Genomic DNA, 57,237 nt, shown 5'->3' with positions numbered 1-57,237 from the left:
CCGCCTTCGACGCCGTCATCTCACGCTTCGGTGTCATGTTCTTCAAGGACTCGGTGCGGGCGTTCGCGAACCTCCGGCGTGCGTCGGCGGACGGGGCCCTGCTGCGGTTCATCGCCTGGCGCGGCCCTGCGGAGAACCCGTTCATGACGACGGCCGAACGCGCGGCGGCACCGCTGCTGCCGGACCTGCCCGTCCGCCGCCCGGACGAGCCGGGCCAGTTCGCCTTCGCGGACCCGGACCGCGTCCGCCGCATCCTGGCGCAGAGCGGCTGGAGGGAGATCGACATCCGGCCGATCGACGTGTCCTGTGCCCTGCCCGAGAGCGAGTTGGTCCACTACCTCACCCGGCTCGGCCCGGTCGGTCTGGCTCTCGGCAGGGTCGACGAGCAGACCCGCACCCGCGTCATCGACACGGTCCGCGCCGCGTTCGACCCCTTCGTGCAGGGCACGCAGGTCCGTTTCACCGCCGCGTGCTGGCTGGTGGAAGCCCGCGCGTCGACCACCCGCTGACCCGGGTCGAGGGTTGCGCAGCCGCGAAACTTTCGCGTATCCGGCAGCCCGTTGCCGGGCCCGGGTGACTGGCGCATAGTGAGGACTCCGTGCGACGGGGTGAAGGAACGCGATGCAGCCGAAGAAAGCCCTGGTGGTCCGAGGCGGATGGGAGGGGCACCGGCCGGTCCAGGCCACCGAGTTGTTCCTGCCCTTCCTCGAAGGCAGCGGTTTCACCGTCCGGGTCGAGGAGTCGACCGAGGTCTACGCCGATGCGGCCGAGATGGCCAGCACCGACCTGGTGGTGCAGTGCGTCTCGATGTCGGAGATCAGCGCCGAGCAGGTGTCGGGACTGAGCGCGGCGGTCGCGGCCGGCACCGGTTTCACCGGCTGGCACGGCGGAATCGCCGACTCCTTCCGCGCCTCCTCCGACTACCTCCAGCTGGTCGGAGGCCAGTTCGCGTGCCACCCCGGCAAGGAGCCGTGCGAGCGTCGGGGCGAGGCGGCGGACAACTTCCTGCCGCACACCATCGACATCACCGAGCTCGGCCGCAAGCACCCCGTCACCGAGGGGCTCGACGACTTCGAGCTGTGCACCGAGCAGTACTGGGTGCTCCACGACGACCTGATCGACGTCCTGGCCACCACCACACACCCCGCCCGCTCCTGGCAGCCCTGGCAGCGGCCCGTCATCTCACCGGCGATCTGGACCCGGCAGTGGGGCGCCGGGCGGATCGTGGTGACGACACCGGGGCACAGCCTGGACGTACTGGAGAACCCGAACGTCCGCACCGTCATCGAGAGGGGCATGCTGTGGGCGACGCGCACCGCATCGGCGTCGTAGGTCTCGGCGTCATCTCCCGCGCGTATCTGGACACGCTCGTAGGCCATCGAGCCGTACGCGTCACCGCGGTCGCCGACCTCGACGCCGCGCGGTCGGCCGCAGTCGCCGCCGAGCTGCCCGACGCCCGGGCGCTGACCGTCGAGGAGTTGCTGAGCAGCCCGGACGTGGACACGGTGCTGAATCTGACCGTCCCCGCCGCCCACGCCGAGATAGCCCTGGGCGCCATCGCCCACGGGAAGAACGTCTACGGGGAGAAGCCACTGGCCGCCACCCTCGCCGACGCCCAGGCCGTCATGGAAGCCGCCGAGCGGGCGGGAGTCGGTGTGGGATGCGCGCCGGACACCGTCCTGGGCACCGGAGTCCAGACGGCACGGGCGGTCCTGGAGGCGGGGAGCATCGGGCGGCCCCAGTTCGCCTCGGCCGTCATGGTCACCCCGGGACACGAGCGCTGGCATCCCCACCCCGACTTCTACTACACCGCCGGGGGCGGCCCCCTGCTCGACATGGGTCCGTACTACCTCGCGTCGCTGGTTCAGCTGCTGGGTCCGGTGCGTGCCGTGATCGGGGCGGTCGGCCGGCTGCGCACCGAGCGGGTGATCGGTTCCGGCCCGCGTGCGGGCGAACGGATTCCGGTCGAGGTGGACAGTCATGTCTCCGGTGTGCTCGAGCACGCGGGCGGTGCCCTGACCACGATCACGACGAGCTTCGACGGCGTGGCCACCACGGCCGCCCCGATCGAGGTCCACGGCGAGACGGGCACGCTCACGGTGCCGGATCCCAACCACTTCGACGGCGAGGTGCGGCTCTTCGAACTCGGCGGCACCCAGTGGCGCACGCTCCCGCCGTCGGCGGGTTACGTCGACGGCGCACGCGGCCTCGGTCTGCTCGACTTCCTCACCGCCGACGGGCGGCGGGCGCCTCGGGCGAGCGGGGATCTCGCCCTGCATGTGCTGGAGACGATGACCGCCCTGCTCCGCTCGTCGCACGAGGGACGCCGCATCGAGCTGACGACGTCGGCACTGCCACCGGACCTGGTTCCCCTCACGGCCGCCGAGAGGTGGAGCAAACCGGCGGCGGACCGGACCGCCGCACGGTGAAACCCGCACCGGCCCCGCTCGTCAGGCAGCTTCGGAAGCCAGGTCCCTGCCACCTGGCTCCGCGTCGGCGACGAGCTCGGCGAGGGCCGGCTTACGGATCAGGAGCAGCGCCGCGTCGTCGTGGAGACGCCCGCCGACATGGGCCAGCAGTTCGTCGTGGAGCGCGCCGAGGGTGCGGGCCGGGTCGTCGGACACATGGCGGGCCAGCCCCTCGTCGAGCGGATAGAACGCACGGCCGCGGTCGCGGGCCTCGGTGACGCCGTCGGTGTAGAGCAGCAGCTGGTCCCTTTCGGCGAAGGGCAGCACCTGGAGCCGAGGGGTGTGATCGGCGAGCGCGCGCAGTCCGAGGGGCGGGGCCGGGTGCGTGGACTCCACGGCCGTGACGCTGCCGTCCCCGCGTACCAGCAGTGGGGGCGCGTGTCCGCAGTTCACCACCTCGAGCTGCCCGGGCCTCGGGTATCCGGCGACGACGGCGGTGACGAAGTCGTCGCTGCCGAGGTTGCGGGCGAGGCTCCGCTCGATCCTGTCGACGACGGCCAGGAGGTCGGGCTCGTCGTAGGCGGCTTCCCGGAAGATCCCGAGGACCAGCGCGGCGGTTCCGACGGCCGGCAGCCCCTTGCCCCGCACGTCGCCGACGATCAGCCGTACCCCGAACGGGGTGGGGATCAACGCGTAGAGATCGCCGCCGATCCGTGCCTCGGCCGCGGCGGCGCTGTAGCGGACGGCCACCTGAAAGGGGCCGACGGTCGCGGGGACGGGCGTGAGCAGCGCATGCTGGGCGGTCTCGGCGACCGAGCGGACGGCGGCGAGCACGCGTTCACGGCGTCCGCGCAGCGCGCTGGCCAGACCGCTGGCCAGGGTGACGGCCGCAAGAGCGGACAGTACGGCCACCAGCTCGCTGCCAGGGACACCGTTGCGGGTGCCGAGCACACCCCCCAGCGCCGCGGCGAGCAGGCCGACGCACAGCACCCCGCGGGGGCCGTTGGTGGTGGCGGCCAGTGCGGGCCCGGCCGCGAGCATCGGCAGCCAGGTGATCCCCGCTCCGCCGGCCAGGTCGGCGAGCACGATCACGGAGACGATCAGCACGGGCAGGACGGGTGCCCCCGCGGCCAGCTGCGCGACCGCGCGTCTGAGCGACCGTATGGGCCAGTGTCCGCCGCCATGGTCTCGGGCCTGACTCATCGTGTGTCTGCAGTCCTCATCTGTGTGGGGCACGCCGGTCCCGGAGCCCTCCATAGAAATGTCTGTTTCATCCAGGAAACGGGGTGGGCCGGACCGTCACAAGCAGAGGTTTTTCAGATAGTGAGCGACAGGCTCCTCGTCACCCGGTCCGCCGTCGGGAGCAGTCGTGCCCGGATCGCCGGCAGCCGGGAGAGCCGCTCCGCCGGCATCGAGACGCCGAGCGAGCCGAGTGTGTCGCCGCTGTAGACGGGGACGGCCACGCAGACCGTGCCGAGGGTGTACTCCTCCAGGTCCGTGACCGCCGGGGCCACGGGTGAGGCATCCAGCCTTCGCAGCAGCTCCGGCCTGCTGGTGATCGTCCGCGGGGTGAGGTCGGCCAGGTGGTGCCGGGACAGGTAGTCCTTGCGGGCCTCGTCGTCCAGCTCCCGCAGCACCGATTTGCCCAGCGCGGTGGCGTGCCCAGCGTCCTCGAACCCGACCCACAGGTCGACGCGCGGTGCCCGGGCGCTGTCGACGATCTCGGCGACGCGGATCTCGCCGTCCTCGTAGAAGGTGAGGTAGGCAGCGGTGGCGAACTCGTCCCGCAGTGCGGCGAGCGTGGGGCGCACCCGGCTGAGCAGTGCCTGTCCACGGCCCGTGGTCTGCAGCGTCTGCAGTCTGTCGCCGAGCACGAACCCGCCGTCGCCCAGCTTGCGCAGGTATCCGTCGTGGACCAGCGTCCGCAGCAGGTGATAGGCGGTGGCCAGGGGCAGCCCCGTCTCCCGTGCCAGCTGTTTCGCCGGCGCGCCGTTCTCGTGCGCGCTCGCCGCCTCCAGCAGCCGGAAGGCCCGCTGGACGGAAGTGATCAGCGTCGGGCCGTCGTGCTCACCCATGTGACCAGCGTGCGTCAGGCGCACAGGGCGCGCAACAACTCGCCCGGTGTCCGGCCAAGTTGGATATCCGGGTAAGTCGCGTTCACTCACAGGGCGTATTTCCCGGCCATCGACCAGGGTAGTGAGTCATTCCTCGAATTCGGCGCGCCGCCGGATGGTCCGGGGATATTTCTTATTAACCTCCACAACTGCACGAAGTCGATCTATCGCAGGTCGCATCCACTTCACTCCACCGGAGATGACATGCACCAGCTTCGCAAGGCTGCCGTCCTGGTCGCCGCCGTCAGCGTCGGACTCCTGGGTGCCGGCACCGCTCAGGCCCACGACGGCGGCGGCAAGGGCGGCGGCACCACCGTCCTGCAGAGCACCACCTGCAGGTCACACGACCTGAACCTGGACATCCTCGGCCAGGTCGGACTGCTCAACGGTCTGCTGGGCGGCGCCCTGAACGGCGAGGGCAACGAGGGCGCACAGTCGACCTCGCTGGGCTCGTCCATGGGCTGCAACAACAGCGTCGGCGGAAAGTAACACAAAAGCTCACCCCGGTGCCCCGGCCGCAAGCCGGGGCACCGGGGTTTTCGCATGCACGGAAAAGCGGCCGTCCGCCGGTATCACGGAAAGCCGAAATGCCGGATCGGGACCCGTCGCCGTCCGGCATTCGTGAATATGGATGATTCATTTCTCTCCCCTTGATGGAGTTCTTTCCATCAAGGGTCCCCGGGAGACGGAACGTGTGCTTGTCCCCGAACCCGATCGAGGCCCGGGTGCGGTCGCCGTCGACCGGCGTGCACCGAGGGCCTCGGAGGTGGCGGAAACGGCGAAAGCCCGGGCGCGCACCCTGATGGGTCTCTACGCGTCCGGGCTGCCTTTGCCGCTCTGACAGATGTGGGCCGACCGGGGCGCGGGCTACGGAGCCGCTCGCCCCCTTGGCGCCGGGCTACTTGTCGCTCGCATCCTTGGAGACCGGGGCGACGAACGCATCGATGAACCGGTTGAGATCCAACTCCGGCACCGTGTATCTGGGTGCCGGCTCCGGCGCCGCCTTCCTGGAACTCACCGCCGGCGCAAAGTGCCACGGCGGGGTGACTTCGGTGGCCTGCCGCGGCCCGTCGGCGTCGTCGGCGAAGCCGACACCGACACCGAGAACGGACAGCCCCGCCACCGCTACGGCTACGACCGCAGCGCGCTGAAACCTGCGCATGGTTGACCCTTTCTCACCTGGGCGCAAAGCCCTGGATTGACTACTTAGTGTGAGCATATACATGCACTAAGTAGTAATTTGGGATCTTGGGCACGTCCAATACTCCATTTCGGCCCGCAGCGCATCCCCAGGAGTCCGGCGTCACTCCCTCGGTTCCGCATTCGGTGCGCCGCTCGCGCCCCAGCACTGGACGCAGCCCCGTCCGGACTACACCACCGGCGCGCTACGCCTTCCGGGGGCGCGCGTGTCGGAGCAGGCGCCGGCGGCGCATGCCGTGAGCCACTGGTCGAAGTCGGCGTCGTAGCGGGTACCGATGCCGGAGTTGTAGACGGCGTATCCGCCCGCGTAGTCGCCGACCCGGAAGCGGGCGAGCATGCGCTGGATGTCCGCCGGGTGGTTCTCGAACATGTAGCGGACCGCGAGATAGCCCCAGGGGTAGGTGCGGATCACGTCGCTGTTCGCATAGGTGTTCTGGAACAGCGTGCTCAGCCGGTAGGTGTGCTTGCCCGCCTCGCCGACGGCCTGCTCGTCGGTGAGGCCCCGGTAGCCGTAGGAGACGTATTCGGCCAGACCCTCGATCCACCAGACGTCCGGCACCGACGTCTGCCGGGTGAAGTCGCCCTTCATGTCGTAGCGGGCGTCGAGGAGGTGCGTGTACTCGTGGTTGAGGTTCCAGACGCGGGCCGTGAAGCCGTCGTCGGAGGGCTTCTGGTACATGATCGAGAGGGGCTGGTCGGCGGGGTCGGCCGGGTCTCCGGTCAGGGTGATGCCGCCGTTGTCCGTGCTGACGCCGTAGATCGCCCCGGCGTAGGTCCGGTAGTCCGCGCGGCTGGCGAAGACGACGAGCTGCACCGTCGACAGGTACTGGCCCGGTATGGGGCCGTCGTCCTTGACGAGGTCGTGGAAGTACGGGTCCTGAGCGCTGAGGTTGGCGCACACGGCGTCGAGTTCGGCGGAGGTGAGCGCCTGGGCCCGGACGGTGTGGGCCGCGTCGCAGGTGTGGGTGACGGGCAGGGCCGCGTCGGTGAGCCGGGCGGGCAGGTCGCAGATGTCGTAGTACGAGCAGTCGGGGCGGTCGTAGTAGTCGGCCTGGGTCGCCACCGCGACCCACAGCCCGGCCGTGGGACCGGTGATCTTCGAGGCGTCCAGCAGGTCCTTGGCCAGCGGCTGGACCGCGGCGCGCAACGAGGCGTGCTCGACGTAACGGGCGAGGTTCATCCCGGCGTTGGAGTCCAGGTAGGCGCGGTCGGTGCCGAGCAGGTCCAGGTGCCCGAGCGCGAACCGGTGCAGGGTCCGGGCGATACCCGGGTCGGCGGTCACCGCGCTCACGTAGTCCGGGTTCCAGTTGCCGCGCCAGAGCGGGGTGTAGACGTCGTTGACGGCGGTGAGCATGCTCGGGACCGCGTCGTAGGAGCTGTCGTAGGCGTTGAGCAGGCGGCGATAGGTGTTCAGGTAGCGGGCCTGCTGGTCGGCGCTGTCGGTGAGGATGACGGCCTCGCCCAGCACGTCTCCGTTCGCCGCGGTGACGTCCCGGGAGTGCCGGTTGGCGAAGAAGGCGTCCAGGCCGCGGGTGGTGGCCCGGGCCAGAGGTGCGCCGTAGGGGCCGACGTCGGACGGGTGGTTGAACTGCACGTAGTAGCCGGCCCTCAGGAACAGGACGAGCTGCCATGCCCCGGCGGAGTTGTCGCCCCGATAGCGATGAGCCTCTCGCGTGAAGGCCTTCGCCACGGCGACCATCTTGGACTGGCGGAAGATGTCGCGGGCGTCGGTGCCGGTCACTGCGAACAGGGTGTTGACGCAGCCCGTGGTCGAGGCTTCGACGAAGGTGACGAGCGCTGAACCGGCCCTGCCTGCGAAGTCGGCCGGGGTGCACGAGACCGGCTTCGGTTCGGACCTCGGTCCGGTCGGCTTCGACGGGGGCAGTTGGGGCGTGGTGAGCGGGCGGGTCTGTACAGCCGGCCGGTCGGTGGCGGTGGCGGTCGAGCCGGTGGGCGGCGGTGCCTTCCGGGTCAGTGTCGTGGGGGCGGCACCGTGCCTTTCGGGGGGTGCCGCGAGCGCGGGCACCGACAGCACGCCCGCGAGGGTGGTGCAGACGGCGAGGGTGACGGCGGCGCGTCTGGGCAGCGCGAAGAGGCAGCGCATCTCTGTACTCCTCTGCGAAGGGATGCGCCTCGTCAAGGGTGTTGAGGCGCGTGAGGCACCATCTCAGCACCGACTGCCCCCAACAATGGAATGTGACATAGCACTGTGCGGCGGCCGGCCATAACACCCGGCCGCCCCGCTCCTTGGCTGCGTCTACACCCGGCTCCCCCGCCAGGTGCGTGCGGCCCACGCCCTCAAGTGAGGGGACCGCCCGGCAAGTTCGCGGTACGCGGAGGCGGCGGAGTGGAACAGTTCCTCCACCACATCCTCCGCAACCGCGTCGCGCCGCCAGGCCAGCACATAGCGGCACCACAGCGGCGTACCGATCAGCGGCCTGATCACCACGTCCGGGATCGGCCGCAGTGTCGCCTGCACGACGGACACCCCCAGGCCGTCGGCGATCATGCGCTGCAACTGTGCCTGGTCACCGAGGAATTCGTGTACGGCGACCGGTGAGAAGCCGGCCGCCGCGCAGGCCGTGTAGAAGACTCCCGGCCAGCCCGCTCCGTCGTCCGGTGTCAGGAACCAGGGGTCCTCGGCCAGATCGGCGAGCGAGACCTGGGCGCGGTGTCCGAGCCGATGACGGGCGGACAGCGCCACGAAGGTGGGCTCGGTGACGATTCCCCGGTGGGTCACCGTGTCCGCATGCTTCAGTTCCATGCCCGGGTAGTCCGCAGCCACGGCCACGTCCACCTCACCGTCCTCCAGGAGTTCGACGATCCGCGAGGAGGCGTAGACGGAGCTGACCGCGAGCGTGACGTCGGGCAGCCTGGCCCGGAACCGCGAGACCATCCCGGACAGCACCGGCGAGTTGGTCGCGGCGACGCGCAGGGTCCTACGGCTGCTCGTGGCACCGGCGGCCGGACAACACCCGATCGCCGCGGCGCGGGACAGGACGTCGCGGGCCTGGGCGACGACCTCGACGCCGTAGCGTGTCGGTCTGACCCCGGTCGGCCCGCGCTCGAACAGCGGCTGCCCGAAGTGGCGCTCGATCCGCCGGAGTTGGGTACTCATGGCGGGTTGCGAGTAGCCGAGGTCCAAGGCGGCGCGGCCCACGCTCCCGGCGTCCGCGATCGCACACAGGACGCGCAGATGCCGTAGCTCCAGGTCCATCGGTACGCTCCCCTGCCGCCGTGGACAGGAAGCGTTCCATCACGCCGCCCCGCACACAAGACGCAGGTCAGCCACCCTCCGAGGGAACCGACCGGCGCGCTACGTCGGTGGCGCCTGCGTTTGAGCGCTCGCACTCTCCTCGTCGGCGCCAGGAGCCGTCACGGTCTCCTCACGCTGCTTCTTCAGGGCGAGTTCCCTGGCCGTCTTCTCCGAGTGCAGCCTCATCTCCGCCTCTGTCCGAAGATCGAACACCGATGCCTCCTTTACCGTACGACGAATTTTTCTTTGCCTTTAGATTACCTTACGGATGGGGCCGAAGTCACGGTCGTCTGCGGGACGGACCGCCGGCGTCAGTCCACGGGCCACGTGTGGGCGGGTGCGTTGAGGTGCATGTAGTCCATGTATGTGGTGGTCATCCGGCGCAGCGCCTCCTGGCGGTCGCAGATGCCGGTCTTCTCCAGGTGGTGGACCGTCTCCGCCTGCCACAGGGCGCCGTTGCGGGCCGTGACGCAGCGCTGCTCGATGATGCCGAGCAGCGGTTCGCGCCAGGTCGCGTCCATGCCGGCCAGTTCGAGGCCCCGGTGGGCCAGGGGCAGCAGGCGCCGCAACACCAGTTCCGTGACCGGGACTTCACCCACGCCGGGCCAGTACAGCCGGGCGTCGATTCCGTCGCGGGCGGCGGCGTGCAGGTTCTCCTCGGCGACCGCGAAGGACATCCGCGTCCACACCGGCCGGTCCTCGTCGACCAGGGCGCGGGTGAGGCCGTAGTAGAGGGCGCCGTTGGCGATGATGTCGGCCACGGTGGGGCCTGCGGGCAGGACGCGGTTCTCGATGCGCAGATGCGGGCCGCTTTCGGTGACGGCGTACACGGGGCGGTTCCAGCGGTAGATGGTGCCGTTGTGCAGCGTCAGTTCGCCCAGTTGCGGGACGCCGCCGCCGTCGAGCGTCGCCTGCGGATCCTCCTCGTCGCACAGAGGCAGCAGCGCCGGGAAGTAGCGGACGTTCTCCTCGAAGAGGTCGAAGACGCTGGTGATCCACCGCTCGCCGAACCACACCCGGGGCCGTACACCTTGGGCCTTGATCTCCTGCGGGCGGGTGTCGGTGGCCTGCTCGAACAGGGGGATGCGGGTCTCGCGCCACAGCTCGCGGCCGAAGAGGAAGGGCGAGTTGGCGGCCAGGGCGACCTGCACGCCCGCGATCGCCTGCGCCGCGTTCCAGTAGGGCGCGAACTCCTTCGGGTCGACCTGCAGATGGAACTGGGTGCTGGTGCAGGCGGCCTCGGGGGTGATGGCGTCGGCATACATCGACAGGCGCTCCACGCCGTCCACCCGGATCCGCAGGTCCTCGCCGCGGGCCGCGAAGATCTGCTCGTTGAGCAGCTTGTACCGCGGATCGCCGGACAGGGCGGACTCGCCCACGTCCGGCTCCCCCAGCGTCGGCAGGATCCCGACCATGATCATGTGTGCGCCCACGTCGGAGGCGCGCTCCTCGGCGTGGTTGAGGGCGTCGCGGATGGCCTGCTCCCAGGCACCGGGGCCGCCCGCCGTCAGTTGCCGGGGCGGGATGTTGATCTCCAGGTTGAAGCGGCCGAGCTCGCTCGACCAGGCCGGGTCGGCGATCGCCTGGAGCACCTCGGTGTTGCGCATCGCGGGCCGCCCGTCGCCGTCCACGAGGTTGAGCTCGATCTCCAGCCCGACCTGGGGGCGCTCGCTCTCGAAGCCCGACTCCCGCAGCATCTGCGCCAGCACGTCGAGACAGAGGTGCATCTTGTCCCGGTAGCGGCGACGGTCCTCGCGCGTGAACACCAGGGCAGGTACGTCACGTCCCATCGGGCCCTCCCGAGTGCCCTCGGCGGATACCTCTCGTCCCAGCGTCCCACCTCGAGGGGGTCCGGCACAGTCGGCGACCCGCCGGTCACGGGAAGTGCCGGGCGGTACGACGGAGGGTGAATGACGCGGACCTGTGCTGAACTCGGTCGACACAGTGAGGAGCATCGCCGATGAGCAGACCGCAGTCCGAGTTCCACCGTCCCGAGGCGCCCTGGCGGCGGCCGCCCGGTGCGGCCGACGGCGTGTGGGAGCAGGTGCTGGCCGAGGATCCGCGGACCGGGGACGCCACCGTGCTGCAACGGTACGAGCCGGGCACGGACACCAGCGCCCAAGGCAGCGTCCGGCACGACTACTTCGAGGAGGTGTATCTCGTCGAGGGCTCGCTGACCGACGTGCGCCTCGGCGAGACGTTCACCGCGGGGATGTACGCGTACCGGCATCCGGGAATGGAGCACGGGCCGTGGACGAGCGGAGGAGGCGTGCTGATGCTCGTCAGGCGCGGGTTTGCCCGAGGACCTGGTGGTCTTTCGGGCTGAAAACGTTTTAGTCGCCGTCGGGGTAGACTTGCGTCGCCCATGAGGACCCTGTCGTGCCTGGTCGCACGGCTGTCACAGCGAGGGGGGGTGGACGCCATTCCGGTTCGCCCCGCCCGTATCCAGGACGTCGCAGCAGCCGCCGGAGTGTCGGTGTCGACGGTGTCGAACGTGCTGAACCGCCCGGAGCGCGTGAACGCGGCCACGGCCGAGCGGGTCCGTGACGCGGTCGCGGCGCTCGACTACGTGCCCCATCCGGGCGCCGCGGGACTGCGCACCGGCCACACGTCCTCGATCGGCCTGGTCCTGCCCGACGTGACCAACTCCTTCTACGCGCGCATCGCGCGGGGCGCCGCCGACGCCGCCTACGACCACGGCTACTCCCTCGTCCTCTGCCACAGCGGGGACGCCCCGGAGCGCGAGCAGGGCTACTTCACCATGCTCGTCGAGCAGCGCGCCGTCGGCGCCGTGGTCGTCCCGCTCAGCGCCGACCCCACCCGGCTCACACGACTGCGCGAGCGTGGCATTCCCCTCGTCCTGGCGGACCGTGCGATGCCCGCGCAGGACGGCTGCTCCGTCTCCGTCGACGACATCGCCGGCGGCCGTATCGCGGTGCAGCACCTCCTGGAGTGCGGGGCGCGCGACATCCTCGTCGTGAACGGGGAGCGGTCGATACGGCAGTGCGCCGACCGCTACCAGGGCGCCCGGCAGGCCGTGCGCACCCGGCGCGAGGCACGGCTGGGCCAGGTGGTCGCCGAGGAGATGACGGTGGCGTACGGCATGGAGATCGCTGAGGGGCTCGACGAACTGCCCGACGGGGTGTTCTGCACCAACGACTTCCTCGCCGCCGGGCTGTGCCGGGGCCTGGCCGAGCGAGGTGTGAAGGTTCCCGAGGACGTGCAGGTGGTGGGGTACGGCGACCTCGACATCGCGAGCTTCGTGGGGACGACCCTGACGACGGTCCGGCAGCCCGTCGAGGATCTCGGCCGGGCCGCCGTGGAGATGCTCCTCGACGAGGTGGAGGCCCGCGCCGAACACGCCCACGAGACAAGGGTGTTCGCGCCCGGACTGGTGCTGCGGGACTCCACACGGTCACTCACCGGCGCCTGACTCAGGGATCCGCAGCGTCACCGGCCCCATCAGCCCGGACGCCAACTGGGAGGGGAAGGCCCAGGCGGTGGGGGTGGCCTCGGCAAGGTACGGGGCCAGGGTGTTGTGGACGGTCACGTCGATCCGCACGGTGCGCCCGGCGGCACCGCGCAGCTCGAAGCGGTACGGCGCACAGAACGCCTCGCCGACCTGCTCCCCGTCGAGAAGAACGGCGACGCTTCCCCGCACCCGCCCCAGGTCGAGCACCGGGTCCGGCCCCGCGGGCACCTCCACCTCACGCGAGTAGGTCACACTGCCGCTCCAGCCGCCGAGGCCCAGCGACTGCCAGTCCCCGAGGGGCAGTGGCGCCGCCACGGTTCGGACGCGCACCGGCCCGCACCAGGCGGAGCCGCCTCGCAGCACGGCGGTAGGTTCGGTGACGACCTCGAACTCCGTTGGTTCGCGTACGGGTTGGGGCAGTGTCAGTACCTGCTCGTCGAGTGACCGTTCCGCGCCGTCCGCGGTCCTCACCCGTGCGGGCAGCGCCAGCGGCAGCTCGAGCGACACGGTCCCCGGAGGCACGGTGAAGCGGAAACGCTGTACCCGGGGGCGGACTTCGTCGGTGGACCGCAGGGGCAGGACTGCGGTGCCGAGCACGGGTCCCCCGGTCAGCCACTCCGTGTCGGGCAAGGGATGCGGTCGTACGGCGGCGTGGCAGTGCTGCAACTCCCCCCACCTGCCCTCGTGTTCGACGGTACGCCCGCGCCACTGACCCGTCTCGGCCTCCCAGCCGGCTCCGCTGACCAGCGCGGTCACACCCCCTTCCGCCACGAGGTCGACGAACACGGCATCCCGTGCACGGACGCTGTCGGCCACGACGTCGAGGACGTGATCGCCCGCCGTGAGGGTCAGTTCGTGGCGGAAGAACATCGGCACGGCGCCCCAGTCGGACTCGTAGTACTCGACCTTCTCCTGCCGGGCCACGACCGCCCCGTCGAGCAGCACGGTGACCCCGGCCGCGGCGCCCACCACGAGCACCGCCCGCTCCCCGCCGCGGGGCAGGCACAGACGGCCCCGGTAGGTGACGCCGCCGTCCGGCCGTACACCGTCCGGCAGGCACATGAACTGCGGACGCGCCGCGAACCCGTCCGGGAGAGACAGACAGAAGTAACTGCCCAAGGGCGCTTGGGCCGTGGCCGAGATCATCGAGGGGCGGTCCTCGGCGTCGGACAGTTCGTACTCCAGGACGTTGCGGGGCCGGTCGACCTCGACCCGGGCGGAGGCAAGGTATCCGCGGCCCGTGGGCAGCCTCTCGCCGTTCCACCACACCCGCTTGGCCGCCGCCGCGCCCACGTGCAGATCGGCGGGCCCGCGGTGGTCGGTCTCGACGATCGACCGGACCCGGGCGACGGTTCCGAGTCCCGGCACCGGGACCCGTACGAACTCCTCGGTCACCAGCCCCTTGTTGCCCAGCAACCCGTCCGGGTCGGGGATCCCGCGGCTCGACGAGAACAGCGCCACGGACCAGTTCTCGCCCCAGGGCACGAGGGGCTGCTCTCCGGCCAGGACCCGTGCGACGGACGTCCGGTCGAGCGGGTCGGGGGCCTTCGCGGCGGGCACCGGGGGCAGCACGCGTGCCCGGTTGCCGTACGTTGCCCGCGTCTGCTCCCAGCGTGCGTCGGGGGCGTCGCTCTCGGTCCACCGCATGGTCCAGATCTGCGGCTCCTCGACGGACGACCCGGCGGGCAGCGCGAGGTCGCCCCACGTGTTGTCCATGGTGGGCGCCAGACGGCCCTCCCAGCCGCTGGACAGGTCGATGGTGCGGGCCGGAGCGGGCGGTGGTGAGGGCCTGGGATCCACCGGGGTTCCTTCTCGCCATACGACGAGGGCGGCGGGGGCGCCTTCCAGCGGCACCTGGATGGTCGAGACGCCGTCGGTGACGGTGACGCGCGCGGCGCGCCGGGCACCGCTCGCCGGGTTCCAGACCTCGGCCTCGGCGACCGGGGCGCGCACGGTGAGGGACCTGGTGGGGGCGTAGCGGGCGGGGTCGATGTCATGGTTGCCCTCGGGCGGATGTGCGCGGGCGTCGGGGAAGGCCCCCGTCACGAGAGCGACCGCCACCTCTCCGTGCCGCCGTACGAGCAGCGGCACGTCACCGGTCGCGTACCCCGCCGGCTCCGCCACGGCCGCGGCGCCTGCCTCGGCGTCACTCACCCGCTCCAGCCCGGGATGTGCGCACAGCGCCGCCACGACGGCGTCGTCGCCGGCCAGGCCCGCCGCAGCGGTCGGCGGGCGGCCCACGGCCACCACCCGTCCGCCGGCGTCGAGCAGTTCGGTCAGCCGTCGTGCCGTGTCCTGCTCCAGGACGCTCGCCGAGGGCAGCAGCACCGCGGTGTAGGCCAGGTCCCCGACCCGTAGGGCGCCGTCGGCGGGCGTGGCCCGCTGTACCGAGGCGTCGTCGATGACGTCGTAGGAGGTGCCGTGCCGGTCGAGGGCGCCGATGTGGGGCCGCAGCCAGTTGTTGGTGCCGCACAGGTCGAGGTAGTGGCGCTGGGTCTCGTCGACGTCGGCGTGGCTCTCGCCGAGGCGGCCGTCGCCGAAGTGCTTGACGGGGGCGTCCAGCGGGATGAGGGACTGCATGGTGGTCGTGGGGTGCAGGACCGCCACGTCGGCGCTGTAGGTGCCCCAGGACAGGATCGAGCAGAGGCGGGCGACGGCCCGGGAGAAGGCCGGGTACTGCGGCCAGTAGGGCTGGCGCCAGTCGGTGGAGGGCGGCGCCCACTCGAACCAGCCGCCCGCGGTGCCGAAGTAACTGGCGTGCGGGTTGTACAGGTTGGCGCCGCTGCGCAGGAACGGCAGGAGCCAGTCGTAGGTGTCCTCGAGGGTGCCGCCCCAGCCGGAGGAGTGGAACGCCTCGATCCAGACCCGCTCGTGGCCGTAGAGGTGCGCCATGGAGGAGTGGACCTTGGCGTCGCCGTGGTGGTCGCTGCCCGCGGCGCCGTACCAGCGGTGGGTGCGGAAGTAGTCCGAGTAGATCTGGGTGGACTGGGCCGGGAAGCCGGAGCGGGCGGGGTGGCTCTGGTCGCAGCCGAGGAGCATGCCGCGTTCGTCGTGCCAGGCGGCGAGGGGTTTGAACAGGGCCTCTTCGGTGAGTTCGGCGCGGACCGCGTAGTAGTCGGCGCGGACCTTCGCGGCCCGGCCGGCGTCGGGGGTGTCGTGGAAGAGGGCCGGGAGGTGGTCGAGCAGGTCGTAGCCGCGACGGGCGAGGAACTCCTCCGGGAAGCGGCGGCTCCAGGCGTTGGTGCCGGGCAGTTCGTCCTGGAAGCTTCCGGCGACGACATTGCCCAGGTACCCGGGGACGCGCCGGTCGTACTCGTGGTGCACGGCCTCCAGGAGCAGGCGGACGGCGCCGGGGTCCAGGTAGTCGAAGGCCGTGGGGACGGCGGTGACGAGCCGCACCTCGCTGCCGTCGGCGACGGCGATCCGCGCGGTGCCGGTGACGGGAAGGCGCCGGCCCTCCGGCGAGTACGCGCCCACGAGGGTCTCCGAACTCCTCAGCGGGACGGCGCCGTTGGAGAGGGCCACCGTGCGGCAGCGCAGGGTGAGGCCGGCCGCTTCGGGATGCGAGCGGGTCACCGCGCCCTGCACATTGGCTCCGGAGAACCCGATCTGGTCGTAGAACCACAGGCGCATGCCCAGGTCCCGGGCGATCTCGCAGGCGTCAGTGAAGCGTGCCCACCATTCCTCGCCGAACCAGGTGGGTTCGTCGGCGCGGGCGCCGAAGCTGGGACCCGCCGGCGCCAGGTTGATCACCACGAGGTTGTGGACGCCGCCCTCGGCGAACCTGCGCAGCTGCCATGCGAGGCGTTCGCGGGTGACTCTCGCACCCGACCACCACCACAGCGGAGTGGGGCCGAAGTCCCTGGGCGGGTCGTCGAACAGCTGCTGCAGCGCGGAGGAGATCACGGACACGGTCCTTCCGAGTACGGCTGGGCACCCTCGCGGATCAAAACGTTTTACACGGGTCTGGTCGCCGACAACCTGGAATGTTCGCACCGGATCCCGGGCGCGGGAAGCATGTCGACACGTCTTCCTGCAAATGGACGCATGAGGGGTTGTTGGAACGTTTTTCCGACCCTATATTCACTGCACTCGGCCTCAGAGCCGCCACGTCCCTCTCCGCTCGGCCCATCCCCAGACGACGGAGTCGCATCATGGTCCGAACCCCGACCGCTCCCGAACGCTCGGAACAGCCCATCCCCTGGCGGCTGTGGAAGGTGGCGGCCCTGTCGGGCATGGCCTCCTACCTCGACGCCGCTCTGATCGTCAGCATCGCCGTCAACCTGGCCATCTACCGCGACAGTTACGACATGGGCGTGTGGATGGCGGGCGCGATCAGCGCGATCGTCACCGGCTGCATCGCGGTCGGCTCCCTGGTCGGCGGGCGGCTCGCCGACATGTTCGGGCGCCGCCGTGTCTACAACTGGGACATCTTCTGCTTCACGCTCGGCGCGATCGTCATCACCCTGGCGCCGAACGACATCGTGCTCTTCATCGGCGTGCTCGTGGCGGGCCTTGCGGCCGGTGCCGACCTGCCGACCTCCCTGGCCGTGGTCTCGGACGCGGCGCCCGCCGACGGCCGGGCGCGTCTGGTGTCCTTCACCCAGGTCATGTGGACGGCGGGCATCGTCGTCGTCATCTTCCTGAGCTACCTCCTGTCGCACACGGGCATGACCGGGGCGCGGATCATCACCGGCCATCTGGCCGTCGCCGCGTTCCTCACCTGGCAGTTCCGCGCCCGGCTGAAGCTGGCCGACGAACCCTCGGACGCAGAGCTGGCGCAAGAGGCGGCCGCGCTGGAGGCGCCGCGCGGCATCGACCTGAAGAACCTCCTGAACCGTGCCGCGCTGCTGCCGATGGTCGCGACCTTCGCCTACTACGTCACCTGGGGCATCGGAGCCAACACCTTCGGCCAGTTCGGCACCTATCTGCTGGTCACCGTCAGCGGTGCCTCGCAGAGCCTGGCCACCGGGATCAACCTCGCCTTCCTCCCGGTCGCGCTGGTGCTGACCTTCGTGTTCGTGCGGATCGCCGACACTCCCCTGCGCGACCGGCTGTTCTACGTGTTCACCGTCGTGCAGATCATCGCCTTCTGCATCGCCTCCCTCACCGCCGGCGCCCTGCTCGGGATGCTGGTCTTCTTCGTGCTCTACCAGATCTCCTATCCCTTCGCGGGGGAGGCCAACTACAAGGTGTGGTCGCAGCTCACCCTGCCCCCGGACACCCGCGGCACCACCCAGGGCCTCACCTACGCCCTGGCGCGCGGGGTCTTCGCGGGCATCGCGTTCGTCACGCCCGCCCTGATGGAGTACAGCGCCTCCGTGCTGCTCTGGTCGATCACGCTCTGCATGGCGTTGTCGGCGGTGGCAGGCGTGTACATCATCCGTGTCCTCGTCCGGCGCTCCCCCGGCGCCGCCACGGCTCCGGCGGACCTGGGAGTGGCCCGGGCGTAGAACGGGCCCGGGCACCCCCTGACCTCAGACCGTGACCTCCGAAGGAGCTGCTCCACGCCATGGCAACCGCCGAACACCTCATGTCCCTGAAGGAGTTGCTGCCGCCGGTGCACCGACGCCGTACCCGTGTCGGCCTGGTCTCCGGCGGGCTCGGCACCTACTGGCCGCAGTTCCCCGGTCTGCTGCCGCAGTTGAAGGAGTCGGCCGCCTACCTGGCCGAGCGGCTCGGGCAGCTGGACGCGGAGGTCACGGACGTCGGCTTCATCTCCGACGCGCAGGAGGGCGCCCTCGCCGCCGAGGAGCTGCGCCGGGCCGACTGCGACCTGATCGTGCTGTTCCTGACGACGTATCTGACCTCGTCGATGGTGCTGCCGATCGCCCGGCGCTCGCACACCCCCGTGCTGGTCGTCGACCTCCAGCCGTCCGAGCGGATGGACCACGCCACCTTCGACACGGGCGCCTGGCTGGCGTACTGCGCGCAGTGCTCGGTACCGGAGGTCGGCAATGTCTTCCGCCGGGCCGGCATCCCGTTCCGGTCGGTGTCGGGCTGGCTGCGCCAGGAGTCCGCCTGGCGGCGCATCGAGCAGTGGATCCGTGCGGCCCGGGTCCGCGCGGCGCTGCGGCACGCCCGGCACGGCCTGATGGGGCATCTGTACCCGGGCATGCTGGACGTGTCGACCGATCTGACCCTGCTGCCCGTGACCTTCGGCTCGCATGTGGAGGTACTGGAGTTCGACGACCTGCGGCACCGGGTGGAGCGGGTGACCGAGGCGGAGACCCGCGACCGCATGGCGCTGGCCCGCCAGGTCTTCACCCTCGACGACAGCGTGGCGGACGAGGACTTCGCATGGGGTGCGAAGGTGTCCCTGGCGCTGGACCGGTTGGTCGAGGATTTCGGCCTCGACACGCTCGCCTACTACCACCGCGGTCTCGACGGCGAGCTGCACGAGCGGCTCGGCGCGGGCATGATCCTGGGCGCCTCCCTGCTCACCGCCCGCGGCGTGCCCGCGGCCGGCGAGTACGAACTGCGCACCAGCGTCGCTCAGTTGGCCTCGCAGAGCGTCGGCGCCGGCGGCTCCTTCACCGAGATCCAGGCCCTCGACTTCCAGGACGGCGTGGTGGAGATGGGCCATGACGGGCCCGCCCACCTCGCCGTCAGCGCCCGGGATCCGCTGCTGCGCGGTCTCGGCGTCTACCACGGCAAGCGCGGCTGGGGCGTCAGCGTGGAGTTCGACGTCCGGCCCGGCCCGGTCACCCTCCTGGGTCTGGGCCAGGACGCCGACGGCAGCCTGTCGTTCGTCACCTCCGAGGGCACCGTCGTGCCCGGTCCGCTGCTGGAGATCGGCAACACCACCAGCCGTGTCGACTTCGGCCGTGACCCCGGCGAATGGGTCGACGCCTGGAGCGCGACGGGCGTCGGCCACCACTGGTCCCTCGCCGTCGGCAGCCACAGCGCCGATTTCCGGGCCGCGGCGAGCCTGCTGGACATCGACCACCGGGAGGTGTGAGCTCTCCTCCCGCGCGCCCTCGTTCACTCCGGTGCATTGCGCCGTGAGCCTGATCCGTGCGCGTTCCACGGCAAGGCGTCACGCAACCACGCCGTTAGGCCGGGAAGGTGGGCAGTCCGACGTCGTTCGCCACCGCGACGTCCCACCGTCTCGAGGAGAGCTTCTTGCGCCTGCACCCTGTCGCGGCTGCCCTGACCTCGGCCGTGCTGCTGGCCTCGCCGCTCCCGGCGGCGTCCGCCGCCCCGGCCACGGCCGAGCCCGCACGCGCCACGGACGATCCCGCCGGATACGTCAACCCGTTCGTCGGCACCGCTCCGGGAGGCACCGACTTCGGCCACGGCGGAGGCGCCGGGAACACGTTCCCCGGCGCCTCGGCGGCGTTGGGCGGGATCCAGTGGAGCCCCGACACGGTCACCCGCCAGCACGGCGGGTACGCGTACAAGGACAACCGGATCCGTGGCTTCAGCCTCACCCACATCTCCGGCGCGGGCTGCAGCGACTACGGCAACGTGCCGTTCATGCCGCTCACCGGCCGCCCGGACCCGGACCCCGCCGCGCGGCACGCCACGTTCTCCCACACCAACGAGGAGGCCTCGCCGGGCAGTTACGGGGTCCGGTTCGACAACGGCATCCGTACGCAGATCTCCGTCACCCAGCGCTCCGGCATCGCGCGCTTCACCTATCCGGCCGGCGACGCGCGGCCCGCCGGGCTGACGGTGGACGCGGGACGGGCCTTCAACAAGGCCACCGGGAAGATCAGCATCGGGTCGCGGACCCTGTCCGGCTACACCGACAGCGGCGGCTTCTGCCACTCCTCGAACCGCTACCGGCTCTACTTCCACGTCGTCTTCGACCGCCCCTTCGCGCACGCCGAGCCGCTGGACGGGAAGACCTCCGGGGCGTACGTCTCCTTCGCGCCCGGGACCCGGACGGTGACCGCGCGGGTCGGTGTGTCCTTCGTGGACGTCGCCGCCGCCCGCCGCAATGTCGCCGTGGAGCAGGGCAAGCGCTCCTACGACCAGCTGCACAGCGCCGCCCGTGACCGCTGGAACGAGTGGCTGGGCAGGATCGCCGTGCGCGGCGGCACCGAGACCCAGCGCCGGGTGTTCTACACCGCGCTGTACCACGCGCTGCTGCACCCCAGCGTCTTCAGCGACACCGACGGCCGCTACCGGGGCATGGACGGCAAGGTCCACCGCACCCGGCCCGGTCATGTGCAGTACGCGGACTTCTCCGGCTGGGACGTCTACCGTTCGCAGGGCCAGCTGCTGGCTCTGATCGCGCCGCACGAGGCGTCCGACATCGCCCAGTCGATCCTCAACCAAGGCCGCCAGGCAGGGTATTTCGACCGCTGGACGGTGGCCAACGGCGGCACCCGCGTCATGGTCGGCGACCCGCTGCCGGCCATGGCCGCCTCCATCCACGCCTTCGGCGGCACCGACTTCGACGCCCGGGGGCTGCTGCGCGCGGCCGTCGCGGGCCGGCAGGACGACCGGCAGCGGCCGGGGCACCAGCAGTACGACACCCTGGGCTACATCCCCGCCGGCACCAAGGGCGTCTGGGGCAGCGCGGCCACCACCCTGGAGTACGCCATCGCCGACGCCGCGCTGGCCCACCTGGCCGGACGCCTCGGCGACACGAGGACCCAGGCGGTCCTCACCCGCGCCGCCGGCAACTGGCGCAATCTGTTCAACCCGGTGAGCGGCTACATCCAGCCCCGCAACGCCGACGGAAGCTGGCCGTCCTTCTCCCCCACCCAGCACGGGGAGTACGTCGAGGGCAACGCCGCGCAGTACACCTGGCTGGTGCCGCACGACCTGCCCGGCCTGTTCACCGCCATGGGCGGCACCGCCGCGGCCGCCTCGCGGCTCGACACCTTCTTCACCCAGCTCAACGCGGGCGCCGACAAGCCGTACGCCTATCTCGGCAACGAACCGTCCTTCAACATCCCCTGGGCGTACGACTACGCGGGCCGTCCCGACCGCACGGAGGACATCGTGCGGCGGGCCCTCACCACTCTCTTCACCGACCGCCCCGACGGTCTTGTCGGCAACGACGACCTGGGCGAGATGTCGTCGTGGGCGGTATGGGCCTGTCTCGGCATGTACCCCCAGGTCCCGGGAAGCGCCCAACTCGCCCTGGCGGGCCCACTGTTCCCGTCCGCCACCGTGCACCGCGGCAACGGGGTCACCCTCTCCCTCCTCGCCCCGGACGCCTCGGCCACGAACGCCCATGTCCGGTCCCTGAGGCTGAACGGCCTCCCCGTCAACGGCCCCTTCCTTCCGGAAGCGGTGCTGACCTCGGGCGGTGTGCTCCACTACGGGATGACGTCCTGACCTCTTCGGTGTGGGCGAGCAGGTCGCCCAGGCACAGGTGGGCGATGCGCCGTGAGCCTCCCTCGGCCAGGGCCCAGCCGTAGCAGTGGCCCGCGGTGACGATGCCGAGCCCGATACTCGCGGTAAGCGGCCGCTCCAGGGGGGTGGAAGGCGTGCGCGGCGAGCACGGGGACACCGAAGCGGGCGAGGCGGAGCGGGTGCCGCCGCCGATCGCGTCGGCCGCTTCCAGCACCGTGACCCGCAGGGGGCCGGCCCGGGCCAGGGCGACGGCGGCGGCCAGACCGCTGGGCCCGGCACCGGCGACGGTCACGGTACTCAGCCCGACTCCTTTCGTTCGACCTGTCGCACATCGTTCGAAACCTCTTGACGCTCCATACGACGCCGATTGAAACTCTCGCAACACGACGTCACCTCCACGTAACACCAGGCCCTCGGCGCATGCGCTGTCGGCCCGCTCCCGCTTGCCCGCACCCCCGCCCTTCCCCCCATCAGCCGTGTCTCAGCAGGGAATCCCGACATGACGCACAGCGCACGACTTCGCGGCCGCGTGAGACGCCTGGCGGGCCATCTCGCCGGACTGACCGCCGCCGCGATGCTCCTGACCCTCGCCGGTCCCGCCCTCCCCGCGCAGGCGGCACAGACGCAAGCCTCCGACCTCTCGGACGGTCTCGCCCTCTGGTACAAACTCGACGGCGGATCCGGGACCACCGTGAGCGACGCCTCCGGCAACGGCCGCGACGGCACGGTGAGCGGCACCGCCGACTGGTCGGCATCCGGTCAGGGGCTCGCCTTCAACGGCTCCGACACCTACATCAAGGTGCCGGACGACGTCATGAAGGGCATGGACTCGATCACCGTCTCCCTGGACGTGCTCCTCGACTCCGCGCAGAGCACCCCGTACTTCCTCTACGGCTTCGGCAACTCCAGCGGCGGCAACGGCAACGGCTACCTGTTCACGACCGGCAACTCACTGCGCACCTCGGTGGCGACCGGCAACTGGTCCACGGAACAGACCACGAAGCCGTCCGACTCCCACAACCTCACCCGCGGGGTCTGGAAGCACCTCGCCTACACCCAGACCGGCACCACCGGCGTGCTCTACGAGGACGGCGTCGAGGTGGCCCGCAACACGGCGGTGACGATCACCCCCGGCACGATCGGCTCCGGCACCACCACCGCCAACTACATAGGCAAGTCCGTGTACTCCGGCGACAAGCTCTTCAAGGGCCGCATCCGCGACTTCCGCGTATACGACCGAGCACTGGCCGGCTCGGAGGTCGAGCAACTCGCCCTCCCCGTCGACACACAGGGGGTCGCCGACGACAGGGCGGCCCTGAGCCTCGGTGACACCAGCGCCGTCACCGCCGACCTGGACCTGCCGAAGACCGGTACGGCGGGCGGCTCCACGATCAGCTGGGCCAGCGACAACACCGCGGTCGTCTCGGACTCCGGCAAGGTGACCCGCCCGGCCGCCGGTGCACCGGACGGCCACGCCACGCTGACGGCCACCCTGAAGAAGGGCACGGTCACCGACACCCGCACCTTCGAGGTGACGGTCCTGCCCGACTTCGACGACGGCACCGCCACCCAGCAGGCGGCCGACGCGCTGACCGTCCACAACCTCGACGACGTCCGTGGCAACCTCACCCTCCCGACGAGCGGTCCGTACGCCACGCAGGTCGCCTGGTCCTCCGCGAACCCGGACGTCGTCTCCGCCGACGGTGTGGTCCACCGCCCCGCGCACGGCGACGGCGCCACCACCGTCGAACTGACCGCCACCGTCACCAAGGGCGGGGCGACCGCCACCCGCACCTTCACCGCGCATGTGCCCGAACTGCCCGCCGAGGCGGCCCTCAAGGGCTATATGTTCAGCTACTTCACCGGCGAGGGCACCGCGGACGGTGAGCAGATCTACAACGCCCTCAGCAAGGGCAACGACCCGCTGCACTGGCGGGAGTTGAACGACGGCAAGCCCGTCCTCACCTCCACGCTCGGCGAGAAGGGCCTGCGCGACCCGTTCATCATCCGCTCCCCCGAGGGCGACAAGTTCTACCAGATCGCCACCGACCTCAGGATCTACGGCAACGGCGACTGGGACGCCGCCCAGCGCACCGGCAGCAAGTCCATCATGATCTGGGAGTCCACCGACCTGGTGCACTGGACGAACCAGCGGCTGGTGAAGATCTCCCCCGACAGCGCGGGCAACACCTGGGCGCCGGAGGCCTTCTACGACGCGAAACGCGGCGAGTACGTGGTCTTCTGGGCGTCGAAGCTCTACGACAACGCCGAGCACAGCGGCGACACGTACAACCGCATGATGTACGCCACGACCCGCGACTTCTACACCTTCAGCGAGCCCAAGGTGTGGATCGACCGCGGCTACTCGGTCATCGACTCCACGATGATCCAGCACGACGGGACGTACTACCGCCTGTCCAAGGACGAGCGGAACAACACCTCCTCCACCCCCAACAGCAAGTTCATCTTCGAGGAGAAGAGCGACTCCATCCTGGGCTCCTGGGACCCGGTCGCCGAGGGCATCGGCAAGGGCACGATGAGCGCGGCCGAGGGTCCGCTGGTGTTCAAGTCCAACACCGAGGACAAGTGGTACGCCTTCCTCGACGAGTTCGGCGGCCGCGGCTACCTCCCGTTCGAGACGACGGACCCGGCCTCCGGCAACTGGACCCCGTCCACCGGCTACGACCTGCCGGCGAGGCCCCGCCACGGCACCGTCCTGCCCGTCACCCAGGCCGAGTACGACCGACTGCTGCGCGCCTACCAGCCCGACCAGCTGGTGGAGAGCGTCGAGGGGGTGAAGGTGAAGACGAAGACCGGCCAGGCGCCGGTCCTGCCGGCCACCGTGATCGCGAAGTACGCCGACGGAGTCGACCGGCCGGTCGCCGTCGCCTGGGACGACGTCCCCGCCTCGGCCTACGCGAACCCCGGGACCTTCACCGTGACCGGCAGCCTGCCGGACGGCGCCGCCCTCCCCGTCCAGGCCGAGGTCACGGTGTCGGAGGAGGGCGCCGACGTCCCGGCCGATCTGCTGCTGCACTACGACTTCGACGAGACGGGCGGCAACATCGCCCACGACTCCAGCGGACACGGCTACCACGGCACCTATGTCCACACGCCCGACTTCGGCACGGGTGTACGGGGCGGCTCGTTCAAGATGTCGGGCGACGCGTCGAGTTCACCGTATGTGAAGATCCCGAACGGGGTGCTGAAGAACGCCGACAGCGTGACCGTGTCGACGTACGCGAAGTGGAAGGGCGGCAGCAGCTTCCAGTGGCTGTTCGGGCTCGGCCCGGACAACAACAGGTACCTCTTCGCCACCCCCTCCAACGGCGGCTCCAGCCTCTACTCGGCGATCACCAAGGCCAGTTGGTCGGCGGAGTCGAAGCTGACGGCCGGCTCGCAGCTCACGCCCGGCGAGTGGCGGCACGTCACCGTGACCCTCGACGGCTCGACCGGCACGATGGTCCTCTACGTCGACGGCATCGAGGCGGCCCGCACCACGACCACCATCAAGCCGTCCGAGCTGTACGACGCGAACAAGGACTACAGCGGCTACATCGGCCGGTCCCTGTACTCGGCCGACCCGTACTTCGGCGGCGAGGTCGACGACTTCCGCATCTACGACCGGGCCCTGTCGGCCACGGAGGTCATGGAGCTCAGCGGCAACACGGCGGGCATCGCGAAGGCCTCGCACCCTGATCTGAAGGTCGCCGCCATCGTCGACAACGCGGACAGCAAGATCACGCTGCCGATGAAGGAAGGCACCGATCTCACCTCACTGGCACCGGAGTTCACCCTGGCGCACGGCGCGGCGATCAGCCCCGCCTCCGGCAGCGTCCAGGACTTCAGCAAGCCGGTGACGTACGAGGTGACGGGCTCCGACGGCAAGAAGCGCACCTGGACGGTGTCAGCCGTCGTGATGAAGAGCCCGGTGCTGCCGGGCCTGAACGCCGATCCGAACATCGTGCGCTTCGGTGACACCTTCTACATCTACCCGACCACCGACGGCTTCGACGGCTGGAGCGGTACGCAGTTCAAGGCGTACTCCTCGACCGACCTGGTCCACTGGAAGGACCACGGTGTCATCCTCGACCTCGGCCCGGACGTCTCCTGGGCCGACAGCAGGGCCTGGGCGCCGACCATCGCCGAGAAGGACGGGAAGTACTACTTCTACTTCTGCGCCGACGCGAACATCGGCGTCGCGGTCTCCGACTCTCCGACGGGCCCGTTCAAGGACGCGCTGGGCAAGCCGCTCCTGAAGGCGGGTCAGTTCAGCGGGCAGATGATCGACCCCGCGGTCTTCACCGACGACGACGGCCAGTCGTATCTGTACTTCGGCAACGGCCATGCGTATGTCGTCCCGCTGGGCGCCGACATGACCTCCATCGACACCTCGAAGGTCAAGGACATCACCCCGAGCGGCTACAACGAGGGCTCCTTCGTCATCAAGCGCAAGGGCACCTACTACTTCATGTGGTCGGAGAACGACACCCGGGACGAGAACTACCGGGTCGCCTACGCCACCGGCCCCTCCCCCACCGGCCCCTGGACCAAGCGGGGCGTGATCCTCTCGAAGGACCTCTCCCAGGGCATCAAGGGCACCGGCCACCACAGCGTCGTGCACGTCCCGAACACCGACGACTGGTACATCGCCTACCACCGCTTCGCCATCCCCGGCGGAGACGGCACCCACCGTGAAACCACCATCGACAAGATGGAGTTCGACTCCGACGGACTCCTCAAGAAGGTCGTCCCGACGCTCACGAGCATCGACCCCGTGACCATCGTGCACGCGGGCCCGGACGCCACCGGCACCGAGGGCGACGCCGTCCCGCTGGCCGGCACCATCTCCGGTGCGGGCACACCCAAGTGGACGGTGGAGAACGGCGCACCCTGCACGGTCGCGGACCCGGGCTCGGCCCGCACCACGGTCACTTGCACCGACAACGGCACCTTCAAGCTCACCCTGAGCGGTGGCCGCAGCATCGACACCACGACGGTCACGGTCTCCAACGCCGCCCCGTCGATCACCTCGGCGACAGGCCCGGCGACCCCGACTCCAGTCGGGAAACCGGTGGTCGTCACCGCTTCCTTCACCGATCCGGGCACCTCCGACAGCCACTCCTGCACCATCGACTGGCAGGACGGCACCAAACCGACATCGGGCCGGATCACCGCCTCCGGCGACACCTGCCGCGCCGAGCGCCTCTACGCCACGGCAGGCATCCACCGCCCGGTGATCACCGTCTCGGACGACGACGGGGGTACGGACAGCAGGACGCTCCCCGAAGTGATCGTCTACGACCGCGGCGCCGGTCCGGCGTTCGGCGCCGGCACGATCACCTCACCGGCCGGCGCCTTCCCGGCCAGGCCGGGACTGACCGGCAAGGCGGCGTTCTCCTTCGACGCCCGCTACCGAAAGGGGGCCACCGCCCCCACCGGTGAGGCCGTGTTCGTCTTCGGCGCCGCCAAGCTCACCTTCCGCTCCACGGGCTCCGACTGGCTGGTGATCACCGGCTCCCGGGCCGTCTACCAGGGCTCCGGCACGGTCGACGGCCACGGCGGCTACGCGTTCCGCGTCACCGCCACCGACGGCCCGGACACGTACCGCATCAGGATCTGGAAGAAGTCCACCGGCGACGTCGTCTACGACAACCGGGACGGTACGAGGACCACCGGCACCGTCAGGATCGGAGAGCACCGGCACCAGTTGTACTGACCCGCAGGGTTGTTGACGCGGGTGATGGGCGGCCGGCCGCTCAGGCGAAGGCCCGCCCGTCGCCATCCTCCACGGATGGCCTGGGCGGGCCCGTGGAAATGACCGCCTGTCACCTCGTGACGGGGCTACCGCGCGAGTCCGGCCTGCTGGCAGGCGGGCCGGAGCGCGCGGGTGCAGATCTCATCGACGGTGTACACGCCGTCCTTGACGAGCGTCTGCTCGATGGTGCGGGCCGTGACAGCCCTCGGGGTGAGCAGCACGGACGGGATGCGGCTGTTGGTGGGGCTGTGGGTGGTCGTGGTGGCGACGTTGCTGAGATCGTCGCCGCGCCCCAGCGCCACGGCCATGGCGGCGGCCGCGTCCGCCTCCGCCCGGAACGGCTTGTACACCGTCATGTACTGCTCGCCCACGACGATGCGCCGTACGGCGTCGAGGTCGGCGTCCTGACCGGTGACGGGGGGAAGCCGCCTGACGCCCGCGCGCTTGAGTGCGGAGACGGCACCCGCGGCGATCGCGTCGTTGGCCGCCAGGACCCCGCCGATCCGGTCCGGGCCCAGGGCCGCGACGGCGGCGGACATCTGGGCGTGGGCGTCGTCCGTGCTCCAGCCCTGGACGTCGTACGACCTGCCGATCCTGACCTTGCCCGCCAGGACGGACAGGGCACCCTTTCTGTACCAGGCGGCGTTGGGGCTGGTGGGATCGCCGTTCAGCATGACGACCTGGCTGCTCTTCGCCCGCCCGTCCATCGCCTTCAGGAGCGCCTCGCCCTGGAGCCTGCCGACCTGTGCCCCGTCGAAGCTGACGTAACCGGAGACGGGGCCTTCGGCGAGCCGGTCGTAGGCGACGACCGGTACGTCCGCCCGGTGGGCCTCGGCGATGGAGGAACGCAGCGCCCGCGCGTCGGCGGCGTCGAGGATCAGGACCTTCACCCCCTTGGTGATCATGGAGGTCAGCTGTTGCCGCTGCCGGTCCGCGTCGTCCTCGGCGTTGGCGTACTCCACGGTGCAGTGCGGGCACAGCTCCTTCAGCCGCTTCTCGATCAGCGGCCGGTCGGAGTGCTCCCAGCGGGGGACCGATCGGCTCGGGAGCAGCAGGCCGACGGTGAAGCCGCCCGATCCCGCCGTGCCCTCTCCTTCGCAGGCGGCCTGGGACATCGTCAGGAGTCCCGCGACGAGCGCGGCGACGATCTGCCACAGGCGGGTTCTCACCCTCGGCCTCCTCGTTCCGTTCCCGGGTCCGAGGCGGTGGCCGCCGGTGCTCGTCCCGGCAGGACGATCTCGCTCCACACCTGTTTGCCGCCGGCCACCGGCATCGAGCCGAACGACTCCGACATCGCCTCGACCAGGAGCAGACCCCGGCCGCCGGTCGACTCCCAGTCCACGATCACCGGCTTGGCGGGCGCACGGGGCGAGGAGTCACCCACGCAGACCCGTACCCGGTCACCGCGGAGCATGAGGTCGAGGCGGACCGGGCCCTGGGTGTGCACCAGGGCGTTGGTGACGAGTTCGGACACCACCAGCAGGACCGCGTCGGCCACGTCCTCGGCCTGCCACTTGCGCAGGGTGCGGGCGGTGAAGCGGCGGGCGTGCATGACGGCGTCGGGCAGCCGCCACACCACCCAGCCGGCCCTGATCGGCCGGGTGCCCATGCCGTCGTAGCGCAGCAGCAGCACCGCGACGTCGTCCTCGCGGCGGCCGACGTCGCCGAGCAGTTGGTCGGCCATGCGCCCCAGATCCTCCGGGTCGGCCGCGGCGAGCGCCGTGCGGCTCTGGCGCATGCCCTCGTCGAGGGGCAGGCCGGCGGCCTCGACCAGGCCGTCGGTGACCAGGGCGAGGACCGTGCCGGGAGACAACTCCACCGCCGTCATGGGGAATTCCGCCTCTTCGAGGATGCCCAGCGGGAGTCCGCCCTCGACCTCGATCTCCTCGGTGCTGCCGTCGGGGTGGCGCACCAGGGGGGCGAGGTGCCCGGCCCGGACGAAGAGGGTGTTGCCCTGCTCCAGGTCCAGTTCGGCGTAGCAGCAGGTGGCGAAGAGGTCGGTCTCCATGCCGACGAGCAGGCGGTTGGCGTGGGAGACGACCACGTCGGGCGGGTGGCCCTCCACCGCGTAGGCCCTGACGGCCGTACGCATCTGGCCCATGATGGTCGCGGCTCCGGCGCTGTGGCCCTGCACATCGCCGATGACCAGGGCGACCCGGTCCTCGGACAGGGCGATGACGTCGTACCAGTCGCCGCCCACCTGCAGGCCCCGTCTGGCGGGCAGATAGCGGGCCACGGCCGTGCCGCCGGGCAGCTCGGGCAGGCGCCGGGGCAGCAGGCTGCGCTGGAGCATCGTCGCGAGTTCCTGCTCGGCGTCGTGCTCGTGCGCCCGTTTGAGGGCCTGTCCGACCAGCGCCGCGGTGGCGGTCAGCAGGGACCGTTCGTCGGGGGCGAACTCGTGCGGCTGGTCCCAGCCGACCAGGCACAGGCCCGCGACGCGGCCCTTGGCGGGCAGCGGCAGGACGGCGAGGCCTCCGTCGCCGATACCCGCCAGGTTCGGTTCGAAGGCCGTGCCGGCCGGCCACAGGTCCAAGCGTCCGTCCCGCAGGGCGAGTTGGAGGGTGGGCAGGGCGCTGACCGGTGCGTCGGGCCACTCGGTGCGCCACTCGGCGCGCCAGGCCTCGGGCCAGGCCGCGGGCTGCGGCGGATCGAGCACGGTGACCATGAGGCGGTCGCCCTGCAGCTCCGCGAGGGCCACCCGGTCGGCGCCCAGCGGCTCTCGCAGCGCGGTGACCACGACGCGGCTGACGTCACGGACGGTGGTGGCCTCGTCGAGTGCGGCGGTCAGCCACTGGATCCTGGAGACGTCGTCGGGGCCGCGGCGCAGCACGGAGGTCGCCGTCACCACGCCCAGCACCTGCTCGGGGCAGTCGTCGGTGGCCGCAAGGACCCGGCAGCTCAGGCTCAGCCAGCGCATCTCCCCCGTCGGGCCGCGCACGCGGAACTCCAGCTCCCGCCGGCCGAACGCCTGGGGAGCCGGTTCCAGCACCGACACCAGCGCGTGCATGTCCTCGGGCAGGGCGTGGGCGAGCAGGGTATCCGCCTTGCCGTCGAAGTCGGCCGGCGTGATACCGAGGAGTTCGAGCAGGGCGTCGTCCGCGTCGATCAGGCCGGTGTCGGGCACCAGTACGAACGAGCCGACGCGCAGGCTCCGCAGCGCGGGGCCCAGCAGCGGCGACGGCGGGGACCGGCCGGCGGCGGCCAGCAGCAGACCGGCGACGGCGTCGGCGTACCGCTCCAGGAAGCGGCGCTGCTCGTCCTCGAAGCCCTCCGCACCGGCGCCGACGACGACGAGGCAGCCGAGCCGGCTGCCGTCCGCCTCCAGCGGCAGGGCACCGAGCGAGGCCTCCGGGTGCGCAGAGGTGGGCGCGCCCTCGGGGTAGGCGGCCAGTTCCGCGGGGGTGAGCCACAGCGGCCGGTCGGTGCGGAAGGCGTGCGCGGCGGGTGAGCCCCCCGACAGGGGCAGACACTCGGGCAGCCGGTGGTCGGAAACGGCCCAGCGGGCCGTCTCCGCCAGTCGCAGCTCGTCCGTGTCACCGGTGGGCACATAGACGGCTGCCATGGCCACTCCGGCGAAGGTCAGAGCGCGCTCGTCCGCCGCCGCCTCCGGCACCGCGGGCTGCCCGCCCGCGTCCGCGGCATCGGCTCCGGATGCCCGCAGCTGAGAGACTCCGGCCCGGGCACCGCCGTCTTCAGGCATGTCCGCAACCTACCTCCCGTCCGTGCCGCGGATGCGGCTGAGATCGGGCGTCCCCACAACAGAATCGCATATTGGAGCAAACCGCCACTGCATTCGCAGATCGTCGTGGCCGGTGCCACACTGACGGCATGGTCGTCTTGCCGCTCACGTGAGAGGGCCAGGTGTCGCCGCGTGCGGGCAGCGACCAGTGATCTTCTGGATCTCCATGCCGGCGTGACCACCCGACCCGCGCTCGGAGGGAGGTCTCGCACATGAGGGCCTGCATACGGGGAGCGGCCATGGTCATGACCGCGGTCTCGACGGCCGTCGCCGTCTCGGCCTGCGGGTCGGGCACCGGAAGCACCTCCGACGGGGGGACCGCACCGAAGATCGCCCTGCTGCTGCCGGATGCCACCACGGCCCGCTGGGAGACCCAGGACAGGCCCTTGCTCGAGAAGAAGATCATGGAGCTGTGCAGGCGCTGCACGATCGAGTCCGCCAACGCCAAGGGCGATGTGGCGTTCCAGCAGGAGCAGATGGACTCGGTGATCACCAGGGGCGTCGATGCGATCGTGCTGGTTGCGGTGGACGCCAGATCGCTCGCCACGTCCGTGCAGGAGGCGGCCCAGGCGGACATCCCGGTGATCGCCTACGACCGGCTCGCGCAGGGCCCGATCTCGGGCTACGTCTCCTTCGACGGCGAGGAGGTCGGCAGGCTCCAGGGCAGGGCACTGCTGAAGGCCATGGGCAACCAGGGCCACCTGCCCCAGATCGTCATGCTGAACGGTGATCCCAGCGACCCCAATGCGGTGTCGTTCAAGAAGGGCGCGCTGTCCGTGCTCACGGGCCGAGTGAAGATCGGCAAGGAGTACGACACACCGCAGTGGCGCCCGGAGATCGCGAACACGAACATGGCCGGCGCCATCGCCGCACTGGGCGTGACCGGTATCCAGGGGGTCTACGCCGCCAACGACGGACTCGCCGGAGCCGGCATCTCCGCTTTGAAGGCGAACAAGGTCGACCCGCTGCCCCCGGTCACCGGGCAGGACGCCGAACTCGGGGCCGTGCAGCGCATCCTGGCCGGCGATCAGTACATGACCGTCTACAAGCCCTTCGGCCCCGAGGCCTCCGCCGGTGCCGCCATGGCCGTGGCCGCGGCGCGCCGGACCGGCCTCGAGCAGGTCGCCAGGGACAAGGCCACGACCAGCGGCGGGAAGACCGTTCCTGCGGTCCTGCTCACTCCTGTGTCCGTGACCGCCGCCACCATCAAGGACACCTTGGTCAAGGACGGCTTCTACACCGTCCGGCAGATCTGCGTCCCCCGACTGGAGGCCGCCTGCAGCAGGTCCGGACTGACCTGACGAACCGGCTTCGCCGAGTCCGAGCCCCGGGAAGGAGATGGTCCGAGTGCCGGATTCCCCCTTGCTGGCGCTGCACGGCGTGTGCAAACGCTTCGGCGCCGTCGAGGTCCTCAAGGACGTCGAGCTGGAGATCCACGCCGGCCAGGTCGTCGCCCTGCTCGGCGACAACGGGGCCGGCAAGTCCACCCTCGTCAAAGTGATCTCCGGTGTCGCCCCCGCGGACAAGGGCGTCATCGAGTGGGAGGGGCGAACGGTGCACATCAGGCGCCCGCACGACGCCCGTGACCTCGGCATCGCCACCGTCTACCAGGACCTCTCGCTGTGCGGGAACCTCGACGTCGTCGGCAATCTCTTCCTCGGCCGGGAGATCCGCAGGTTCGGTTTCCTCGACGAGATGGAGATGGAGAGCCGCACCATCGAGCTGCTCGAACGCCTCACCAGGAGCGTGCCCGCACTGCGCGCCCCGGTGGTCTCCCTGTCCAGCGGCCAGCGCCAGACGGTCGCCATCGCACGTTCACTCCTGGGCGAGCCCCGGGTGCTCCTGCTGGACGAACCGACCGCGGCGCTGGGCTTCGAGCAGACCACCGAGGTCCTGGACCTCGTCGACGCGCTGCGCGAGCGCGGCTTGGGAGTGCTGCTCATCAGCCACAACATGGGGGACGTCAAAGCGCTGGCGGACCGGGCCGCCGTGCTGCGGCTCGGCCGTAACAACGGCTTCTTCAACGTGAACACCGCCTCCCAGGAACAGATCATCTCCTCCATCACCGGTGCCACGGAGAACGTGCCCCGCCGGCCGGCCACCCACGAGGCGTGGTGAAAGGGATGCGCCACATGACGGACAACACGCGGGCCGAAGAGGCCACGGCCGCCGAGCCCCGCGGGCCGCACGGCCGGGCGGCCCTGGCCCTCGCCGCGAAGGACGGGGCCGACCTCCTGCGACGCAGGTTCCGCGCCGGAGAACTGGGCTCACTGCCCGTGGTCCTCGTTCTCGCCACGGTCTGGATCATCTTCCAGTCCCTCAACGACAACTTCCTCTCACCCCGCAACCTGTCCAACCTCAGCGTGGACATCGTGGGCACCGGCCTGATCGCGGTCGGCATCGTGTTCGTGCTGCTGCTCGGTGAACTCGACCTGTCGGTGGGCTCGATCAGCGGCTTCGCCGCGGCCATCTTCGCCGTGCTGAACGTGAACAACGGCGTGCCCGAATGGATCGCCCTCGTCCTCGCGGTGCTCGCGGGCACCGCGGCGGGAGCCCTCCAGGGCTTCTCCTGCGCCAAGACCCGGGTACCGGCCTTCGTCGTCACCCTGGCGGGGCTGCTCACCTGGAACGGTCTGATGCTCTACGTCCTCGGCACCAGCGGCACGGTCAACCTCGACGAGAACGGGCTGGTCGCCGACTTGACCAGCTACTACTTCACCAATGACGCCGTCGCCTACGGACTGGCGGCTCTCTGCGCGGGCCTCGTCTTCCTGATCTCGTACCTGGGCCGGCGCCGCCGTGTGGCCGCCGGCATGCCGCACCGATCGATGCGGGACATCGTGGTACGAGCGGGAGGGCTCGCCGTGGTCGCCTTCACCACGGCGTATCTGCTCAACCGGTTCCAGGGGCTGCCGCTCGCCCTTCTGATCTTCCTCGTGGTGGTCGCCGGACTCGACATCGTCCTGCGCCACACGCACTACGGCCGGCAGGTCTACGCACTGGGCGGCGGCGTCGAGGCGGCCCGTCGCGCCAGCCTCAATGTGATCGGCATCCAGACCGCGGTGCTCGCGGTCTCCGGGACGATGGCCGCGGTCGGCGGCCTGTTCCTCGCCTCCCGCATCACCTCGGTCAGCCAGAGTTCGGGATCGGGTGTGCTGCTGCTCAACGCCATCGCGGCAGCCGTCATCGGCGGCACCAGTCTGTTCGGAGGACGCGGTACGACCTGGTCCGCGGTGCTCGGCATGCTGGTCATCCAGTCGATCGCGTCCGGCATGGCGATCACTGACACCCCCACGGCCATCCAGTTCGTCATCACGGGCGGGGTGCTCTTCGCCGCGGTGGTCATCGACGCACTGTCACGACGCTCGCAGGAGGTACACGGGAGGGCCTGACACCTCGGCCTTCCTGTCGATACGTCCTGACAAACCTACTGACGTCACCAGCCCCAACGCCGGCAACCAGGCCAACCTGGTGCAGAACGCGATCGACCAGAGGGCCGACGGCATCGCCCTGACCGCCGCCAAGCCCACGCCCTGAACAAGACCGACGGCAACTTCAGCGGCGGCAGCACGGCCCCCGTGCTGAACGGCCCCGCCTTCATCACCAAGGACGACGCCGACGCCGTGGCCAAGTTCGCGGCGAAGGGCGCCCGGTGATGAGCATGACCCGGCATGCCGAGCCGGCGGTGACGTCACCGCCGCCTCCGGCCCGCATCTGAGGAGCCGTCACCCCTGCCGCGGGTTCGGCTTCAGGACGGCGAACACCGCCTGGGCCGGGTCGGCGAGCCAGGCGATCCGGCCGACGTCCGGCACATCCGAGGCAGGCATGAGCACCGATCCGCCGCTCTCCTGCACCTTCGTCACGATGGCATCGGCGTCGGCGACGGCGAAGTACGGCACCCAGCGCGTCTCCTCACCTTCGCCCTGGAGCGGTGCAACACCGCCGAAGGAGCCCTCCTGCTGGTCGCCGTCCTTGATGCTGAGCACCCGGTACGTCATGCCGGGTGCCTGCATCTCCTGGGAACGCCAGCCGAACAGACCGGCGTAGAAGCGGATCGCCGCCTCCGGGTCAGCGACGTGCAGTTCCACCCACACCAGGGTGTTGTCCTCCGAGGCCTTCTCCAGGCCCTTCGTCCTGCCGGGCTGCCATACGGCGAACTGCGCGCCCTGGGGGTCGGTGAACTGGCCCAGCCAACCCTCGCCCATGACGTCCATGGGTTCGGCACGCACGGCGCCCCCGCCGGCCACCACGTCGCGGGCGGTGGCCTGGATGTCGTCGCTCTGGAAGTACGTCGTCCAGGCCGAACCGGCCCCCTCCTCGCTCAGCGGCCCGAGGGCGCCGACGGTCTTCCCGTCCTTCTGGAAGAACCCGTATCCACCGGCCTCGGGCCCGGCGGACGCGAACTGCCACCCGAAGACGGCTCCGTAAAAGGCGGCGGCCGCGTCCGTGTCGGGGCTGCCGAGGTCGATCCAGTTGGGTGATCCGGTGCGGAAGTCGGTGCCGAGCATGCGTTTTCTCCTACGAAGTCCGGTGTCGCGACTCCGCCACGATCCCCTGCCGCCGCGGACGGGGCTCGGTGCACCGGCCCGAATGCCCAGGTGGTTTCACCCTGGCGGGTGGCCCGCATCCGGCCGGACCCCGGCGCGGGCAGCCATCAGGGTGTGAGCGCCTTGCGCAGGCCGGGCTTCGACGCCTCGGCCCATGCGTCCGGCAGTTCCCGTTCGCGGTCCGCGGCCACGGCCTGCTCCTGGCCGTACAGAAGGCCCCAGGTGAAACCGGGCTCCCCCGCGGCGTGCGCCGCCAGGGCCAGCTTCCGCAGGGCGTCCCGGGCCACGACGCTGTCCTGATGGTCGCCGAGCACCTTCTGCACGGCCTTCACACGCTTACCGAGCCGCTTCGCCGGCTTGCCGAGCGAGGCACGCGCCGGTTCGGTGGCGTAGCGCGTCTTCTTGGCCGACTTGCGGGCCTCGTGGAGCGCCACGTCGCGTTCCGTCCCGGGGGAGAGCTCCAGCGCATGCGCCACCCGGCCGGCCAACCGGTCGTACTCCTTGAAGATCGCCTTGGCCATCACCTTCTCCGGTGTGCGGGCGGCCTTGCGACGCAGCGGCGGCTGCTCGGTGAGTTCGGCCAGGGAGTTCAGCAGGGCCAGGTAGCGGGGTGAGCGCAGGGCATCGAGGGTGCGTCGACGCGCCTCGTCGGTGTTGGCGACGTTCCAGGCCTTCAACCGGGCCGCCACCGGCCCGAGGACCAGTTCCGTGGGCAAGGCCTCGAGGCGCGCACCGAGCCGTTCCATGAGGACCTCCTGGTCGCGCTCCGCGCCCAGCTCGCCGCCCAGCCACTTGAGGTCGTCGCGGATCGGATCGGTGATCTCACGGTCCAGCACCGACCGGTAGGAACGCAGGGTGCTGCGCAGCCGACGGCAGGCGACCCGCATCCGGTGCACCGAGTCGGGCACGTCACGGCGTACCGCGGGATCGAGGCGCACCAGGGTGCGAATCTGCTCGTCCACGTAGGTGAGGACGTCGTCGCCGGCCGAGCCGGGTACGACGATCTCGGCCCGGACGTCCGGCAGCCGCGGACCGCCCACTCCTGTCTCCTCAAGGGCCCGCGCCAGCTTGGACGGGTTGGCCGCACGGTGGATGCCGTTCTTGTGCAGCGCCTTGTCCACGGCGTCCAGCAGCGAGACTTCGGTGTCCTCGGCGAGTTCGACCTCCATCTCGGTCCAGGCGGCCAGCGTGGTCATGCCGCGAAGGGATTCGGCGCGGACCTGGTCGACGGTCAGTTCGGCGAGGACCGCTCCCTCGGAGTCGACCAGCTGCCGGGTGCGGCGGGTGGACCGAATGCGCACGACCGGCGCCAGTTCTGCCCCGCGGGTACGGGAAAGGACCAGGTCACGCAGGGTTTCCGGAAGCTTCTCGGAGAGCGGGGCATGCACCTCCTCCCGGCTGTCCTGCGACAGGGGCAGCTTCAGGTTCCAGCCCGCGTCGGGGCCGCCCGTCCTGCGCCGCAGCGTGGCGGACGCGCCGGCCAGCCGCAGGTCCTCGGTGTCGTGGTACACGGCGTCCAGCTCGTCGATGCCCTGGTCCACGACCGACACGATGCCGTCCACGCCGGTGAGGTCGGGGAGCCACGAGGTGTCATCGGCCGACGGAGCATCGTACTTTCGCTCTGTCTCACGCTTCGACTGGGTCATACCGATCGCGTTACACGTCTCAGCACGGCTCAAACCCGGGCAAGGCGCCAAGGGCCCTGAGCAAGGGCCGCCTGTCCCGGGGGAGCAGCCCCCTTGCCCTGCTCCCCCCGTCCCCCTAGCGTGGTTTTGTGCCGCAAATAAACAAATCCCGAACGCACAACGTCGTGCCGGGCAGCAACCACACCGACCTCACCCGGCTCCGCATCGCCCTCACCGTCTTCTTCGCCCTCGACGGCTTCATCTTCGCCGGCTGGGTCGTGCGCATCCCCGCGATCAAGGAACAGACCGGCGCCTCCGCCAGCGCCCTCGGGCTCGCCCTGCTCGGTGTCTCCGCAGGCGCCGTGATCACGATGATGCTCACCGGACGCCTGTGCCGCCGCTACGGCAGCCACGCCGTCACCGTGGTCTGCGGCATCTTGCTCTCCTTGAGTGTCGCCCTGCCACCGCTGACCCACTCGGCCGTCGCGCTCGGCGCCGTTCTCCTCGTCTTCGGCGCCGCCTACGGCGGGATCAACGTCGCCTTCAACAGCGCGGCCGTCGACCTCGTCGCCGCCCTGCGGCGGCCGATCATGCCGAGCTTCCACGCCGCGTTCAGCCTGGGCGGCATGCTCGGCGCGGGACTCGGCGGTCTGGTCGCCGGGCATCTCTCCCCCACCCGGCATCTCCTCGGCCTGACCTTCATCGGGCTTGGCGTGACGGCCGTGGCGGGACGCTCCCTGCTGCGCCGGCAGCCACCGAAGCCGCCCGAGCCCGCAGGCGACCCCGGACAGAACGGTCCGCGCCGCCTCGACGCCCGTCGCCGCGGGCTGGTCGCCGTCTTCGGCCTCATCGCCCTGTGCACCGCATACGGCGAGGGGGCCATGGCCGACTGGGGCGCACTGCACCTCGAACAGGACCTGGGAGCCTCCGCGGGAGCCGCGGCACTGGGGTACTCCTGCTTCGCGCTCGCCATGACCCTCGGCCGGCTGACGGGAACGACCCTGCTCGAACGTCTCGGCCGCACCCGCACCGTGATCGCGGGCGGCACCACCGCCGCGCTCGGCATGCTGGCCGGCTCCCTGGCGCCCTCCCTGTGGGCGGCGCTGATCGGCTTCGCCGTCACGGGACTCGGTCTCGCCAATCTCTTCCCGGTCGCCGTCGAACGCGCCGGGACGCTCGCAGGCCCCAGCGGCGTCGCGACCGCCTCCACCCTCGGCTACGGCGGCATGCTCCTCGGCCCGCCCGCGATCGGTTTCATGGCCGACTGGTTCTCCCTTCCCACCGCCCTCACCAGCGTCGCACTGCTGGCGGCGGTCGCCGCGCTCATCGGGCTCGTCCTGAGTTTTCCCGGAGGACCGCCCCCGGACCCCATCAGAAAGGCAGGCCGGCGGGGGTCACCGGCGCGGACATCGCGCGGCAAGCCTGAGTAACACGCCGTGCGGCCACCGAAGGTCCCGGCCCCAGGCACTCGCCGCTCCCTCAGCTCACAGGTGGAGGCCCGCTCCAGAGCAGATCGCGTGTCACCCGGTCCAGGGACGACATGCCGGTCAGACGCATCGCCTCGGCGAGTTCGCCGGTGAGCTCGCCGAGCAACCGGGCAACTCCGGCCTCCCCGGCGGCCGTCAGCGCCCACAGCACCGGCCGTCCGACGAACACCGCGCGGGCGCCGAGCGCGAGCGCGGCCAGGATGTGCGTGCCCCGGCGCAGCCCGCCGTCGACGTAGACCTCCGTGCCGGTGCCGGCCACCGCGTCGGCGACTTCGGGCAGCGCCCAGGCGGTCGGCACCAGCCCGTCCAGCTGCCGTCCGCCATGGTTGGAGACCAACAGCCCGGAGGCGCCGGCTGCCACGAACTCGCGCGCGTCGTCGCCACGCAGCACGCCTTTGACCACGACCGGGAGTCCCGTCTGCTCGCGCAGCCAGCCGATGACGTCCGGAGTGAGGTCGGGCGCGTGCTCGGCCGCCTCCCGGGCGGGGACGCCGGTGATGTTGCCGTACAGATCCTCCGGTCCGACGAAGTCCGCCACATGGGCTCCGGGTCTGTCGTGCGAGCCGATGACCGGGGTGTCGGCCGTGAGTACGACCGCCCGGGCGCCGGCGGCCTTGGCCCGTTCCAGCACCTCCACGGTCAACGCCGGTCCCGCGCCACGTAGACCTGGACCCACCACGGCGCCTCGCTCGCCGGCAGCGCGGAGAAGGGGACCGCCGTGTTGGAGGTGACCGCCAGCAGCGAGCCTGCACGGGCGACACCGCGCGCGGTGGCCGCTTCCCCCTCCGGGTCGGCGCGGCGCTGCAAGGTGCTCGGCGCGACTAGGACAGGGGTACCGACCGGTGTGCCCAGCACGGTCGTCGAGGTGTCGCAGACGGAGACGTCGCGCAGCACATGGGGCCGCAGTCGCAGCCGGTCCCAAGTGGTGGTCGCCTCGGCCACGCTGAGACCCTGACCGGCACCTCTGCGGAAGTAGCCGTAGATCTCGGGCGGCAGAGCGCGGGCGGCCTGTTCCTCCAGGCCGTCCGTCCAGCGACCGATCTCCGTCACAGCCGACCCCCAGTCGAATCACGGCCCGAGAAGGGCGCAGATGGCGCGCCCACCTTAAGCAGTCACCCGATGGGCCGGTCGGCCGGGTGCCTTCCCGGGGTACCAGGAAAGCGACAAAGCAACGCACCGATCAACGCCAGCCAGCCCTTGGGGAAGGGGAGAGTCCCATGCGACAGCGCATGCCGGCATCGCGGGGCCGCCGGACCGCACCTCCGCTCGCGTTCGCGTCGGCTGCCGCCGTCCTTCTCGCCGCATGCGGCTCGGGCGGCGATGCGGACGGCGGTGACAAGGGGGGACCGCCCGCGATAGTCGTGCAGCCCGACGCCGGCAGTGCGAGGGTGCCGGTCGGGCGGAAGGTGACGGTGCACGCACGGGGCGGATCCCTGATCTCCGTGCAGGTGGGCGCCCCGGGCCCGGGCCGGATCTCCGGCACCTGGTCCGAGGACAGGTCCGTGTGGACCTCGACCACGCCGCTCGCCCCGGGCGCCACCTACACGGTGACGGCGCACGGAAAGGCGGACGGCGGGTCGGCGCTCGACAAGACCGCCACCTTCACCACCGAGACGCCGAAGAACGCCTTCGTCGGCGAGTACCACCCCGACGGGGGGATGACGGTCGGCATCGCCATGCCGGTCTCGATCACCTTCAACAAGCCGATCCGCGACAAGGCGGCCGTCGAGCGGAAGCTCCATGTCACCGCCTCCCCCACGGTCCAGGGCGCCTGGAGCTGGATGAAGGACCGTGACGGCAAGGACCGTATCGACTACCGCCCGGTGAACTACTGGCAGCCGGGCACCCGTGTCACCCTGCGCATGGACCTGGCAGGCGTGAACGCGGGCAACGGGCTCTACGGCACCCAGCAACGCGTCGTCGACTTCCGTGTCGGGGACGCCGTGACGAGCACGGTGAACGTCACCACGAAAACGATGGCGGTGCGGAAGAACGGGAGGACGCTGCGGATCCTGAAGGTCTCCAGCGGCAAGAAGGGCTACGAGACCTGGAACGGCACCATGGTCGTGCTGGGCAAGGTGCCGACCATCCGCATGAACTCCTCGACCGTGCGGATCTTCGGCCCCGAGGCGTACGACCTGGGCGCGGTCAAGTGGGACGTCCAGCTCACCCCGTCCGGCACCTATGTGCACGCGGCACCGTGGAACACGGGCAAGTTCGGCGTGGTCAACGCCAGCCACGGCTGCATCGGCATGAGCACCGGCGACGCGCAGTGGTTCTACGGCCTGGTCCGCCTCGGCGACCCGGTCACGGTCGTCCACTCCGTCGAGACCGTCGCGGCCAACAACGGCTACGGCGACTGGAACGTCCCCTGGGCCACCTGGAAGAAGGGCAGCGCCCTCAACTAGCGCCCGCCGTGAAAAATGACCGCGGTCCGCTGCTGCCTGCCGGATTCCGCGGGATGCTGTCTTCGGTACGAGCGGGTCGGGAGGTGCTGGGATGCGGTGGTGGTCCGGGGCGCGGGTGATCGCCGGGATGGTCGTCCTGGCGGCGTGCGGCACGTCGGCGGGCGGCGGATCCACGGGACCGGCCTCGGCGTCCGGCAGCAACTCGGCACGGCCGTCCCCCACGGCACCGACAGCCACGCCCGCGTCCCCTTCCGGGCCGGGCCCGAGCAGGTCGGCAACGCCGCCCTCGACACCGGCACGCCACTGCGCCGCCGGGCACACGGAGATCAGCGTCGCCCCCGGTGACGCGGTCGAGCGGCGGCTGTGCGTGCGGCCGGGCACGGTGATCTCCCTCGTCCTGCGGCCCCGGACGGACGACAAGCGGTGGAAGGCCGTGAACACTTCCGCACCGGCCCTCGTGCCGGCTTCCGGATGGCGGCTGGACGCCGACGGAACGGCCCACGCCACACTGCGCTGCGCCGGCACCCGCGGCGGCGAGGCCGTGGTCACCGCGCTGGCGAAGGCCCCGGACGTGGCGGGTGCCGCACGCGCCGCCTTCACACTGCGCATCAGCGTGGTGCCGTACACGACGCAGGGATGAGTCCTCAGCGACAACTCCTGTGGAAGAGCGTCCAAACACTCGACAGGCCTGGGGTAACCGGCGGTAACTTCTGTCAGGCTCACGCCGAAACCGCTTTCCCTCCACAGGAGACACACCCCATGCGCAGACTTCTCGCCTGTCTGGCGGCGGCCACCGCCGTCCTCGGCGGGCTCACCGCCGCCGCGCCCTCCGCGACGGCGGCCGACTCGGGCAGCTTCAACGTCCTCAGCTACAACGTGGCCGGTCTGCCAGCGGCCGTCAACAGCGCGCCGACACCGCGCGAGTCCAGCACCACGGCGATCGGTCAGCGGACAGCCCCGTACGACATCGTCCACGTCGAGGAGGACTTCAACTACCACTCCTACCTCTACGCCGCCGACACCACGCACGCCTACCGCACCCCCACCAGCGGCGGCGCGGGCATCGGCAGCGGGCTCAACACGCTGTCGAAGATCCCCTACGACACGGACGACTTCGAGCGCGTCCACTGGAACTCCTGCCAGGTCGACTCCGGTGACTGTCTGACCCCCAAGGGCTTCACCTTCATGCGCGAGCGCCTCGCGGAGGGCGTCTACGTCGACTTCTACAACCTGCACACCAACGCCGGCACCAACGACGGCGACGAGGCCTCCCGCGCCGACAACCTCAACCAGCTCACCGCCTTCATCAACACCCACTCCGCGGGCAACGCCGTCGTGGTCATGGGTGACACCAACACCCGCTACACCCGCTCGGCCGACACCATCGCCGAGTTCGCCGCGGCCAACGGCCTCACCGACGCCTGGGTACAGCTGATACGGGGCGGCACCCCACCCGCCAAGGGCAGCGACGCCCTGGTCTGCGACCAGTCCGGGGCGACCGTGCCCAACACCTGCGAGGTCGTCGACAAGGTCCTCTACCGCAGCAGCAGGCTGGTCTCGCTCAACGCGACGTCGTACAACAACGAGCACGCCAAGTTCCTCACCGACGCCGGGCTGATGCTCTCCGACCACGACCCGATCACCGTCGGCTTCAACTGGTCGCGCAACCCGGCCTACGAGCTCAGCGACCAGTTCGGCGGCCCGCACGGCGACTACTACAACGACATCGACAGCGTGCCCGCCGGCGCCCGCGCCACCACCATCGCGCTGCGCTCCGGCTCCCGGGTCGACCAGCTGAGCCTCACCCTCGCCAACGGCACCACGCTCACGCACGGCGGGACCGGCGGCACCGCGTCCTCCCTCACCCTGGGCAGCGGGGAGTACGTGACCAGCGCCCAGCTCTGCCAGGGCGCCTACAACGGCCACACGCGGATCTTCTACGCCAAGTTCACGACCAACCTGGGCCGCACTCTCGCCGGCGGCACCACGACCTCCGACTGCGTGACCCGCACCGCCCCCTCGGGCCGGCAGATCGCGGGCTTCCACGGACGCGCGGGCGACGAAGTCGACAAGGTCGGCTTCATCTACACCCAGCGGTAGGGCGGCTGACGCCCACTCAGGGGCGGCCGCACGCCGGCCGCCCCTGAGCAGGGGCGCCCCAGGTCCGAGCCGTGTTCAGGCCTGCCCGGTGGGGCGCATGAGGAGCTCACCACGGGGTGGCCCACTGCTCAAGCCCTTCGGCTACGAGGATCAGGCTCCGTCCCGTGCGGTACGCCGCCCAGCGCGGGCGCCTGCTCGGCACGGTCGTCCGCGGTCAGGCCGACTCGACCGGGTGCAGGCCCGCAGCGTTGCCCCCCGTCCCGGCGGCGTCCTGCGCAAGCTCCTGAGCGTGGGGACCGCCCCGCCGATGGAGCGCGCCCTGCGCGACAGCGACGGCACCCCGTCCGCGGCCGAGTGCGCGGCCGCGCCCCGGCATCTCCCGCGTCAGCGCCCGCCGCCACCTGGAGCGCTTCCAGAGCACGGCGACCGCCGACGTCAGCCTGCATTACGGACCGCCGGCCGCCCGGAGCGCCGCTACAGCCGGCGGCCGTAGCCGCGTGCTCTTGCCTTCGACCGCGCTCCATCGGGCACACTCGCCCCATGGAGACAGCCGAGTTCGTGGAGATCGTGGACCGGGAGGGCCGGTTGCTGGTCGCGGCCGCCGAGGAGGCCGGCACCGACGCCAAGGTGCCGACCTGCCCGGACTGGCAGGTGAGGGACCTGCTGCGGCACATCGGGATGGTGCACCGATGGGCGGCCGCCTTCGTCGCCGAGGGACACACCTCCTACCACCCCGACGGCGGGCTGCCCGACCTCGACGGCGACGAACTGCTGGCCTGGTTCCGCGAAGGACACCGGTATCTCGTCGATGCCCTCGCCTCCGCCGCGCCGGACGTGCACTGCTGGCACTTCCTGCCCGCGCCGTCACCCCTCGCGTTCTGGGCCCGGCGGCAGGCGCACGAGACCACCGTGCACCGGATCGACGCGGAGTCGGCAAGGGGCGGAGCGCAGAGCGTGATCGCACCCGGCTTCGCGGCGGACGGCATCGACGAGCTGCTGCGCGGCTTCCACGCCCGCCCCAAGAGCAAGGTCCGCAGCGACGAGCCCCGGGTGCTGCGGGTACGGGCGACGGACACGGACGACGCGGTGTGGACCGTACGGCTGTCCCAGGAGCCGCCGGTGGCCGTGCGGGAGGCAGCAGGAGACGCGGACTGCGAAGTGGCCGGGCCCGCCGCGCAGTTGTATCTGGCGCTGTGGAACCGGCTGCCGTTCCCGGACGTGACGGGGGACAGGGCGGTCGTCGAGCTGTGGCGCGAGAAGTCGGCCGTCACCTGGAGCTGACGTCGCCCGCGAGCATCCGCGTCAGCACCGCACGCTGCACCGGCAGCACCTCACCGTGCAGCGTGCGCCCCTTCGCGGTGAGGGCGACGCGGACACCCCGGCGGTCCTCCGGGCACATGGCGCGCTCGACGAGGCCGTCCTTCTCCAGCCGGGCGATCAGCCGTGACAGGGCGCTCTGGCTGAGATGGACCCGCTCGGAGATCTCCTGCACGCGGTAGTTGCACGAGTCGCCGGACAGCACGTCCAGCACCTCGAAGTCACTGGCACACAGGCCGTGCTGATGCAGTGCGCGGTCGAGTTCGCACTGCGTGCGGGCATGCAGCGCGAGGATGTCCCGCCACTGGTCCACGAGCGCCTGCTCGGCCTTCTTCGCCGCCATGGGCGCACCGTAGCAGAGAAACGAATTCGTTGCATCGGAATTAAATGCATTTGCATTCGATGCATGCGCATGTAGTGTCTGTGTCCATGACCTCTCCGCTCTCCACCCCTGCGGCCCCGTCCTCGGCGGCTCGCTGGACCCCCCGGCTGTGGGGCACCCTCCTGGTGCTCTGCGCCGCGATGTTCCTGGACGCGCTGGATGTGTCGATGGTCGGCGTGGCACTGCCCTCCATCGGCTCCGACCTCGACCTGTCCACCTCGGCACTGCAATGGATCGTCAGCGGCTACATCCTGGGCTACGGCGGTCTGCTGCTGCTCGGCGGACGCACCGCCGACCTGCTCGGCAGGCGCCAGGTCTTCCTGATCGCCCTCGGCGTCTTCGCCCTCGCCTCACTGCTCGGCGGGCTTGTGGACTCCGGCCCGCTGCTGATCGCCAGCCGCTTCATCAAGGGCCTGAGCGCGGCCTTCACCGCGCCCGCCGGGCTGTCCATCATCACCACGACCTTCGCCGAGGGCCCGCTGCGCAACCGGGCCCTGTCCATCTACACCACCTGCGCGGCCACCGGCTTCTCGATGGGTCTGGTGCTCTCCGGCCTGCTCACCGAGGCCAGCTGGCGCCTGACCATGCTGCTGCCCGCGCCCATCGCCCTGATCGCCCTGGTGGCGGGCCTGAAGCTGCTGCCGCGCAGCGAACGCGAGAAGGACCACAACGGCTACGACATCCCCGGCGCCGTCATCGGCACCGCGTCGATGCTGCTGCTCGTCTTCACCGTCGTACAGGCGCCGCAGGTCGGCTGGGCCTCGGCCCGCACACTGCTGTCCTTCCTGACGGTCGCCGCCCTGCTGACCGTGTTCGTGCTCGTGGAGCGGCGCTCAGCCGGTCCGCTGATCCGGCTCGGCGTGCTGCGCTCCGGCAGCCAGATCCGCGCCCAGCTCGGCGCGATGGCCTTCTTCGGGTCCTACGTCGGCTTCCAGTTCCTGGTCACCCTGTACATGCAGTCGCTGCTCGGCTGGTCGGCGCTGCACACGGCGCTCGCCTTCCTGCCGGCCGGCGCGCTGGTGGCGGTGTCCTCGACGAAGGTCGGCTCGATCGTCGACCGGTTCGGCACCCAGCGGCTGATCGCGGCGGGCTTCGCGCTGATGGTCGTCGGATACGCGCTCTTCCTGCGCGTGAACCTCGACCCCGTGTACGCCGCCGTCATCCTGCCGTCGATGCTGCTGATCGGGGCGGCCTGCGCGCTGGTCTTCCCCTCGCTCAACATCCAGGCCACCAACGGCGTCCAGGACCACGAGCAGGGCATGGTCTCCGGGCTGCTGAACACCTCGGTGCAGGTGGGCGGCGCGATCTTCCTGGCCGTGGTGACCGCGGTGGTGACCGCCGGGGCCCCCGAACACGCCACCCCGCAGGCCGTGCTGGACAGCTACCGGCCCGGACTGGTGGTGGTGACGGGCATCGCCGTCGCCGGCCTGCTGATCACCCTCACGGGCCTGCGCACGCGCCGTACCCAGCCCTCCGTCGTGGTCGCCAAGTCCACCTCCCTGGAGGCGGAGCGCGTACCCGTACGCGACTAGGGGGGACGCCTCCCCCGTGTGCGCCCGGCGGGGCCTGCTTGCCCCGCCGGGCGCATCGCCATGAGACTGGACGCATGGACGGATACGGGGGCCGGCGTCACAAGGCCGAGCAGGATGCGATCACCGTCGAGATCGGTTACGCGCTGGTCAGTGCGGTGTTCGCGGCCGCCGTGGTCTTCGGGGCCGTCGCGGGTCCGGCGTTGCTCTTCGACCTGCCGGACCTGTTGTCCAGGCTGCTGCTGCGGGTCGGCCTGACGCTCGCTCCCCTCGTGTTCGTGGTCCGGGTCGTGAGCGTCGTGGTGCGCTTCCGGCGGGGCGCTCAGCCCAGCCAGCCGGGCCGTACCAGCCCCGACTCGTAGGCCAGGACGACCAGTTGGGCCCGGTCCCGGGCGCCCAGCTTGACCATGGTGCGGCTGACGTGGGTCTTCGCGGTCAGGGGGCTGACGACCAGACGGCGGGCGATCTCCTCGTTGGACAGGCCGATGCCGACCAGGGCCATCACCTCCCGTTCCCGCTCGGTGAGTTCGGCGAGGGTGCCGGCGGCCGCGGGTTCCTTGGAGCGGGCCGCGAACTCGGCGATCAGCCGGCGGGTCACACCGGGTGAGAGCAGGGCGTCGCCCTCGACCACCGCCCTCACGGCGCGCAGGAGTTCCTCCGGTTCGGTGTCCTTGACGAGGAAGCCGGAGGCGCCCGAGCGGATCGCCTCGAAGACGTACTCGTCGAGCTCGAAGGTGGTGAGCATGACCACCTTGACGCCCTGCAGGGCTTCGTCGCCGGTGATCCGGCGGGTCGCCGCCAGACCGTCCAGCAGCGGCATGCGGATGTCCATCAGGACGACGTCCGGGCGCAGTTCGCGCACCTTGCGCAGTGCCTCCTCGCCGTCGGCGGCCTCCCCGGCGACCTCGATGTCCGGCTGCGCGTCGAGCAGCGCCTTGAAGCCGGCCCGCACCAGTGACTGGTCGTCGGCGAGCAGTACGCGGATCACCGGTCGTCCTCCTCCGTCGACTTCGCCTTGACCTTGAGCGGCAGTACGGCGAGCACCCGGAAGCCGCCGTCCGGGCGTGGGCCCGCCTCGATCGTGCCACCCAGCGCCGCGGCACGCTCCCGCATTCCGGCCAGACCGTTGCCGCTGCCGCCCGCGTCGGCGCCGGTCGCGGGCCCGTCGTCGTCGATGCGCAGCCGTAGGGTCCGCTCGTCGTGGTCGACGTGCACGCGCGCGTGGCGTGAGCCCGAATGCCGTACGACGTTGGTGAGGGCCTCCTGGACGATGCGGAAGGCGGCGAGGTCGGTGCCGGGCGGGAGAAGGGGAGGTTCCCCTTGGACGTCGACCGTGAGGCCTGCGCTCGCCGCCTGTTCCACCAGCTCGGGCAGCCGGTCGAGGCCGGGTGCCGGAGCGCGCGGGGCCTCTCCCGGTGTGCGGAGCGTGTCGAGGACCTGGCGGACCTCGCCGAGCGCCTCCTTGCTGGCGGCCTTGATGGTGGTGAGCGCGGTGCGCGCCTGTTCGGGGTCGGTGTCGAGGAGGGCGAGGCCGACACCCGCCTGGACGTTGATCACCGAGATGCTGTGGGCGAGGACGTCATGGAGCTCCCGGGCGATCCGCAGCCGCTCCTCGTCGGCCCGCCGCCGGGCCGCCTGCGCCCGCTCGGCCCGCTCTCTGGCCCACTGCTCGCGCCGGATCCGGGCCAGCTCCGCCACCGCCACGATCGCCGCCACCCACGCGGCGATCACGGCCTCCTGCGCCCAGGGGGCCGCCGAGTCGTGCGAGGGCGGCAGCCAGCGGTAGAGCCAGTGGGCCACCAGCATGTGCCCGGCCCACAGCATCGCCACCGCGCCCCAGGCGGCCCGCCGATGCCCCGAGACGATCGCGCTGAAGCAGGCGACGATCACGGTGAAGAAGACCGGCCCGTAGGCGTATCCGGTCCCCAGGTAGACCATCGCGGCGGCCGCCGTGCCGTACACGACGAGCACCGGACGGCGCCGCCGCCACAGCAGCAGCCCCGACCCCACCAGCAGCAGCACGCTCGCGAAGACGTCGAGGGCGGCCCGCTCGCCCTCCTGCTGGTGCGCCGCGTAGTGGGAGCCGGCGAGCACGAAGGCGGTGAGCAGGACGGTGGACAGCCACGGCCAGCGGTCCTGATGGCGCTCCTCGCCCCAGCGGTTCAGCCACGGCGGCCCGTGCCGCCACCACTGGGGCGGCCCGCCGCCGTGCCTATGCTGCTCGTCCATGACGGCCACGCTAGACGTGAGCGGGCACGCGGGGCGTCCGCCGGGCGTGGTGATCAGCGGTACTCCCCGGGAAGTATGCCCTCCCGCCTGCGCTCATCTCAGCCCGACGCCGAGGGCGAGCTGCCCGGCGGCATGCCGGAAGAACGCTGCCCGGTCCTCCACGACCCGGTGGAACTGGCCGAACAGCTCGAAGCCGATCAGCCCGAAGAGCTGGGCCCAGGCCGCGACGAGGGCCGGGGCGACGGCGGGCGGCAGGTCGGAGGCGAAGTCGGCCGCCATGCGCTCGGCCTCGGGATGCAGTTCGCCGGGGAGGGTGGGCAGGGCCAGGCCGGGGCCCAGCCGGGCGTCGCGGACGATGCCGATCAGGACGAGACCGACACGGGCGGCGGCCGGGATCGTGGTGTCGGGGGCCGTGTAGCCGGGGACCGGCGAGCCGTAGATCAGTGCGTACTCGTGGGGGTGCGCGAGGGCCCACTCCCGTACGGCCTCGCACACAGTGGTCCAGCGCTGCACGGGTCCGGCGTCGGCGGCGGCGGTGTCCGCCGCCTCGGCCGCCTCACCCACGGAGTCGTACGCGTCGATGATGAGGGCGGTCAGCAGGTCGTCGCGGCTCGGGAAGTAGCGGTAGAGCGCGGAGGAGGCCATGCCCAGCTCACGCGCCACGGCACGCAGCGAGAGCTTGGCTGCGCCCTCGGCCGCGAGCTGTCTGCGCGCCTCCTCCTTGATGGCGGCGGTGACCTCGATCCTGGCCCGGGCGCGGGCGCCGTGTGCGGTGCTCATGGGGAGCAGTCTCCCATGGAACGAGAGCAGTGCACACAACCGAGAGCAGCGAACAAAAAAGAGAGCACCGCTCTTGCTTTGGCCCGCCGATCCGATGCAGACTGTTCATCGAGCGAGAGCAGTGCTCACAAAAGCGAGCAGCGATCTCTCCGATACCGATGGGGGTCCTCATGTCCACACACGTCAAGAAGCCCGGCTGGTTCACCGTCAATGTCTTCAACCGCGCCGTGGCGTGGATGACCCGCCGCGGCATCAGCGTCTGGGGCTCACGAGTCCTGGCGGTCCGTGGGCGCAAGAGCGGCGAGTGGCGCACCACCCCCGTGAACCTGCTGACGGTGGACGGGCAGCAGTATCTGCTCGCCCCCCGCGGTCACGTCCAGTGGACGCACAACATGCGGGCGGCGGGCGGTGGCGAGCTGCGCCTCGGCAAGAACGTGGACGTGTTCACCGCGACCGAGGTCGCCGACGACGACAAGGTCCCGCTGCTGCGCGCCTACCTCAAGCGCTGGAAGGCCGAGGTCGGAGTCTTCTTCAACGGGATCGGCCCCGACTCCCCCGACGCCGATCTGCGCCGTATCGCCCCGGACCACCCGGTCTTCCTGATCACGGTCAGGAGCTGACCTCGCCGTCGACCACCGGGCGCCGGTCGAGCGCGGTCAGCGCGCGCTGGGCCATCGGATGGGTGCGCACGATCTCGGCGAGGGACGTCGAGCCGCGCGTGATGTCCCGGAACGCGTTCCACGCGGGCCTGAACCCGGTCAGCGCCGCGTGGAACAGGCCGGGCCGACGCTCGAACGCCGTCATCAGACGCTTGCCGACGCTCATCTCGATGCCGAGTCCCGCCTTGATCGCGAACGCGTAGTTCAGGGCCTGGCGCCGGGTGTCCACCGCGTCGTGGGCCTCGGCGATCCGCACCGCCCACTCCCCCGCGAGCCGCCCCGAGCGCAGCGCGAACGAGATGCCCTCGCGGGTCCACGGCTCCAGCAGCCCCGCCGCGTCCCCGCACACCAGCACCCGCCCGCGGGAGAGCGGCGAGTCGTCGGCCCGGCACCGGGTCAGGTGGCCGGAGGAGATGCTCGGTTCGAACCCGGCGAGACCGAGCCGTCCGACGAACTCCTCCAAGTACCGCTTGGTGGCGGCTCCTTCACCGCGCGCCGAGATCACTCCGACGGTGAGCGTGTCGCCCTTGGGGAACACCCATCCGTAACTGCCGGGCATCGGGCCCCAGTCGATGAGCACCCGTCCCCTCCAGTCCTCGGCGACGGTCTCCGGCACCGGGATCTCCGCCTCCAGGCCCAGATCCACCTGGTCCAGCTTCACCCCGACGTGCGCCCCTATCCGGCTGGCGCTGCCGTCCGCGCCCACCACGGCCCGCGCGAACAGCGTCTCGCCGCCCTGCAGGAACACCGCGACGGTACGCCGGTCCGGCACCGCCGAGCCGTGCTGCTCCACGCGCTGCACGGTGACGCCGGTGCGCAGCTCGGCGCCGGCCTTCTGCGCGTGCTCGACGAGCTGCTGGTCGAACTCGGGCCGGTTGATCAGGCCGAACAGCATCTGCTTGGAGCGCCGGGTGCGGGTGAAGCGCCCGTTGCTCGAGAACGTCACCGCGTGCACCCGGTCCCGGAAGGGCAGCTCGAAGCCGGGCGGCAGAGCGTCGCGCGAGGGGCCGATGATCCCGCCGCCGCAGGTCTTGTAGCGGGGCAGCTCCGCCTTCTCCAGCAGCAGGACGCGGCGTCCCGCGACCGCCGCCGCGTAGGCGGCCGAGGCCCCCGCGGGTCCCGCGCCCACCACGACGACATCCCATACCCGCTGCACGTCGTCCGCCGAAGAGTTCTCGCTGCTCACGATGGTCTACTGCTCCCGATCAAGCCGCTGCCGCACCTGTCCCCCGCATCCTACGGCGGACATCACCGCAGGCCGCTGTGGGAGGATCCCGATATCCACACGTACAACGTCGCACCCACAAGGAGCGTGCCCATGTCGTCGAATCCGGTCGCCGAGACCGTCGCCTCGCTGATACCGAGGGCGCAGGCGGAGCTCGCCGAACTGGTGGCGTTCAAGTCGGTTGCGGACTTCGACCAGTTCCCCAGGAGCGAGAGCGAGGGCGCCGCGAACTGGATCGCCGACGCCCTGACCGCCGAGGGGTTCCAGGACGTCGCCCTCCTCGACACCCCCGACGGCACGCAGTCCGTGTACGGCTACCTGCCCGGCCCCGAGGGCGCCAGGACCGTCCTGCTCTACGCCCACTACGACGTCCAGCCGCCGCTGGACGAGGCCGCCTGGACCACCCCGCCCTTCGAGCTGACCGAGCGCGACGGCCGCTGGTACGGGCGCGGCGCCGCCGACTGCAAGGGCGGCGTGATCATGCACCTGCTCGCGCTGCGCGCCCTGAAGGCCAACGGCGGCGTGCCGGTGCACATCAAGGTGATCGCCGAGGGCTCGGAGGAGATGGGCACGGGCGGTCTGGAGCGGTACGCCGAGGCACACCCCGACCTGCTGGCCGCCGACACCATCATCATCGGCGACGCGGGCAACTTCCGGGCGGGCCTGCCGACGGTCACCGCCACGCTGCGCGGCATGACCCTGGTCCGCATCCAGATCGACACCCTCCGCGGCAACCTCCACTCCGGCCAGTTCGGCGGCGCCGCCCCCGACGCCCTGGCCGCACTGATCCGCGTACTGGACTCGCTGCGCGCGGAGGACGGTTCGACCACCGTCGACGGGCTCACCCCCCAAACCCGCTGGGAGGGCCTGCAGTACGACGAGGAGCAGTTCCGCCAGGACGCCAAGGTGCTGGACGGCGTGCAGCTGATCGGCTCCGGCTCGGTCGCCGACCGCATCTGGGCGCGCCCGGCGGTCACGGTCCTCGGCATCGACTGCCCGCCGGTCGTCGGCGCCACCCCGTCGGTGCAGGCGGGCGCCCGCGCCCTGGTCAGCCTGCGGGTGCCGCCGGGCGTCGACGCGGCCGAGGCCACCAAGCTGCTGCAGGCCCACCTGGAGGCCCACACCCCGTGGGGCGCCCGGGTGCGCACCGAACAGGTCGGCCAGGGCCAGCCGTTCAGCGCCGACACCACCAGCCCGGCGTACACGGCGATGGCCGAGGCGATGGCGGTCGCCTACCCCGGCCAGGAGATGCAGTACGCCGGCCAGGGCGGGTCGATCCCGCTGTGCAACACCCTCGCCGCCCTCTACCCGCAGGCGGAGATCCTCCTGATCGGCCTGAGCGAGCCGGAGGCCCAGATCCACGCGGTGAACGAGAGCGTCTCGCCCGAGGAGCTGGAACGGCTGTCGGTGGCGGAGGCCCTGTTCCTGCAGAACTACGCGGCGAACTGACGGCTCTGCGACGCGGAAAGGGCCCCGGCGGGGGCCCTTTCCGTGTCCGTGCAGCCGCCGTGGCCGCCCGGTCGTATCCCTGACCTACCCCCCTACGCCTGAGCCGGTGAGGGTGACGAGTGCTGCGGTGCCGGTCACCGTGAGGGCCTCGTCGGGAGCGTCGGTGATCAGAGCCGCGTCGAAGCGGTCGAGGACCGGGCCGGACGCCTCGAAGACCGCGGAACCGTCCAGGACGACCGCGAGCAGTGTCGTCCCGGCGAGAGCGGGGAGCGCCACCCGGTCCCGTACGATCTCGACCTGCGCGGTGGCCCGCCCGCGCCGGACCATCACGTTGAAGTCGACGAGCGGACCGCCCAGCGGCCGGCAGTCGGTGGCGGCCTCCCCGGGGAAGGGGAAGGGGACGTACCGCTCGGCCACGGTGTGTGCGGTGCCGTCGACGGTCAGCACCATGCCGGGGCCGTCGACCAGAGTGATGATCCGGTCGACACCTTCGAAGCGGGAGAACGGTCCCGGCTCGGCCACGTCGGCGAGACTCACCCGCCACGCAAAGTCCTGCATCCCTGCATGGCTGGGCGAAGAGGCGATCTCGCGGGTCAGTCCGCCCCCGTTCTTCCATGGCACGGCCGGGCGCTCGTCCGCTCTCAGAACGTGCACCGTCATCTCACAGTCCTCCTCGTCCAAGAGCCCCGTCGGCGGGCACGTCTGCACCGGTCACCTGGCCCGGCACCAGGATGGGCAAGCTCAAGAACGCGGCTCGAGTTCGCGCTGCCTGGCGGCCAGTGCCCTCGCCAGCATCTTCTCGCGGTAGGGGTTGGCCGTGCTGAGGGACTTCGCCACATCCACGGCCTCGTCCAGCAGGGCCTGCCGCCGCTCGGGCAACTCCCGAACCAGGGGTGAGCCGCTCTCCTCCACCAGGACGTACACCAGCTTCGATCCGTACACCTCCGGCTCGACCTGCGTCAGCAGTCGGTAGATCCACAGTCCCTCGGCACCCCGCACCACCCGCCGGTTCGCACTGAGCAGCCGGACTTGCGCCAGCACAACCATGTCCCGGTCCATCGATCCCCTTCGTCCCCTCCCTCCCCGGCCGGTGCGTGTCACACGGCGAGACAGCACGGCGAACGCACCGGCAGCCGGTGACGGTTGCCGGCACGTGGGCCGGAGAGTGGATGACGACGAGTCTGCGGGTGTGGCACCACCCGGCACAAGGCCGAACGGGCGTGCGCTAGGTCCTACCGAAAACGTCTCCGACCAGGCATGATGGACCTGACACTCGCTCAAGCCCCGTTCCCCGGCAGCCCGTCACGATCGCAGCCGCGAGGACGGCGTTCACCGATCGGCGGACACGCGGCCGCCGTCACCCTGACCATGGAGGTCATGTCCTCCGCCGCGCGCCGCGCCGCCCACGCCGACCTCGCCACCACCCTCTCCCTCCTCAGCGACCACGAGCTGGCGGACCTGCTGGCCTCGGCAACCCCCGCGGGCGTCGGTATCGGCGGGCGTTATGTGCTGGTCGAGCTGGACGGCAGACGGGTCTTCGTCAAGCGGATGCCGCTCACGGACGTCGAGTTGCTGCCCGAGAACGCCCGGTCCACGGCGAACCTGTTCGAGCTGCCGGCCTTCTGCCATTACGGCACCGGCCGCAGCCCCGGCTTCGGCGCCTGGCGCGAACTGGCCGTGCACACGATAACGACGAACTGGGTGCTCTCCGACCGCTTCACCGGCTTCCCTCTGATGCACCACTGGCGGGTACTGCCGGATGCCGTGCAGCCGCTCCCTGATGAACTGGCCGACGTCGAAGGGACGGTGGCCTACTGCGGCGGCTCCCCACAGGTCCGTGAGCGCCTCGAGGCCCTGCGCACTTCGTCCGCGAGCCTGACCCTGTTCCTGGAGTACTTCCCCCACACCCTCCACGACTGGCTCGACACACAGGTGCGCACCGCCGACTCGGACCGGATCTGCACCCAGGTGGACGTGTGGCTGGGCGCGCTCACCGGCTTCCTGCGCGAGCGTCAACTCCTGCACTTCGACGCCCACTTCCAGAACGTCCTCACCGACGGCGAGGAGTTCTTCCTGGCGGACTACGGGCTCGCGTTCAGTTCCCGGTTCCGGCTCTCCCGGCCGGAGCGCGCCTTCTTCGACCGGCATCGCGACTACGACCTCGTCTACAGCCGCGCCCACCTGGTGAACTGGCTCGTCACCGCCCTGTACGGATACGACAGACAGGAGCGGGAGGCCTTCGTACGCGCCTGCGCGGTGGGGGCGCATCCCGACGGCGTCCCCGAGACCGCCGCCGCGATCATCAAGCGCGACGCGACCCTGACCGCCGTCCTCAACGGCTTCCTCGGCCGCCTGCGCACGGAGAGCAGACAGACCCCCTACCCGTACGAGGAACTGCGGCTCGCCTACAACAGCTCCCCGCTCTCCGCGTAGTGGCAGGCGACCGGGTCCCCGCCGCCCCGGTCGACCAGCACCGGCACTTCCTCCCCGCAGGCCGTCCATTCGCTCTCTGGAAGAAGCCGAAGGAGACCCCGCACACGGGCAGGGGCAGGGCGGCGGCCTGGGCAAAGGGCGCTCATTGCGGAGTCCTCCTCGGCGGGAGGGGTCGAGTGGGGCGCGGGCGTCGTCGTGTCGGCGCAGCAGGCAGGGCCTCGGAGTCGGCGCCGACTGCGTCGAGCACCTCCGCGGCCCCGGTGCCCGCGAGTTCGTCAGCGAAGTGGCCGGCGCTGAGGTGCTCTCGTCGTGTCCGGGCTCCGTGGTGTCGCAGGCCTCGCGGCGCAGGCGGGCAGCGTGGGGCGAACAGGCAGCCGGGCGGCAGGTTCGGCAGGGAGGGCGGGGAGCCGGTGATCGGGGTGCGGCGTTCCTCCTCGCGGTCCAGTTCGCCGCAGGTCAGCCGACCGGGACGCCCGCCTCCAGATACAGCGCCGCCCCGCGCTCGCGGGCCCGCAAGGCCCAGCGCAACCGCTCGTAGCGCACCGGCGGCAGCAGGTCCGCGGCCTCGTCCTCGGTGGCGAACCGCCAGTCGCGCAGCTCGGGGCCGGGCAGCAGGAGCCGTGCGGCCTCGGCGGAGTCGAGGCGGCCGCCGTCGAAGAGGAGGCGCAGTCCGCCGTAACCGGGCGGAGCGGGGGCCTCCCAGTCGACGACCAGAAGGCGGGGGACCTCGTCGAGATGGATGCCGGTCTCCTCGACGACCTCGCGCATGCCGGCGCGGGCAGGCGCCTCGCCGGGTTCGACGACACCGCCGGGGAACTCCCAGCCGGCCTTGTAGGTGGGGTCCACGAGGAGGACGCGGTCCTGCTCGTCGAAGAGGAGGACGCCGGCGGCGAGCGTCTCGGCAGTGGGCTCAGGGGTTTGCACTATGTCGCACGCCACCACCTCCCCCGTGCTGACGGCCTCGGCGATACGGAGCGCACTCTCATACGGAGTGAGGGCCCCCGTATCGACGGGATAGGCATCGGCGGTGAGCCAGGAGCCGAGGGCGGCACGGTACGGCTCGATGTGGTCGTACGACCACTGCCGTACCCGCATCTCGCCGTCCGGCAGGTCCGGGGGCACCTCCCGGCCGGCTATTCGCTCCCGCAGGATCGTTTCCGCCGGGGCGAGGAGGACATGTCGGACGGAGATACGGCGTGCCGCGAGACCGCCGAAGATCTCGTCGCGGTACTCCTGGCGCAACAAGGTCATCGGAACCACCAGGGTTCCGCCCAGTTCGGCGAGCATCGCGGCCGCCGTGTCGATCACGAGGCGTCGCCAGATCGGCAGGTCCTGGTAGTCGCCGACCTCGGCGAGGTGTTTGGGCGGCAGCAGCTGCGTGAGCGCCGCGCCGATCACCTCGGGATCGAAGAGCGTGCTGTTCGGGATCAGCTCGATCAGTTCCCGTGCGGTGGTGGTCTTCCCCGCACCGAACGCGCCGTTGATCCAGACGACGGTCACAGGTCCCCCTCTTCTCTTGGCCCCCTGAGGCTTGCCCGCTCCACCCTGCCACGGAAACCAGCCCCAGTTGAGGGCGCACAAAAGGGGGCGCCGGTACCCCTGCCGCAGGGGCACCGGCGCCACGATCCGGCCTCGTCCCGGTCGGTGCTACTGGCCGAGGGCCTTGCCGGGGCCGGCGAGGCCCTCGTCCCCGGTCGTGTGGGTGACCGTGCCGACGGTGTCCTCGACGCCCAGGCCGTCGAGCGTCTGGTGATCACCGACCACCTGGTGGTCGGCGTGTTGCGAGGGAGTGATGGCGGCGACCA

The 57,237-nt window shown here is 71.0% G+C and carries 45 protein-coding genes and 3 pseudogenes (2 of these 48 running past the window's edge); 25 read left to right on the top strand and 23 right to left on the bottom strand.

The annotated features are described in order from the left end of the window. From ACIBW9_RS09950 to ACIBW9_RS09940, 3 genes are all read left to right on the top strand, one after another. A protein-coding gene (locus ACIBW9_RS09950; protein ID WP_398953115.1) for a class I SAM-dependent methyltransferase crosses the window boundary here: on the top strand, positions 1–509 show its 3' portion. The gene continues 346 nt to the left of window position 1, outside the view; 509 of the gene's 855 nt are visible here — the last part of the coding sequence; its start codon lies off the left edge, out of view; its stop codon occupies positions 507–509. Positions 510–621: 112 nt separating this feature from the next. Further along, entirely contained in the window at positions 622–1,332 is a 711-nt protein-coding gene (locus ACIBW9_RS09945) for a ThuA domain-containing protein (protein ID WP_398953113.1), read from the top strand. Then, positions 1,302–2,429, top strand: a complete 1,128-nt coding sequence (locus ACIBW9_RS09940; protein ID WP_398953111.1) for a Gfo/Idh/MocA family protein — start codon at positions 1,302–1,304, stop codon at positions 2,427–2,429. Before ACIBW9_RS09945 ends, ACIBW9_RS09940 begins: the two co-directional genes overlap by 31 nt. Positions 2,430–2,450: 21 nt before the next feature. Here ACIBW9_RS09940 and ACIBW9_RS09935 read toward each other — a convergent pair whose 3' ends face one another. Together ACIBW9_RS09935 and ACIBW9_RS09930 are read right to left on the bottom strand one after the other, a co-directional pair. Next, entirely contained in the window at positions 2,451–3,611 is a 1,161-nt protein-coding gene (locus ACIBW9_RS09935; RefSeq protein WP_398953109.1) for a PP2C family protein-serine/threonine phosphatase, read from the bottom strand. A gap of 113 nt (positions 3,612–3,724) precedes the next feature. Continuing rightward, a complete protein-coding gene (locus ACIBW9_RS09930; RefSeq protein ID WP_398953107.1) occupies positions 3,725–4,483 on the bottom strand; it encodes an IclR family transcriptional regulator in 759 nt (252 codons plus the stop codon). Positions 4,484–4,726: 243 nt separating this feature from the next. Here ACIBW9_RS09930 and ACIBW9_RS09925 point away from each other — a divergent pair, with 243 nt between their 5' ends. Beyond that, positions 4,727–5,011: a hypothetical protein gene (locus ACIBW9_RS09925; RefSeq protein ID WP_351463217.1), complete on the top strand. Its 285-nt coding sequence runs from the start codon at positions 4,727–4,729 to the stop codon at positions 5,009–5,011. 409 nt (positions 5,012–5,420) lie between these two features. Here the strand turns inward: ACIBW9_RS09925 and ACIBW9_RS09920 are convergent, their stop codons facing one another. The 5 genes from ACIBW9_RS09920 to ACIBW9_RS09900 form a co-directional block, all read right to left on the bottom strand. Further along, a complete protein-coding gene (locus ACIBW9_RS09920; RefSeq protein WP_398953105.1) occupies positions 5,421–5,684 on the bottom strand; it encodes a hypothetical protein in 264 nt (87 codons plus the stop codon). 207 nt (positions 5,685–5,891) lie between these two features. Next, a complete protein-coding gene (locus ACIBW9_RS09915; RefSeq protein ID WP_398953103.1) occupies positions 5,892–7,826 on the bottom strand; it encodes a collagenase in 1,935 nt (644 codons plus the stop codon). A gap of 153 nt (positions 7,827–7,979) precedes the next feature. Then, complete coding sequence (locus ACIBW9_RS09910; protein WP_398953101.1) at positions 7,980–8,939, bottom strand: LysR family transcriptional regulator; 960 nt, start codon at positions 8,937–8,939, stop codon at positions 7,980–7,982. 99 nt (positions 8,940–9,038) lie between these two features. Further along, positions 9,039–9,191 carry a hypothetical protein gene (locus ACIBW9_RS09905; protein ID WP_398953099.1) on the bottom strand — a complete coding sequence of 51 codons (153 nt, stop codon included), beginning with the start codon at positions 9,189–9,191 and terminating at the stop codon, positions 9,039–9,041. A gap of 98 nt (positions 9,192–9,289) precedes the next feature. Next, a complete protein-coding gene (locus ACIBW9_RS09900) occupies positions 9,290–10,768 on the bottom strand; it encodes a glutamate--cysteine ligase (RefSeq protein WP_398953097.1) in 1,479 nt (492 codons plus the stop codon). A gap of 170 nt (positions 10,769–10,938) precedes the next feature. Here ACIBW9_RS09900 and ACIBW9_RS09895 point away from each other — a divergent pair, with 170 nt between their 5' ends. Next, entirely contained in the window at positions 10,939–11,304 is a 366-nt protein-coding gene (locus tag ACIBW9_RS09895) for a cupin domain-containing protein (RefSeq protein ID WP_398953095.1), read from the top strand. Positions 11,305–11,391: 87 nt separating this feature from the next. Next, positions 11,392–12,411, top strand: coding sequence for a LacI family DNA-binding transcriptional regulator (locus ACIBW9_RS09890; protein WP_398953959.1), 1,020 nt, complete (start codon positions 11,392–11,394; stop codon positions 12,409–12,411). On the opposite strand, the gene ACIBW9_RS09885 is transcribed toward ACIBW9_RS09890, so the two are convergent. Beyond that, on the bottom strand, positions 12,394–16,356 hold the full coding sequence (locus ACIBW9_RS09885; protein WP_398953093.1) for a glycosyl hydrolase: 3,963 nt from the start codon (positions 16,354–16,356) through the stop codon (positions 12,394–12,396). The two genes, ACIBW9_RS09890 and ACIBW9_RS09885, sit on opposite strands and share 18 nt — an antisense overlap. Positions 16,357–16,604: 248 nt before the next feature. On the opposite strand from ACIBW9_RS09885, the gene ACIBW9_RS09880 reads away from it, so the two are divergent. From ACIBW9_RS09880 to ACIBW9_RS09870, 3 genes are all read left to right on the top strand, one after another. After that, positions 16,605–17,903, top strand: a complete 1,299-nt coding sequence (locus ACIBW9_RS09880) for an MFS transporter (RefSeq protein ID WP_398953091.1) — start codon at positions 16,605–16,607, stop codon at positions 17,901–17,903. 59 nt (positions 17,904–17,962) lie between these two features. Continuing rightward, positions 17,963–19,411: an arabinose isomerase gene (locus ACIBW9_RS09875; RefSeq protein ID WP_398953089.1), complete on the top strand. Its 1,449-nt coding sequence runs from the start codon at positions 17,963–17,965 to the stop codon at positions 19,409–19,411. Between the two features lie 164 nt (positions 19,412–19,575). Beyond that, positions 19,576–21,747, top strand: a complete 2,172-nt coding sequence (locus ACIBW9_RS09870; protein ID WP_398953087.1) for a GH92 family glycosyl hydrolase — start codon at positions 19,576–19,578, stop codon at positions 21,745–21,747. On the opposite strand, the gene ACIBW9_RS09865 is transcribed toward ACIBW9_RS09870, so the two are convergent. Then, a complete protein-coding gene (locus ACIBW9_RS09865; RefSeq protein WP_398953085.1) occupies positions 21,677–22,057 on the bottom strand; it encodes an FAD-dependent oxidoreductase in 381 nt (126 codons plus the stop codon). The genes ACIBW9_RS09870 and ACIBW9_RS09865 overlap by 71 nt on opposite strands. 207 nt (positions 22,058–22,264) lie before the next feature. On the opposite strand from ACIBW9_RS09865, the gene ACIBW9_RS09860 reads away from it, so the two are divergent. Then, entirely contained in the window at positions 22,265–27,484 is a 5,220-nt protein-coding gene (locus ACIBW9_RS09860; RefSeq protein WP_398953083.1) for a family 43 glycosylhydrolase, read from the top strand. A gap of 125 nt (positions 27,485–27,609) precedes the next feature. Here the strand turns inward: ACIBW9_RS09860 and ACIBW9_RS09855 are convergent, their stop codons facing one another. Together ACIBW9_RS09855 and ACIBW9_RS09850 are read right to left on the bottom strand one after the other, a co-directional pair. Next, the gene (locus ACIBW9_RS09855; RefSeq protein WP_398953081.1) at positions 27,610–28,692 is read right to left on the bottom strand and encodes a sugar ABC transporter substrate-binding protein; all 1,083 of its coding nucleotides are present in this window, start codon (positions 28,690–28,692) and stop codon (positions 27,610–27,612) included. Beyond that, positions 28,689–31,223: a SpoIIE family protein phosphatase gene (locus tag ACIBW9_RS09850; RefSeq protein ID WP_398953079.1), complete on the bottom strand. Its 2,535-nt coding sequence runs from the start codon at positions 31,221–31,223 to the stop codon at positions 28,689–28,691. The genes ACIBW9_RS09855 and ACIBW9_RS09850 overlap by 4 nt, the downstream gene beginning before the upstream one ends. A gap of 251 nt (positions 31,224–31,474) precedes the next feature. Between ACIBW9_RS09850 and ACIBW9_RS09845 the strand changes: the two genes are divergently transcribed. The 4 genes and pseudogenes from ACIBW9_RS09845 to ACIBW9_RS09830 form a co-directional block, all read left to right on the top strand. Continuing rightward, entirely contained in the window at positions 31,475–32,563 is a 1,089-nt protein-coding gene (locus tag ACIBW9_RS09845) for a substrate-binding domain-containing protein (RefSeq protein WP_398953077.1), read from the top strand. 37 nt (positions 32,564–32,600) lie between these two features. Continuing rightward, the gene (locus ACIBW9_RS09840) at positions 32,601–33,380 is read left to right on the top strand and encodes an ATP-binding cassette domain-containing protein (RefSeq protein ID WP_398953075.1); all 780 of its coding nucleotides are present in this window, start codon (positions 32,601–32,603) and stop codon (positions 33,378–33,380) included. 5 nt (positions 33,381–33,385) lie between these two features. Next, positions 33,386–34,654 (top strand): sugar ABC transporter permease, encoded by a 1,269-nt coding sequence (locus ACIBW9_RS09835; protein ID WP_398953073.1) that lies wholly within the window; start codon positions 33,386–33,388, stop codon positions 34,652–34,654. A gap of 141 nt (positions 34,655–34,795) precedes the next feature. Then, positions 34,796–34,918: pseudogene (locus tag ACIBW9_RS09830) on the top strand (sugar ABC transporter substrate-binding protein); the annotation flags it as partial. 69 nt (positions 34,919–34,987) lie between these two features. Here ACIBW9_RS09830 and ACIBW9_RS09825 read toward each other — a convergent pair. Beyond that, positions 34,988–35,770, bottom strand: coding sequence for a VOC family protein (locus ACIBW9_RS09825; RefSeq protein ID WP_398953071.1), 783 nt, complete (start codon positions 35,768–35,770; stop codon positions 34,988–34,990). 146 nt (positions 35,771–35,916) lie between these two features. Beyond that, entirely contained in the window at positions 35,917–37,455 is a 1,539-nt protein-coding gene (locus tag ACIBW9_RS09820) for a CHAD domain-containing protein (protein ID WP_398953069.1), read from the bottom strand. A 164-nt stretch (positions 37,456–37,619) separates the two neighbouring features. Between ACIBW9_RS09820 and ACIBW9_RS09815 the strand changes: the two genes are divergently transcribed. After that, positions 37,620–38,864, top strand: a complete 1,245-nt coding sequence (locus tag ACIBW9_RS09815) for an MFS transporter (protein ID WP_398953068.1) — start codon at positions 37,620–37,622, stop codon at positions 38,862–38,864. Positions 38,865–38,913: 49 nt separating this feature from the next. Here the strand turns inward: ACIBW9_RS09815 and ACIBW9_RS09810 are convergent. Next, positions 38,914–39,971, bottom strand: a pseudogene (locus ACIBW9_RS09810) (alpha-hydroxy acid oxidase). A 167-nt stretch (positions 39,972–40,138) separates the two neighbouring features. On the opposite strand from ACIBW9_RS09810, the gene ACIBW9_RS09805 reads away from it, so the two are divergent. From ACIBW9_RS09805 to ACIBW9_RS09785, 5 genes and pseudogenes are all read left to right on the top strand, one after another. After that, positions 40,139–41,329: an Ig-like domain-containing protein gene (locus ACIBW9_RS09805; RefSeq protein ID WP_398953066.1), complete on the top strand. Its 1,191-nt coding sequence runs from the start codon at positions 40,139–40,141 to the stop codon at positions 41,327–41,329. A 91-nt stretch (positions 41,330–41,420) separates the two neighbouring features. Further along, positions 41,421–41,969, top strand: a complete 549-nt coding sequence (locus ACIBW9_RS09800; RefSeq protein ID WP_398953064.1) for a hypothetical protein — start codon at positions 41,421–41,423, stop codon at positions 41,967–41,969. 119 nt (positions 41,970–42,088) lie between these two features. Then, the gene (locus ACIBW9_RS09795) at positions 42,089–43,429 is read left to right on the top strand and encodes a jacalin-like lectin (protein ID WP_398953062.1); all 1,341 of its coding nucleotides are present in this window, start codon (positions 42,089–42,091) and stop codon (positions 43,427–43,429) included. 124 nt (positions 43,430–43,553) lie between these two features. After that, positions 43,554–43,922, top strand: a pseudogene (locus ACIBW9_RS09790) (two-component system response regulator); the annotation flags it as partial. Positions 43,923–43,969: 47 nt separating this feature from the next. Further along, the gene (locus tag ACIBW9_RS09785) at positions 43,970–44,710 is read left to right on the top strand and encodes a maleylpyruvate isomerase family mycothiol-dependent enzyme (protein WP_398953061.1); all 741 of its coding nucleotides are present in this window, start codon (positions 43,970–43,972) and stop codon (positions 44,708–44,710) included. Here ACIBW9_RS09785 and ACIBW9_RS09780 read toward each other — a convergent pair. Next, positions 44,697–45,089 carry a MarR family winged helix-turn-helix transcriptional regulator gene (locus ACIBW9_RS09780; protein WP_389073979.1) on the bottom strand — a complete coding sequence of 131 codons (393 nt, stop codon included), beginning with the start codon at positions 45,087–45,089 and terminating at the stop codon, positions 44,697–44,699. The genes ACIBW9_RS09785 and ACIBW9_RS09780 overlap by 14 nt on opposite strands. 86 nt (positions 45,090–45,175) lie before the next feature. On the opposite strand from ACIBW9_RS09780, the gene ACIBW9_RS09775 reads away from it, so the two are divergent. Both ACIBW9_RS09775 and ACIBW9_RS09770 read left to right on the top strand, forming a co-directional pair. Then, positions 45,176–46,660 carry an MFS transporter gene (locus tag ACIBW9_RS09775; RefSeq protein WP_398953058.1) on the top strand — a complete coding sequence of 495 codons (1,485 nt, stop codon included), beginning with the start codon at positions 45,176–45,178 and terminating at the stop codon, positions 46,658–46,660. A gap of 74 nt (positions 46,661–46,734) precedes the next feature. Continuing rightward, on the top strand, positions 46,735–47,019 hold the full coding sequence (locus ACIBW9_RS09770; RefSeq protein WP_398953056.1) for a DUF6332 family protein: 285 nt from the start codon (positions 46,735–46,737) through the stop codon (positions 47,017–47,019). Here ACIBW9_RS09770 and ACIBW9_RS09765 read toward each other — a convergent pair. From ACIBW9_RS09765 to ACIBW9_RS09755, 3 genes are all read right to left on the bottom strand, one after another. Beyond that, entirely contained in the window at positions 46,980–47,645 is a 666-nt protein-coding gene (locus ACIBW9_RS09765) for a response regulator (protein WP_398953054.1), read from the bottom strand. The two genes, ACIBW9_RS09770 and ACIBW9_RS09765, sit on opposite strands and share 40 nt — an antisense overlap. Further along, entirely contained in the window at positions 47,642–48,886 is a 1,245-nt protein-coding gene (locus ACIBW9_RS09760) for a sensor histidine kinase (protein WP_398953053.1), read from the bottom strand. The genes ACIBW9_RS09765 and ACIBW9_RS09760 overlap by 4 nt, the downstream gene beginning before the upstream one ends. A 93-nt stretch (positions 48,887–48,979) precedes the next feature. Further along, positions 48,980–49,666, bottom strand: coding sequence for a TetR/AcrR family transcriptional regulator (locus tag ACIBW9_RS09755; protein WP_398953051.1), 687 nt, complete (start codon positions 49,664–49,666; stop codon positions 48,980–48,982). Positions 49,667–49,836: 170 nt separating this feature from the next. On the opposite strand from ACIBW9_RS09755, the gene ACIBW9_RS09750 reads away from it, so the two are divergent. Then, entirely contained in the window at positions 49,837–50,286 is a 450-nt protein-coding gene (locus ACIBW9_RS09750) for a nitroreductase family deazaflavin-dependent oxidoreductase (protein WP_398953049.1), read from the top strand. Here the strand turns inward: ACIBW9_RS09750 and ACIBW9_RS09745 are convergent. Beyond that, on the bottom strand, positions 50,276–51,511 hold the full coding sequence (locus tag ACIBW9_RS09745) for a geranylgeranyl reductase family protein (RefSeq protein ID WP_398953047.1): 1,236 nt from the start codon (positions 51,509–51,511) through the stop codon (positions 50,276–50,278). The genes ACIBW9_RS09750 and ACIBW9_RS09745 overlap by 11 nt on opposite strands. A 132-nt stretch (positions 51,512–51,643) precedes the next feature. Between ACIBW9_RS09745 and ACIBW9_RS09740 the strand changes: the two genes are divergently transcribed. Then, positions 51,644–52,999 carry a dipeptidase gene (locus tag ACIBW9_RS09740; RefSeq protein WP_398953045.1) on the top strand — a complete coding sequence of 452 codons (1,356 nt, stop codon included), beginning with the start codon at positions 51,644–51,646 and terminating at the stop codon, positions 52,997–52,999. 84 nt (positions 53,000–53,083) lie between these two features. Here ACIBW9_RS09740 and ACIBW9_RS09735 read toward each other — a convergent pair whose 3' ends face one another. Next, on the bottom strand, positions 53,084–53,659 hold the full coding sequence (locus tag ACIBW9_RS09735) for a HutD family protein (protein ID WP_398953043.1): 576 nt from the start codon (positions 53,657–53,659) through the stop codon (positions 53,084–53,086). Positions 53,660–53,740: 81 nt separating this feature from the next. Next, positions 53,741–54,046: a hypothetical protein gene (locus tag ACIBW9_RS09730; RefSeq protein WP_398953041.1), complete on the bottom strand. Its 306-nt coding sequence runs from the start codon at positions 54,044–54,046 to the stop codon at positions 53,741–53,743. A gap of 330 nt (positions 54,047–54,376) precedes the next feature. Between ACIBW9_RS09730 and ACIBW9_RS09725 the strand changes: the two genes are divergently transcribed. After that, positions 54,377–55,432: a protein kinase family protein gene (locus ACIBW9_RS09725; RefSeq protein WP_398953039.1), complete on the top strand. Its 1,056-nt coding sequence runs from the start codon at positions 54,377–54,379 to the stop codon at positions 55,430–55,432. A gap of 456 nt (positions 55,433–55,888) precedes the next feature. Here ACIBW9_RS09725 and ACIBW9_RS09720 read toward each other — a convergent pair whose 3' ends face one another. Together ACIBW9_RS09720 and ACIBW9_RS09715 are read right to left on the bottom strand one after the other, a co-directional pair. Continuing rightward, positions 55,889–56,932, bottom strand: a complete 1,044-nt coding sequence (locus tag ACIBW9_RS09720; protein ID WP_398953037.1) for an NUDIX domain-containing protein — start codon at positions 56,930–56,932, stop codon at positions 55,889–55,891. 147 nt (positions 56,933–57,079) lie between these two features. Next, positions 57,080–57,237 carry the 3' portion of a hypothetical protein gene (locus tag ACIBW9_RS09715; protein ID WP_398953035.1) on the bottom strand. 49 nt of this gene lie beyond the right edge of the window, so the window shows 158 of its 207 coding nt (coding positions 50–207); its start codon lies off the right edge, out of view — the gene reads right to left on this strand; the stop codon is at positions 57,080–57,082.

Origin of the sequence: Streptomyces sp. NPDC049541, from assembly GCF_044465725.1 — a bacterium.
Classification (GTDB): Bacteria; Actinomycetota; Actinomycetes; order Streptomycetales; family Streptomycetaceae; genus Streptomyces.
This window is presented reverse-complemented; position numbering and strand designations above follow the sequence as displayed.

What these genes read in the sequence shown, in the direction of transcription:
- ACIBW9_RS09925 (WP_351463217.1), top strand. Translation starts at nt 4,727, where the DNA reads ATGCACCAGCTTCGCAAGGCTGCCGTCCTGGTCGCCGCCGTCAGCGTC.
- ACIBW9_RS09735 (WP_398953043.1), bottom strand. Translation starts at nt 53,659, where the DNA reads ATGACGGTGCACGTTCTGAGAGCGGACGAGCGCCCGGCCGTGCCATGG.
- ACIBW9_RS09915 (WP_398953103.1), bottom strand. Translation starts at nt 7,826, where the DNA reads ATGCGCTGCCTCTTCGCGCTGCCCAGACGCGCCGCCGTCACCCTCGCC.
- ACIBW9_RS09755 (WP_398953051.1), bottom strand. Translation starts at nt 49,666, where the DNA reads ATGAGCACCGCACACGGCGCCCGCGCCCGGGCCAGGATCGAGGTCACC.
- ACIBW9_RS09780 (WP_389073979.1), bottom strand. Translation starts at nt 45,089, where the DNA reads ATGGCGGCGAAGAAGGCCGAGCAGGCGCTCGTGGACCAGTGGCGGGAC.
- ACIBW9_RS09795 (WP_398953062.1), top strand. Translation starts at nt 42,089, where the DNA reads ATGCGCAGACTTCTCGCCTGTCTGGCGGCGGCCACCGCCGTCCTCGGC.
- ACIBW9_RS09910 (WP_398953101.1), bottom strand. Translation starts at nt 8,939, where the DNA reads ATGGACCTGGAGCTACGGCATCTGCGCGTCCTGTGTGCGATCGCGGAC.
- ACIBW9_RS09805 (WP_398953066.1), top strand. Translation starts at nt 40,139, where the DNA reads ATGCGACAGCGCATGCCGGCATCGCGGGGCCGCCGGACCGCACCTCCG.
- ACIBW9_RS09880 (WP_398953091.1), top strand. Translation starts at nt 16,605, where the DNA reads ATGGTCCGAACCCCGACCGCTCCCGAACGCTCGGAACAGCCCATCCCC.
- ACIBW9_RS09895 (WP_398953095.1), top strand. Translation starts at nt 10,939, where the DNA reads ATGAGCAGACCGCAGTCCGAGTTCCACCGTCCCGAGGCGCCCTGGCGG.
- ACIBW9_RS09775 (WP_398953058.1), top strand. Translation starts at nt 45,176, where the DNA reads ATGACCTCTCCGCTCTCCACCCCTGCGGCCCCGTCCTCGGCGGCTCGC.
- ACIBW9_RS09785 (WP_398953061.1), top strand. Translation starts at nt 43,970, where the DNA reads ATGGAGACAGCCGAGTTCGTGGAGATCGTGGACCGGGAGGGCCGGTTG.
- ACIBW9_RS09875 (WP_398953089.1), top strand. Translation starts at nt 17,963, where the DNA reads ATGGCAACCGCCGAACACCTCATGTCCCTGAAGGAGTTGCTGCCGCCG.
- ACIBW9_RS09920 (WP_398953105.1), bottom strand. Translation starts at nt 5,684, where the DNA reads ATGCGCAGGTTTCAGCGCGCTGCGGTCGTAGCCGTAGCGGTGGCGGGG.
- ACIBW9_RS09840 (WP_398953075.1), top strand. Translation starts at nt 32,601, where the DNA reads ATGGTCCGAGTGCCGGATTCCCCCTTGCTGGCGCTGCACGGCGTGTGC.
- ACIBW9_RS09850 (WP_398953079.1), bottom strand. Translation starts at nt 31,223, where the DNA reads ATGCCTGAAGACGGCGGTGCCCGGGCCGGAGTCTCTCAGCTGCGGGCA.
- ACIBW9_RS09845 (WP_398953077.1), top strand. Translation starts at nt 31,475, where the DNA reads ATGAGGGCCTGCATACGGGGAGCGGCCATGGTCATGACCGCGGTCTCG.
- ACIBW9_RS09750 (WP_398953049.1), top strand. Translation starts at nt 49,837, where the DNA reads ATGTCCACACACGTCAAGAAGCCCGGCTGGTTCACCGTCAATGTCTTC.
- ACIBW9_RS09770 (WP_398953056.1), top strand. Translation starts at nt 46,735, where the DNA reads ATGGACGGATACGGGGGCCGGCGTCACAAGGCCGAGCAGGATGCGATC.
- ACIBW9_RS09725 (WP_398953039.1), top strand. Translation starts at nt 54,377, where the DNA reads ATGTCCTCCGCCGCGCGCCGCGCCGCCCACGCCGACCTCGCCACCACC.
- ACIBW9_RS09935 (WP_398953109.1), bottom strand. Translation starts at nt 3,611, where the DNA reads ATGAGTCAGGCCCGAGACCATGGCGGCGGACACTGGCCCATACGGTCG.
- ACIBW9_RS09835 (WP_398953073.1), top strand. Translation starts at nt 33,386, where the DNA reads ATGCGCCACATGACGGACAACACGCGGGCCGAAGAGGCCACGGCCGCC.
- ACIBW9_RS09760 (WP_398953053.1), bottom strand. Translation starts at nt 48,886, where the DNA reads ATGGACGAGCAGCATAGGCACGGCGGCGGGCCGCCCCAGTGGTGGCGG.
- ACIBW9_RS09800 (WP_398953064.1), top strand. Translation starts at nt 41,421, where the DNA reads ATGCGGTGGTGGTCCGGGGCGCGGGTGATCGCCGGGATGGTCGTCCTG.
- ACIBW9_RS09945 (WP_398953113.1), top strand. Translation starts at nt 622, where the DNA reads ATGCAGCCGAAGAAAGCCCTGGTGGTCCGAGGCGGATGGGAGGGGCAC.
- ACIBW9_RS09730 (WP_398953041.1), bottom strand. Translation starts at nt 54,046, where the DNA reads ATGGTTGTGCTGGCGCAAGTCCGGCTGCTCAGTGCGAACCGGCGGGTG.
- ACIBW9_RS09740 (WP_398953045.1), top strand. Translation starts at nt 51,644, where the DNA reads ATGTCGTCGAATCCGGTCGCCGAGACCGTCGCCTCGCTGATACCGAGG.
- ACIBW9_RS09900 (WP_398953097.1), bottom strand. Translation starts at nt 10,768, where the DNA reads ATGGGACGTGACGTACCTGCCCTGGTGTTCACGCGCGAGGACCGTCGC.
- ACIBW9_RS09825 (WP_398953071.1), bottom strand. Translation starts at nt 35,770, where the DNA reads ATGCTCGGCACCGACTTCCGCACCGGATCACCCAACTGGATCGACCTC.
- ACIBW9_RS09930 (WP_398953107.1), bottom strand. Translation starts at nt 4,483, where the DNA reads ATGGGTGAGCACGACGGCCCGACGCTGATCACTTCCGTCCAGCGGGCC.
- ACIBW9_RS09860 (WP_398953083.1), top strand. Translation starts at nt 22,265, where the DNA reads ATGACGCACAGCGCACGACTTCGCGGCCGCGTGAGACGCCTGGCGGGC.
- ACIBW9_RS09820 (WP_398953069.1), bottom strand. Translation starts at nt 37,455, where the DNA reads ATGACCCAGTCGAAGCGTGAGACAGAGCGAAAGTACGATGCTCCGTCG.